Here is a 54,014-nt window from a genome sequence, read left to right on the forward strand (position 1 = left end):
GCAGCTGCAGTAAGAAAAAAGAAGGAGACACACCCAACCTTGACCCCAGCTTGAACCAAAATCCATAATCAGAGGTGGCTCACTTCTCGGTGACAAAACCGGCTCAGTTCCGCGTGAGATTCAACACCCATCCCTTCATTGGTGAGAAAAGGCTGACCGAGCAGCGCGGGCTCATCGAGCGGGAGTATTTGCCAAAGGCAGAGACTTCAGTCGCTTGCCTCGATGGAGATCCTGTTGGCTTCATCAGCCTTCTAGGGACCTTCATTGGCGGGATTTTCATCTCGCCAGACCGCCAGGGCCTTGGCGTTGGCCGCAAACTTATCGCTGATGCCTTGGCCCGAAAGGGGGAGCTTTCCCTTGAGGTCTACACTGAGAATGAGCAGGCCGTTCGCTTCTACAATCGCCTCGGTTTCCGCGAGGTTGCTCGCCGCGATGTCGACGATTTTGGCTTTCCGTTCCCGAATGCGACACTCAGGCAGAAGGCATGATAACAGGTCGGGTGGGGCTTCAATGCCTCGCCCGACCGCCCGCAATCCCCCCATAACGGTCTGCCGCGACGACCAGTTTGAAGGCCCTGGTCTTTCGCCCGGGGCCTTGTGGTTGGAGGGATCAGTCCCCCCTGCGGCCGTTGGGCCGCGACCAGATCGGGCTGTAGCCCTCGCCGTCCTCTTAAGCGAAGAGGCTCGCGAAGATTGGGTGCGCAAAGCTCGGATCGTCCAGCTTCAGGCCCAGATAGTCCCGGCCCTCGGTCGAGCGCTTCGGCCAGGCCGCGCCAATCTCCGCCCGGCCAACCAGGATCCCGTGCGAGGGCGCGTTCTCGCCCGTGGTCCGCAGGCCCGGGACGATGCGCACGCCCTTGGCCTGAACGCCTAAGGCGTGACGATTTCGCCGGTGTATTCGTTGCCGGTCTTCTTGAAGGTGCCGATGGTCGCCATTGAGGGCGCGGTGGGCGCCGGGCGAGGACAGGTTTAGCCCACGCAGGGCTGGGGGTGTCCTCCTGCATGCATATGTGCTAATGTGGGTATGTGGGAGATAGCGAGGTAATTGCGTGAGCCGCCTGACCATCGACATGACCGACCAGCAGCACCAAAGCCTCAAGGCGCTTGCCGCCATGCAGGGCAAGACGATCAAGCAATACGCGCTCGAACGGCTGTTCCCTGGCGACATCGACGCCGATCAGGCGTGGCAGGAGCTAAAGGCCCTGCTTGGGGATCGGATTGAATCCGGGCTGTCCGGTAAGGTCTCGGGCAAGAGCATCGACCAGATTCTCGATGAAGAACTTGCCGTGGGTGACGGTGCTTGACCTACGTCCTGACCGATGACGCGGAAGCCGACCTGCGCGGCATCGTCCGCTACACGCGGAAGGAATGGGGCGCGGCTCAGGTGCGCGCTTACGTTGCGAAGCTCAAAACGGGCATTGCCCGTGTTGCGGCCGGGCAGGGCGTGTTCAAGGAAATGGATACGCTCTATCCGGCACTGCGCATGGCTCGCTGCGAACATCACTATGTGTTTTGCCTACCGCGCGAGAACGCGCCCGCGCTGATCGTCGCGATACTCCATGAGCGCATGGACCTGATGGCGCGATTGGCCGACAGGCTCAATGATTAAGCGGCGATCCAGGGGCAGGATCGCGAAGAGGTCCTGCCTTGGGTTTCGGGGGTGTCATGAACAGAAGGGGAAGCCGATGCTGCAGGTCATTGCGCAGGATTTCATTCGGCCCGAAGCGGTCGGTATCGTCCGCCCGTTCTATGACGAGTTGGTCCGGCTGACCCGCAGGGAACCGCTGTGTATTAGCTATGAGCTGTTCGTGGATCAGAAGGACCCGGGCCATTTCATCTTTATCGAAACCTGGCCCGACCGCACGGCGCTGGACCAGCATTGCGCGACCGAGCATTTCCGCCGCCTGGTCCCGCAGATCAACGCCCACCAGCGGCAGAATGCCACGTTCATTCTGATGGACGATTTTGTCCCCGCTGGCGCAGCCGGGTAAGCCGCCGATATGTCCGCCAACCAATATCATCACCTTAGCTGGCATCACGGTATCGAACTGTTCGAGGCCGCTTTCAGCACGCAGACATTCAGCCGCCACGCACATGCGGGTTTTGCGATCGGCGCGATTGCCGAAGGGGCCGGAGGGTACGTTTGCCGCGGCGAAAGCATGGTGCTGCCAGCCGGCTCTCTGTCGCTGATGAACCCCGAAGAACCACATACGGGCCATGCCGCCGCAGGCCGGGTGCGCTACAACATGCTCTATGTTTCGGAAGCCGCCGTGCGCGAGGTGCTTGGCCTGCGCGATCTGCGCGGCTTTTCCGAGATCGCGCCGCAAGATCGCGGTTTCCAGCTTATGCGGGCCCTGGACGGCCTGGCCCGACAGTTGAACGGCCAGACCGGGCCGGACTGGCGGATGGGGGTCGAGGAAGCCGTGCATGAGGCTCTCGCCGGGGCCTTCGCCCGCCATGGCCGCGCCGAGCTTCGCCCGCCGGGGCAAGAGCCGCGCGCGCTCGCGGTGCTGCGAGAGCGTATCACCGCCGGTGTCGAGGCGGGGGAAAGCCTCACCCTTGATGATCTGGCAGCCGAGGCCGGGTTGCATCCGTCCTATCTGGTGCGCAGCATTGCCCGCGCGACCGGCATGACCCCCCATGCGCATGTGATCCACTACAGGGTTGTCTACGCCCGTCGCCTGTTGCTGGGCGGCGTGCCTGCTGCCGAGGCCGCCATCGCGGCGGGTTTCTGCGATCAGCCGCATCTCATCCGGCAGTTCCGCCGCCACTATGGCGTGACGCCCGGCGCGCTGATCCGGCATTAGAAAGGTCAATTTTGTCCAATCCTCGGCCGGATGATCCATGCCAGAGCGTTCCGAAAGAGGTGCGTTCTACATGTCGTTCAAGCCCGTCATCATCCTTGCCGAAGATTTGCCGCTCGGTCTCAAGACCAATTTCGCCGCCGTTCTCGGGATGAGCCTCGGCCAGTTGCGCCCGGAACTGGTCGGGGCCGAGACCCCCACGCAGGACGGCGTGACGCTTTCCGGCATCACCAGCGTTGCGCTGCCGGTTCTCGGCGCTCCTGCCGCCGATCTGCCGGCGCTGTTCCTTGCCGCCGAAGATTTGCCGATCCGGCTCACCTATATGCGCTCGGCGTTCGAGGCGCGGGATTATTCGGACTATACGGCCCGCATCGCCGCCGAGCCGCTGGCCGGTCACGCGCCGCAGGCGATTCTGCTTGGCGGTCCCCGCAAGGCGGTGAACCGGATTTGCGGCCGCCTGCCGCTGCTGCGCTGACCCATGCCGCCGTTCGAGACGCTTCTTGCCATGATTGGCTTCGCGCTGGCCGCTTCGGCCACGCCGGGACCCGTCAACATCGTCGGTGCGATGACCGGGGCGCGCTATGGTGCTGCGCGGGCGCTGGCCTTCGTCACCGGCGCCACCGCCAGTTTCCTCGTGCTGTTTCTTGCCTTCGGCACGGGCATGTTGGCAGGAACCGGCTGGATACTGATGCTCGCCCGGCCAATGACCGTGATCGGCAGCATCTATCTGCTCTGGATGGCCTGGGGCCTCGCACGCGATGACGGCATGGTCGAGCGCCAGGGCCTCGACCATACGCCGGGCTTCTGGTCGGGCGCACTGGTGCAGGGACTGAACCCCAAGGCATGGCTTGCGGTGTTTTCCTCGCTATCGACCTTCGTGCTGCCGCTCGCAAATCGCGGGACGGGGTTGATCGTGTTTGCCGTGCTGTTCGGCGCGATCTGCTGGCTATCGCTGGCACTATGGGCATGGGGCGGTGCCCGCGTTGGTCAAAGGAGGATGCGCCTGTTCAACCGGCTGATGGCGCTGGCGCTGGCCGTTTCAGTCGCATGGATGCTGGCCGGCACGTTCATGTGACCGCCTCTACTCCCTGCCTTTGTGGGCAAAATAGCATCCAGCAATCCCGGGCGGGCGGCCCTCACGCCAGACGCCTTGTCGTCGAACACCCGATCACAATCGGACTTACTCAGGGCAGCCCCCGCCGACTTTTCGATATGTGGCCCTCGCCGCCCTCGTCATCGAAAAGGTTCGCGAAGATCGGGTGCGAGAAGCTCGGACCGTTCGGCTTCAGGTCCAGACAGTCCCGACCCTCGGCCGGGCGCCAGGGCTGACGGCAAGAGGGACAGGGCAGGAAGCGCGATCAAAACCCGGCACGCACCTCAACGCCCCAGCGGCAGATGGAACCGGTGCTTCTGCACAGAGGTCGCGCCCATGCGGGTGTAGAACTGATGGGCATTCGCGTTCCAGAACGGCGTTTGCCATTCCAACCGCGCGGCGCCTGATGAAGCGGTGGCATCCGCCACCGCCTTGAACAGATGACGGGCTGTCCCCTGCCCCCGCTGCTCGGGCCTGACGTACAGACAATCCAGATGGCCGAACCGCTCGCCCGACCACAACGCATAGTCAAATGTCAGCGCCGCATAACCCGTCAGGCCCTCAGCCTCCGCAACCCAGATGAGCGAGGGCGGGGAGGGCATGGTCAGCAGCGCATCTAAATCGTCGGACGTGATGCTGGCCATACCGCGCTCAAAGGCGGCATGGTCGCGGATCAGGCCGAGAAGCTCCGGCGCGTCACCCGCTATGGCGCGCCGGACAAACGGGGTCACACTTCACCCATGGCAAGCTCGAACCCTTCATCCAGCCAGCCGGTGATGCCGCCGGCCATGATCTTGACCGGGCGGCCCAGCTCTGCCAGCCGCAGGGCGCCGCGCGCGGCGCCATTGCAGTGCGGGCCTGCGCAATAGGTCACGAACAGGGTGTCGTCCGGCCAGTCTGCCAGTTTGGAACGGATGATCTTGCCATGCGGCAGGTTGGTCGCCCCCGGCACATGGCCCTTGGCGAACATCGCCGGGCTGCGCACATCGAGCAGCACGAAATCGGCCCCCTTGGACAGCGCGTCATGCGTGTCCCAGCAATCGGTTTCAAAGCTGAACTCCGCGGCGAAATGCTCGCGCGCGATATCGCTGGGGGCGGCGGGAACTTGGGTGACTGCGGACTTCATGATGCACTCCTTCTGGCTCTTGCCCATATCTGGCGCCAGAGCGGCCAGCTTGCCAGATGGCATCAATGACAATATACGTAACCATTATGCCAAACACACAGCACGCCGCAACAACCGCCCCCGGCCCTCTGGTCGCAGCCCTGCTCTATGACGGGCTGTGCACCTTCGAATTCGGCATCACTGCCGAGGTTTTCGGGCTGTACCGGCCCGAAATGGGCCCGGGCTGGTATCGTTTTGTCAGCTGCGCCATCGAACCGGGGCCCTTGCGGGCGCATGGCGGGTTCACCATCACGCCAGACCGGGGCGATGACGCGCTTGATGAGGCCGACATCATTGTCGTTCCGGGCTGGAAGGGCGCGAATGTTCCGGTGCCGGAGGCTCTTTGCGCAAAGCTCCGCGCCGCACATGCCCGCGGGGCGCGGTTGATCTCGATCTGCTCTGGCGCCTTCGTGCTGGCGGCAACCGGCTTGCTCAATGGCCGGGTCGCCACGACCCATTGGCGCTATGCGACGGCGCTGCAGGACCGCCATCCCGAGCTGACGGTGGACGCCTCTGTGCTCTATCGGGCGGAGGGTCGGATCTTCACCTCGGCCGGCAGTGCGGCGGGGATTGATCTGCTGATCGCCACCGTGCGCGATGACTTCGGCTCTGAGGCCGCGAATTCCGTTGCACGGCGCCTGGTCGTGCCGGCCCATCGCACCGGCGGGCAGGCGCAATTTCTGGAACGTCCGGTTCCCGAGCGTCCAACGGGCGAGATCGCTCCCCTTCTTGACAAAGTCCGTGAAACTCTCGGTCAGGACTGGACCACGGCGACGATGGCCGCCGCCTCCGGCATGAGCCTGCGCACCTTCTTGCGCCGCTTTCACGAGGCCACCGGAGTCAGCCCGGGCCTGTGGCTGGTCTCTGAGCGGATCGAGGCGGCCAAGGCGCTGCTGACAAAACAGACTTTCGGCATTGATGTCATCGCCCATGCAGTGGGCTTCGGGTCCGGCCACGCACTGCGAAAACAGTTCCGCAAATCAACAGGACTGACACCGACGGAATACCGGTCGCGATTCCTCTACCATTCTGCTGGATGAGGCCACCGGCAGCAGTTCAGGGAAGCGATAGAACGTGATCTCGATGATCGACGGCTTCACGCGGCCCACCGCTGCAGAAGCGCCAAGTGTGCAGCATCGCGCCAGAACGGATCGACCAGGCGCCCTTCGGTCGCGGCCGCCCGCCGGCGCAAACCACTGGCTTCGGCATGTTTGCCCGAATCGGCGAGATGCTGCGCCTCCGTGCGTTGCCTGCAGGCCAACGCAACCACCGCCCGCACTTCAGCATCGCTTGCGACGGGCTGAACCCAGGTCACGCCACCATTCGAAACCTCGCCAGTCATCACGAGCCCCTGAGCGGCATCAATCACCGCGATCAGCTGTGGCGTGAAGCCGAGCGCGGGATCATCGCCACAGGTAATGTCGCCGCTTCCAAGGCGCGTTGACACCAGCATCATCGCGTCCACGAGGCTGTCACAGGTGCCGAGACAGACGAAACGCTCGAAGGCCCACTGAGCAAGATCCGGATCGAGATAGCGCGCCTCACCGGAACAGGTGACAGTCAGAGGAGTGCGCTGCGCCAATTGAAGCCGCGCAAGAGCCTGGCTGATCAGCACCCGTCCGGCGGATCGAAACCCTTCAGTTGAGCCAGAATAGGGCATCGCGGTATCTCCACGACGAGCAGCGGAAGCCTCTCTCCCACCTCAAGACCCGTCGCTTTACCCCGCCCCCACCTCTCCCTCCGGGCCGCGCACCAGGCGCGCGCGGCCGAGATCATCAGAACCGACAGTCAATCATCGCCATCGGTCAGAACTTGATGCCGCGTGGGATCGACGACGAACCCGAACAGACCGGGTTCATACTCAGCCGACGGGATGAGGAAGCGGCGGCGCTCGACGCCCGGTCCGCGTTGCCCGCCCGGTGTCGCGGTCGTTTCCACGAAACCGGAAAATCGATCCGAACTGACCGCCGCGATCACGATCCAGTCCCCGGCATGCTGACGCTCGAAGATCTGGCGATCCCGCTCCCGGGATTCGCCGGACTGAAGGGCGCGACCATGAATAGCCTCCCAGGCCTCTGGCCAGTGATTGCGCAGCGTCTCGTCGGCCAGCCGTTGTTCATAACCTGTGAAGAGATCCGGAAAAGCCTGCGCTACCGCCGCCCATTCGGCGTCTTCCTCGTAGAACCCAGAGGAGGATCGCAGCAGCGGATGCACGCGGTCGTTCTGCTCAGCCGCAAGCTGGAACCCGCCATGCCCGACCGTGGAATGGCAGAGGACGCCTTCTCCATAGATCATCGCGCTCTGTGATGGCCCCCATGGCGTATAGGCCCGAGAGCCAACCTCACGCCGCCCGAGTGCCGCACGCTCACGCTGGTGTTCGGCATTCTCGGCGACCAGCGCCCGAAACGCAGCCTCGTCGGCCACATCACCGGAATGACCGTAGAAGTCACCACGTCGCCAAGTGTCGAGCGGGCGAGAAAGCCGCCAGCCCGTCGCCAGGAAATGCCGCCCTTGACGGGTCGGCACCATGGCGAAGGCAGTGCCACCAACACGGGCGACGAGCAGGTCGTCGGCGCTGCGCCCAAACTCGATAACGGGGAGCGGCCGGGAGGGAGAAGCGGGGGTGATCGGAACCGTGGTGTTCATTCTGCTACCGCCTCCACCGCGTCGATGTACTCGCCATTCAGAACGGCGGTCAGCCATTCATGTGTGCTGATCCAGCCGATGCTCTTGCGTGCGCCAAGGTCGATGACATGCGCCCCGCCACCGAAAGCCTCGACCCTGGGGCGAGAACAGGTATTGGCATAGTCGAACCCCCAGAGGCCGGTGAGGTTCAGCTCTTCGGCAAGGCGCAGCACGAAGTTGATGACGCCCTCGACGTCGCCCTGATCATCATCATGGATCCAGAGTTGCGAGCCGCTCGGCCCGTCTTGCTGGACGAGATCGAAGCCGTTGAACGCAAGCTCGTCGGCATCCGCCTCTTCGGCGCGCAGGCGGAGGAACAGTGCCATCGCCTTGGCGGCATTCTCAGGCGAACCCGCATCGAGCAGACAGGAAAAGTGCGTGTAATAGTCAGCCATGACAGGCTCCTTGTCAGAAATGGAAAACCCGGCACGAGGCCGGGACTGGTCGGGATTGGACTGAAGGAAAGGGTCAGGTTCCCGGGGATCTGGGAGAGCCTTGCGACGCTGCCGCCGCATGGGCGGCCAGCATCTGGCGGTAGAAGCGCCGCCGGGCGAGCCTGAGGCCGGGATCCATGCGGATAGTGGAATGGAACGCATGTGCAGCGGCGCGCAGAACCGTGAACGCGGTGGCATCAGCGGTCAGGCCGAGAAGGGAGCAGAACGGATCAGGGGCCGGTGTTGGTGCCACAGGCAAAGGCTCGACCTCCGCCTCGATTTTCGGCGTGCGCCCCATCCAGGGTTCAGGACGGATCGCCCGCGCCCAATCGGCGAAGCTCGGGATATGGCCGAGATCCTCGCGGACATGCTGTTCGCCAACCCATCGCGTCGGGATCACCCGGCCCGAGGAGAGCGCCAGCGTTTTGCCGAACACCGTCTCCATGAGAAAGATGCCTTCGGCATGGTGGCGCAGCGCGCGATGCCGAAAGTCGGACAGGATCAGTTTCGAGGTATCGAACCAGCTATGCAGGTCGATGAAGTCGTCCACTGTGCCGCCCCATTTCTTCACCGAGGACAGGGCGTGATGATAGGGATGTGCCATGTTCCCAGCCCTCAGAACGTGTGGTTGAATTGCTCGGACGAGGTGAACCGTTCGTTGTAGTCGAGCAGGATCGTCCCGGCCTCGGCGTCGAAATGGAACTCCCCGAAAGCGCCATCGCAGTTCTCCCAGCCGCCATGGCAGTCGGAGAGGAGGTCATACGCCAAAGTCTCGACGGCCTCCGAGAGCGACATGCTGCTGGTCGAAATCTCGCTGATGCCCCAGCTGACCTGTGCGAGCGTGATTTCCGTGTCCGGCATCGGCACCGCGGTATCGCCGCAGCGGGCGTCGATGTCTTCGACCTGCCCGCTGTCGCCGGCACCATCGAAGGTGACGATGATCTCGGTGATCCCGGCAGCGCGCATGGCCGCGAACAGGGTCTCCTTGTTCGCGGCCATTGCCGTGGTGCTGAGCGTCTGATGCGCCAAGCGCGAGGCATCAAATTGCGCCATGGCGGCCGCCAGGCTGACTTCCGGGGTGGCTGCAATCTCTTGAGTCATGGGACTTCTCCTGAGAGCGAGTGGACAGGTGAAGCCGACCGGCGCGCTCTCTGGGACCGGAAGGCTCGCCCTTCCCGGATCCCTCCTCGACCTCTCCCGTGCCGGGCCCCGTCCGGCTCGTTTGCACGGCGCGCGCCAGCGTTGGCGCGGACGCCCCGGTGGACGGCGCGGCCCGCCGCGCAGGCCCCCCGAAGGGGGTGAGGCGCTTGCGCGCCTCACTGCCACGGGTCGATCTCGAGGGCGATGAGGGTCTCATCGCCATCATATTCATCGGCGGGCATGGCGGCATGGCTGCCATCGCCGGCCTGAAACACGACAATCGAGACCATCAGCGTAGCGGCGAGGCTGGCAGCGTATGCGGTGGCATCCTTCTTGGACATGGGACTGGCTCCTGTCTTTGGAGACGAGGGACCATCCCCCGCTCAACAGGCGCCCGAAGTGTCTGACCGGATCTGCAATCACCCGAGGGCGTTCGGGCCTCTTGCCCGAATCCCCGAGGGCGGCACGCAAAGCGTCAAGCCGACCCTTTACGGGTTGATTTCAAAGAAACGGATCGGACCAAGGTTTGCGAATGGAAGCGGGGATGGGGCTTTGGCTCTGACAGGGGCCGTGTCCAGTGACGGGATGCCTCCGCTGCCGCCGGCCTTGGCGCTTCGCTGATCAAGGTTGCCGACTTTCTTCAGGCCAGATCGGAGATCTGCACCGCGCCGGCAATGAATAGGGTGGTTTACAGCGGATCCCTGACTGACCCCTGGCACACGGCGTAAGCGCCGAGCCCGGACGGCCGAACACACCCGCTCGCTACCGCTGTCCGCAACTGCGACAATCTCGGTCTGAACAAGAGTCAGGGCGCGGTAGATCGCGCACTTGATTGGAAGAAAAACATAGCCTATTTTCTGACACATGAAGACGGCATCCGCCTCTGTTCCCGATCGGATCATGAAGCGTGTCCGCGCAAGCGGACGCGGCAGCGTCTTCACGCCCAGCGACTTTCTGGACGTGGCAGCCCGTGGCGCAGTGGATCAGGCGCTTTCGCGGCTGGCCAAGACCGGAGACCTCCGGCGTCTCGCCCGCGGCCTCTATGACTTCCCCAAGATCCATCCGAAGCTCGGTGCCCTGGCCCCCTTGCCCGACAATGTGGCCAAAGCCCTCGCTCGCGAAACAGGATCAAACCTGCAGATTGATGGTCCGCAAGCTGCCAATACGCTCGGCCTCTCGACGCAGGTCGCGGCGCAGAGCCGTTGGCTGACGGATGGGCCTTCGCGCCGTGTTGTGCTCGGGAAGCGGGTGATCGATCTTCGCCATACGTCGCCCAAACATTTGATTGCCCCCGGCAGCCCGGCCGGAACGGTCGTTCAGGCCCTGCGCCATGTAGGTGCTGCACGGGCCTCTGACGTGATGCACGCGGCCAGCCGTCACCTCTCGGCCAGCGACAAGAAGCTTCTCGCCAGGAATGCGACGCAGGCACCGGCGTGGATGCGGGCAACCCTGCTCTCGATTGCCGACCCAAAACCTTCAGGGTCCGGCGCGGGAGCCGCTCTTGGATAAGGTTGCCCGCCTGTCGGCCGCGGACCGTGCCGCACTCTTTGGCGAAACCGCCGCCGGTCGCGGTGTCGCCAACACGATTATCGAGAAGGACTTCTGGGTTTGCTGGACCCTGCGGCGGGTTTTCTCGCTTCCGCCCGGGGAAACCGCATCGCTGGTGTTCAAAGGCGGCACCTCGCTGTCCAAGGCCTATGACGCGATCCATCGGTTCTCCGAGGATATCGACCTGTCCTTTGACCGGGCAGAACTGGGCTATGGCGGCGAACGGGACCCCGAGCAGGCGGGGCTTGGAAAGAACAAAGCGGCGAGGTTGATCGCGGATCTGGTAACGGATGTCGAAATGCATGTTGCGGAGCGACTGCTTCCAGCGCTGCAAACAGAATTCGCGCGCCATCTGGGTGATCCCGCCGATGGTGGCTGGTCGCTCGAGATAGACCCGAATGACGCGCAGACCGTGAATTTGCATTATCCGCCTGCCTTCGGCGGCACGGATTATGCGGGCATGTCCTACATCACCCCCCGCGTGAAGCTCGAATTCGGGGCGCGTGGAGACCCATGGCCAACTGAGGAGAAGGTGATCCGGCCCTATGCGGCTGAGGATTACCCTGACTTCTTCGACGAGCCTGACACGAAGGTCACCGTCCTGTCTGCCCGGCGCACCTTCTGGGAAAAGGCGACCGCACTCCATGCCGAGGCGCATCGCCCTGTCGGATCGCCGACACCTCAGTATTTCTCCCGACATTTCTATGATCTGGCGATGCTGCTCGAGACCGAAGAAGGAGCCGCTGCATCGCGGGACTTCGAGCTTCTGGCGCAGGTGGCGCACCACAAGGCCATCTTCTTCCGTTCGGCATGGGCAAGCTATGATCTGGCCAAGCCCGGCACGTTGCGGCTTCTGCCTGGCGAGGACCGGGTCAAGGATCTGCGGACGGACTACAAGGCCATGGCGCCCATGATGTTCGATACGAAGCCGCCGAGTTTCGATGACATCCTCGCCCACATCCGGCGTTTTGAGGATGACGTGAACGCCTGATCCGAGATCCGCCCGAGGGCCTTTCCGCGCTGGCGAGGCCAAAGGCCCCGGTCTTTCGACCGGGGCCTTTGGTTGGCGGGATCAATCCCCCCGGTTGCCGTTGGGGCGCGACCAGATCAGGCTGTAGCCCTCGCCGTCCTCGTCATCGAAGAGGTTCGCGAAGATCGGGTGCGAGAAGCTCGGATCGTCCAGCTTCAGGCCCAGATAGTCCCGGCCCTCGTTCGAGCGCTTCGACCAGGCGGCGCCGATCTCCGCGCGGCCCACCAGGATCCGGTGCGTCGGGGCCTTGTCGCCCGTGGCCCGCAGGTCGGGGACGATGCGCACGCCCTTGGCCTGCACGCTCAGGGTGACGATTTCGCCGGTGTATTCGTTGCCGGTCTTCTTGAAGGTGCCGATGGTCGCCATTGTCTGTCTCCATTCTCTCGTGTTCGGGCCCGCTCCAGTGCGGCCTCGATGGCGATCGACAGGCCGAGGACGACGACCGGCGCAGTCCCGCCCGGGACCCTGACAGCACAGGCAGGGCTTTCTTGCCTCGCGAGGAATGGGCGAAGCCCAGGGGAAGAAAGTTCAACGACGCTGTTGCGCCGAGACGTCGAAGCGCGGCTTCCGCGCTGGTCTTCGGCCAGATCAGCCCATCACAGAGGACGCATGCGAGCGGTCCCGTCACTCCCCGGAGAGACAGGAGACAGCGGCGATCCTGAAGGAACCGGCAGGAAGACCCGACAGGCAACCACCGGCGATGATCACCCAGGCTGCGAACAGGCCAGTGCGCACCCTTCCCCGCCGACCTGCCGCCACGGGCAAGGCGCTGCACCAGATCGGATACTGGCTGGGCCACCGGATCGGCACCTGCCGCCCGAGCGCTCGACCGGGACGAGGGACAGGGCAGGAAGCGCGATCAGAGCGCGCCACCGATCCGCGAGACCCACGATCAAAGAGGCCGGAAGGAGAGAAGGACTGATCCCTTCACCGCTAGGCCACCGGGGGGAAAGACGCCAGCCAATGGCCAAGATCGAAAGACCGGGGTGACCGCTTACCCTTCAGTTCTTGACGGCGAACCGGCCCCTGCGCATGGTCCGCGGCATGGAAAGCTCAGACAATTTCTCGACGTGCCTCGTGCTCAACACGGTCTCGGCAGCCCGCATCCTTTTGCGGCGCTATGACCAGCGGCTGAAGATACATGGGGTGACCGTGCAGCAGTTCGCCCTGCTCTCTGCCATCCGGTTCCACCCCTCCTCGCCGGTCGCATCCTTTGCGCAGAAGGTGGCGCTCGATCGCACAAGCCTGACGCGAAGCCTGGATCTGCTTGAGAGAAAAGGCCTAGTGCGCCGGTTGTCAGGAAGCGGGAATGCGCGGCTTTGCGCCTTGTCCGAGATCGGCGACCGGCTGCTTGATACACTGCGCGGTGAATGGCAGGCGGCGCAGAGTGAACTGCTTTCCCGCGTGTCAGCAGAGGAGGCCGCGACCTATCTGCAGGTCGCGCGCGCCCTTTCCGAGGAGTGATCGCACCACAAGTGGGTTGAGCGCGGACCGTGTTGTGTATATGCACAGTGCAAATACACACAAAGGACACCCATCATGCAGGATCCGATTGTCGTCACTGGTCTTGGGGCGGTCACACCGCTTGCCGCGGGAGTCGAGGCCAGTTGGCGGCGCCTGCTGGCCGGTGAAAGCGGCATCCGCCTGAATGACCGCTTCGACACGGACGGCTGGAAGTGCCGCATCGCAGGCCTCGTGCCTTTCAAAGCCGAAGCTAAGGATGGCTTTGACCCCGAGGCCGCGATGTCGCCGCAAGAGCTGCGCAAGACTGACCTCTTCATCCATTACGCCATGGCGGCCGCCGATGAGGCGCTGCGTCAGGCCGGGTGGCATCCGCAGGATCAGGCCGCGCGTGCCCGCACGGCTACCCTGATCGGCACCGGGGTCGGTGGCGTGCCCGCCATTACCGGCGCTACAGATACCATCCGCACCGCAGGCGTCCGCCGCCTGTCGCCCTTCGTCGTGCCGTCTTTCCTTCCGAACCTCGCGGCGGGCCAGATCTCGATCCGCTATGGCTTTAACGGGCCTTCGGGCGCGCCGGTCACCGCCTGCGCGGCTTCGGCCCAGGCCATCGGCGATGCGATGAGGCTGATCCGCAATGGCGAGGCCGATATCGCGCTCTGCGGCGGGGCAGAGGCCTGTGTCGATCCGGTCGCCATCGGCGGCTTCACGGCGGCGCGAGCGCTGTCTTTCGGCTTCAACGATGACCCGGCTCAGGCATCGCGCCCTTTCGATGCGGCGCATGAGGGTTTTGTGCTGTCAGAGGGCGCGGCAATGCTGGTGATCGAGCGGCTGAGCCATGCGCAAAAGCGCGGCGCGAAGCCGCTTGCCGTGCTGTCGGGTTATGGCACCACCACGGACGCCCATCACGTCACTGCCGGTTGGGCGGACGGACGCGAGGCCGCGCGTGCAATGGACATGGCGCTGTCGATGGCAGGAGTCGCCCCTGCTGAGGTCGGCTACGTGAATGCCCATGCCACCTCGACCCCGGTCGGCGACGCGGCGGAGCTGTCGGCGCTGACCAAAGTATTCGGTGCGCAGGGCGGCAGGGTGCCGGTCAGTTCGACGAAATCGGCAACCGGACATATGCTGGGGGCTGCAGGGGCGGTGGAGGCGGTCTTCTCGGTGCTGGCGCTGCGCGATCAGGTGCTGCCTGCAGGGTTGAACATCACCGATCCTGCGGAGGAGGCGGAGGGGTTCGATCTGGTGCGCGGTGCCGTGCGCAGCGCCGAGGTGAACCACGTCCTGTCAAATGCCTTCGGCTTTGGCGGCGTGAACGCGGCACTGGTCTTCAGCCGAGCCGGGGCCTGATATCACCCAGCTCGGTCCTGCGAGGATTCCCGCAACGGCCGAACGCTCCCTAAGCTGATCTAACCAGAATATACACAAGTCTTCGGCCCAAGGGGGCATAGCTTCAACGGCAACAGAAGTGCCATCCCGGGGCTCCTCCCAGGGCAAGCACCGCTCTTCGGGCGGGTTACTGCGATCTTCGGTGAAGATCGTGTCGATATCGATCGAACGCGACATGGTGACGTGCTCCAAAAGAAAAGCCCGGTCACGAGGACCGGGCAGGCTGGATTGAGAGGGTGCAGGGCGGCCGAAGCCGCCCCACGTGAAGATCATTCAGCAGCGATGCTTTGCGCAGACATCTGCTCCTCGTCTTCGGCGGGCTCATCGTCCTCGCCGTCACCCGTAAGGAAGTCAGGCAAGGTTTCCGCTTCAACACTGCCGGTATCCGCCGCTTCTGCGATGTCATCCTGGGCGTCCATCCTCAGCGGCTCCGGCAGCCAGCCACTGCCTGCCAGCAGCCGTTCGGCCTCCGTTGCCATCTCGCCCTTCTTCAGATGGCCGATGAGTTCCACCGCCTGTTCGCCCACTCCTTCACGCACCGCCTCGAGGATGCGCGCCTTGGTCACGCGGCCGAGGTAATTGGCAACCGTCGGTTTCCAGCCGGACTCGACAAGATCGAGACCGGTCACGCGCGCGAGGCGATCGGCCTCATGCATGCGCCGGTCCAGGCCATGCTGGCTGATGCCATTGCCGCTATAAGGGTTGGGACGCTCGTAGAGCGCGTTGACCCCGAAGCTGAGGCAATGTGCCAGCAGCGCCTGGCGGCTCGCCTCGTCCAGAGCGTGCAGCCAGCCCCAGAGCCGATCGGCGCCATCATCGAGCGGGATATCCGCCCGCCATGCCGCATGGCGCTCGTCGATGGCCTGCGCCGGGATCGAGTCGCCAAGGTCAGGAGCCTGCACCGACAGATGCACTTCGCTGACGCGGGCCTGCAGCGCATTACCCGAACTGCGGATGCCGAAGCAGTCTAGCACCAGCCGGTGCAACAGCGCGGTCATCGCAATGCGCGGGTTGTTGGCCACGGCATCGCGCAGCGCGAGGGTCCGATGCGCCGTCAGTTCGATCACCAGGCGTTCAGGCAGCGGTTTGATCGCCTCACCCTCGTCTTCCTCCTCTTCGGGTGCTGTGGCCGGCTCGCCCCCGAGGGTGATCACCGTGCGCTGATGATGGGCCTCCGGCTCAGCGCGTTGCAGCACTTCGCCTGTCTCGGGATCGACGATCTCGGGCTCCGGTTCCAACGGTGCTTCATCCTCGGCCCGAACATAGCCGCGCTCGATCAGCAACGTGCCATCGACATCGAGGCTGATGAAGACCCCGGCCCGCGCCATCTGCGCCGGATCGTAGATCATCGGCCGCATCTCGAAGGCGCCGAGGGTCTTCTCGATCTCGCCCAGCCGGGAATCAACCTCATCGGGATATTCGTCCGCCTGCGAATACTCGGCCTCGAGCTGGTCGTATTCGTCGCGCAGCGCCTCGCGGGTGGCACGCTCATCTTCGGTCAGGTCGACCGTAGTGCCGATCAGCTGCCGCATGCCATAAGCGTGGCTATAGGGGAAGCTGACCGCGACCTCGATCCATTTCCAGCCCTCGGCGGCGATGGCCTCGGCCTCGGTCTTCAGCTTCTCGTTCACCAGCCGCTCGAGCAGCGCCGGATCCTGCAGCCAGCCGCCATCGTCCTGCTGGAAGAGGTCGCGCAGCATATAGCCGCCCGCCGCCTCATAGGCCGCGATGCCGACGAAGGTGACGCGCTTGTCGGAGGCCCGCACCGTGGTCTCGGTCAGCAGGCGCCGGATCTGATAGGGCTCCTTCGACCAGCTGTCTTTCACCGCATCCCAGACCTGCACCTGGCGGTCATGATCCGAGGAGATGGTGAAGGCCATCAGCTGCTCGAGCGTCATGCCATCTTCGGCATAGATCTCGAGCATCGCCGGCGCGACCGAGACCAGCCGCAGGCGCTGTTTGACCACCTTGGAATCGACGAAGAAGGCGGCCGCAATGGCCTCCTCGGTCATGCCCTTCTCGCGCATCGCCTGGAAGGCGCGGAACTGGTCGACGGGATGCAGTGGCGCGCGTTCTATGTTCTCGGCGAGCGAGACCTCGTCAATCAGCACTTCGTCGGATGCGTCGGACACGATGCAAGGAACCGGTGCAGTCTTGGCGAGGCGCTTCTGCTTCACCAGCACTTCCAGCGCCCGGAAGCGGCGGCCACCGGCGGGCACCTCGAACAGGCCCGTCTCGGTGCCATCCTCACCCAGAACCGGGCGCACATGCAGGGACTGGATCAGACCGCGACGGGCGATGGACTCGGCCAGTTCATCGACCGAGATGCCAGCCTTGACGCGTCGGACGTTGGACTGGCTCAGCACCAACTTGTTGAAGGGGATGTCGCGCGAGGACGACAGGGTGATCTTCTGAACGGCAGTGGCCATGTCAGATACTCCGAGGACGGGCGCCGGCGAGACCCTCTCTCCGGCTACCAACCCGTCATGGAAACCCCCTCCCCTCTCTCCCTCTTCTGCCCGCCGGATCGGTAACGCCTGAGAGCATGATGACCGTCTCGAGCATTGATTTGTCCCGGATTTCCTTGGCCGGAAGTCTGACCTGTGCAACAACAAGACGATCCCGCCATGCGCCAGATCTTCCCTGTCAGCCAAAAGGAATGGTCATGTATCATCACATCCTGATTTCCACCGATGGATCGGAAACCGCCACCAAGGGCCTCGACCACGGATTGACGCTGGCCAAGACCCTCAGTGCGAAAGTGACCATCGTGACCGTGACGGAAGCCTTCCCGGTCTATGCGGCGGCTGCCGGTGGTGCATGGGTTGCCCCCATCGAGGTCAGCGGTGGGTTCGAGGAAAGCCAGAAGGAACTGGCAGATGGCATCCTGAAGACCGCGAAGGAAGCGGCGGACAAGATCGGCGTGGTGGCCGAGGTTCTTCACGTCCCGAATGCCCAGCCTGCCGAGGCGATTGTCGAAACGGCGAAAGCGCGGGATTGCAGCCTGATCTGCATGTCCTCGCACGGCCGACGGGGTCTCGGGCGTCTGCTACTCGGCAGCCAGACCGCAGAAGTGCTGGCGCATAGCCCGGTGCCGGTGCTGGTCGTCCGCTGAGGGCGAGTTGATATGCCTGCGCTGCGAGATGACCTGATGCCTGACACGCCGCCATCTCCGGAGCCGTGCGTTGTCCGACGATGACCTGCCATATTCATGGCTCGACCTTCTGCGCGAGGCTGAGGGTCGGCCAGAAAGTACCCTGTCCCTGATCGGCCCCGAAGCGGATCCGGAGACCGAGCAGGTTGCCGAGCGCCTGACGGATCGCGGGCTGTTCCGGGTGGTGAGCGCGAAACGCTACCAGCTGACTGATGCGGGGCGCGAAGCACTTGCCCGGTCGCCCCGGTCAAAGCTACGCAACATCACCAGCAAAAGAGGCTGGTTCAGCAGGCTGTTGTCCCGTCGGTAATGCCGTGCGTGCAGACAAGGCGACATACCCTTGGGCGGCATCCCGCCCAAGGATCACCGCAGATCCTTGCGAGCAGAAGACGTGCGCCCTACCTCCTGGTCGGACGAAGATGCCAGCGACAACAAGAACATATGGGCATGCTGACAATGCGCTATCTGCTTGCATATTACTCCGGGACCACCAGCCAATGGCGGTGCCTCGACACCGATCTGCTGCCGCAGCAGATCGACAGAGCCGAAGATCTGCCAGCGGCGCTGGAAAACGCACCGATGATCGCGCTTTCCTGGATGTTGGAGCGCCGCGCATTTGGCAGCTATCAGGCGGCCGGAGCCGGCAAGAACGATGCATGTGTGATGGTCTATGAACTGGAACCATCGGCCGCGTCACCCCTCGGCAATGGCAATGACTATGTCGGCCCCTGGCTGGAAATGTTCATGCAGGCGAACGAGCCGATCGGAACAATCGCCCTCGCGGCAAGAAAGCCGATACCAGAAGAGCCAACTATCAGCGCACTCCGGCAACTGGCGAGCACCCCGCTGCAAGCCACAGATGAGGCATGCCAGCAGACCATGGACCGCATACGTGATTACGCTCCGTCTGCGGCAGAACACGCCGACGCCACGCCAGCAGCAAAGAAGCAGGAAACGGCTTGAACAGCCGAGTTGCGCGAGATTCAAGATTCCGATTCTGCGCCAAAGCTGACATGGTCATCGGGATCCAACAGGAGCGACCCATATGACCACGATCAACGATATCGCCGCCAAAGTCGCGGAAGAGAATGGCCTGACCAAGGCTCAGGCCAAATCCGCCGTCGAGGCGGTCTTTAAAGCCGTGACCGACGCCGCCCTTGCCGGCGAAGAAACCTCGATCCCGGGCTTCGGCAAGTTCAAGGTCAAGGAAACCGCCGAACGCGAAGGCCGCAACCCGGCAACCGGCGCAACCGTGACCATTGCTGCCTCAAAGAAGCTGGCCTTTACGCCTGCCAAGGCCGTGAAAGACGCGTTGAAAGCGTAAGGCCACAAGCAGAACAGGCACCTCTGCTGCATGCACAGGTTTGCCCTTGCAGCAGAGAGCTGTATCGCTCTCAGCCCTTCTCCTTGAGCCACTTCCGAATCCGGACTCGCGCATTGGCGTAGGGAGAAGACGTATTGAACTGGATCATCCGGCCCTTCGTCCATTTCCCATACCAGGGCCGACCGTAGAGTTCGGCGTCGGACCGTGCGGAAATCGTGTCGACCAGCCGGATCTTGGCCTCGTTCAGGCGTGCCAACAGACTGGTCCAATCCAAAGCCTCATGATCCCGGTAGAACTTCTGGGCCAGCAGACCGAGTTCATTCCATTTGAACCCGGCCTCGGGAAAATCGACCGGCTCACCCCGGTCATCTCGATCCAGCCACTTGAGCACCAAATCGTTCCATCCGATCAGATACGCCACCAAGTCGGCTGGGCTCATCATGGTCCCCGCAACGTGCCCCGCGAGTGATGCTTCCCTTACACGGTCAGTTGGCACTCTCGCGAGATCGGCGGTGAGGCGATCATATGTCGTCGCAATCGCCGCCATGAGTTCGGCTTTTGAACTGGGAACCGCCATCCGGCTCTTCTCCGTCATCCATCTACAATTCTTCACAGTACATTTAACTGGCGATACAGGTGAAGGATGGCAAGCCAGACCCGCCCGGTGAGTATTTGGCGACCTGTCGCTCAGAGATCACCGCGGGCACGCAGGCTGACCTCCCGCCCTGCCCCGACGATGATATGGTCGTGCAACGTGAGGCCAAGTGTCTTGCAGCCCTTCTGGATCTCCTTTGTCATCTTCAGGTCGGCTTCCGAAGGCTCGGGATCACCACTGGGATGATTGTGCACGAGGATCAGCGCCGACGCGTTCATCAGCAGGGCGCGCTTCAGAACCTCACGCGGATAGACTGGCACATGATCGACAGTTCCGACCGAGACCCGAACATCTGAAATCAGCCGGTTCTTCCGGTCCAGGTAGAGTACGTGGAAGCATTCGACCTCACCGCGCACGGCCAGAGCACAATAGTCCAGCACAGCCTGCCAGGAGGTCAGCATCGGGTTCTGGTTGAAATAGCGCGCAAGAATCTCACGCGCCTCAAGGATGACGGTCTGTTCCTGCTCAGTCATCGGCCCGGCCTCCGGGCCCGCCGACAAGCCTTGCGCCCCCATCGTCGTCATCATCTGACACGACGAACTGGAATTCCTGCGTGATGAAGTCGTTGAGCCGGATCGCCAGCTCCATATTCGTGGCAACCGAAAGGCCAAGTGCCATGAAGGCGGCGTAAACAGCGGTATCCACTTTTTCGTCGAAGGTTTGCATCAAGAGTCTCCCGGAATGAGAAGCCCTCCGCCCGCATCTATGAGACCACGAGCGCTTGGGCCGGGAATGGGAAGGGACGCGGCAACCGAGGACCTGCAGCCGGGCTACCGCGTGATGATGGGAAGAATGAGTGCGCGACTGGTGTCAGCCCGCGCGCTCGAGCAACTTCTTGGCCTTGCCCTCCAGCTCAAGCCGGGTGTCCTGCTGGGTCTTGTCCCGTGCGAGGCGCGTGATCCCCTGAACAAAGTCAAAGATGCTCTCGGCCGGGCGGCCCTCCTCCACCAAAACCTTGTCGATGATCTTGCCCGCCTCGAACTTCGAGAAACCGCGCTTGCGCAGGAAGGTCTCGCGGTCCTCATCCGTCCGGGCCACGATCTGCTGACGGGCCGCCTTGATCCCGTTGATGAACCCCGATGGCGAAGAATTGGCAAAGCGGGTCAGCGCCGGTGCCGCCTCATGCGCGAACCGCGAGGCAGCATATTTCGAATGGCGGATGGTGATCTCCTGGAATTCTTCCTGCCCCCAGATATTTCGGTTTTGGCACACGGCGCGCAGGTAGAAACTGGCAATCCCGAGGGTCTTGGCCCCGACCTCCGAGTTCCAGCAGTAGAAGCCGCGGAAGTAGAGATCCGGCGATCCATCCGGAAGCTTGCCCGCCTCGATCGGATTGTGGTCGTCCACGAGGAAGAGGAACACATCGCGGTCCGAGGCATAGAGCGTGGTCGTGTCGCGGGTGATGTCGACGTCCGGGTTATAGACCCCGGTCGACCAGTCGAGCGTACCCGGCACCTTCCAGCGGGTATCACCGGTGCCGTTGCCCGCGATGCGCTGCACGGCCTCGACCAACTCATGGTCATAGATCCGCCCGTAATCCGGGCCGGTCACCGCGCGCAGCTCCGTCCTGCCGTCTTCGGTCTCGAAGGTCTTGATCTGCTCGGCCCTGTGACCCGAGAGACCATACTGCAGGTTGATCCCGGCCAGAGGCGCGGGCAGCTGACGCAGATACGACGCCGGCGCACCGACTAGGCTGGCGAGTTGACCGAAGGCCCAATGGGTCGGCGCCAACGGCGCATCCGCCTTCGGCAGGATCAGTTGCAGCCGTTCGGCATTGTCGCGGCTGGCCTCGACATGGATCTTTGCCGTCTCGACGATACGGGAGGTGCTGCGCTCCGAGCGCGCCTTGACCGAGGCCCAGAGATCATCGAGCGAAAGATAGCGCTCATCATCGGGCCGGTTGAACCATTCGGACGACACCCGGCCGTTACGCTCTCCCCGGCTGACATCCACCTTGTAGCCACCGCGCGACGGTCGCGCGGGTTCCAGAATCTGCATAGTGTTCATGGTAGTCACTCCGCGACGAGCCGCCGGAGGCCTCTCCTCCAGCCCGGACCCGTCACGGGAAACCCACCCGCTCTCTCACTCTGGATCCGACAGGGCTGCCGTCACCAGTATCGGCCGCACAATCCTTCCCGGATCATCACTGCAGCCAGGTCGCGTCCATCGGGCAAAGTGCAGCGTCCGATGCTACGATCATAGCTGGTGCGGCCGTTCAGCGCGCAGGTGAGGGACTGTCCAGCAGTCAATTCCCGCAGCCGACGGGTCGCCACCTGACCCTCTTGTGTCTCGCGCTCGGCACAGTCCAGTGACCCAAACCGGACCGGGACACCAACCACCTCGATCGTATCGCCATCACGAATGTGGCCGACCGGCCCCTCAATCACGCGCACCGCTGCGAGCTCGGGAATTGGTCCGAGAAGCTCGGGAAAACGCTCCACTGCAAAAAACCCGACAGCCAGCGCACCGCCAGCCACGGCCAAAAGCTGGAGCAGACGATTGCCGCCGTCGCTTCTACGCCGATATCCATAAGTTGACCGCCCCCCTCTGGGACGCCGAAATGGTCTTGGTTGTGATCTCCTGCTCATACCACAGCTTTAGGGCATGAAGGCTTGTCAGGCCATGTCCCCGCAAGAGGAATTGCCCGTCGCCGCGCCCTGCCCTATCAATGTTTCAGAACAAAGGGGACAATGATGACCGAAATCAACCTCGACGCGCTTTCGCTGAGCGAACTGAAGCAGCTGGAAAAGTCAGTCGCCAAGGCAATCACCTCCTTTGAAGATCGCCGCAAAGCCGAGGCCCGCGCCAAGGTTGACGAGCTTGCCCGCGAACTCGGCTATTCGTTCGAGGAACTTGCCGATGCGGCGACCGCGCGCAAACGCTCTCCCTCGGTGACGAAATATCGTCATCCAGAAAACCCGGAACTGACCTGGTCCGGGCGCGGACGCAAACCGGGCTGGATCGGCGACGCGCTGGCCGCCGGGAAATCGCTCGAAGATTTCGCTATCTGATCAACAGGGCGGGGAGGGACAGGCCCTCGCTCGCATTGCGAGATGAGGAAGCCATGCAAAATGACCTTGAGCGCAAGATTGCGTCTGTCTTGTCCAAGGCCATGGCGCTGATCTGCGTCCGCAACACTTGTCTCGAAACGCTCCATGCGGGACCCGGGGTGGTCAGCCACACCGGGGACTATTCCGACGTGATCGTGACAGATGCCAATGGCCGACAGATAGCTTGGTCGGAGGTGTCCCGGATCAGCGATGACGAAATGCGTGATTTGATGCGCGAAATCGTCAATCGGCTCTACACATTCCAACTCCGGGTCGGTGAACAAGAGTTCCGCAACTACCTGGATCAACAGCTTACCTCGACCCAAAATTGGGATGAGCCCAGGCACGACTGGAATCTTGCAGGTCGAAAACTGCGTGAGACGGCCGGCTCTGATGCACCAAAAGCCCCGGCCGCCAAAGGCACAGTAGCCTGACCGGAGCCCCCGCTAACAGGTCAACGCGCCATCTTGCTCCCACCCCCCTGAAACCGATACACTGCTTTCGGGGACGCCACGCGTCGTCCCTGGGGCGTGGAAACCCCTGAATCTGTCGGTATTGGCGTCGGCCGAAACGGCGCCGATTCCTTGACCATGCGGTCGGGGAGCCTGTGACGTATGTCCAGGCGCTCCGGTGCTAAAGGTCATAGGGACCGGACAGGTTCGGTTTTCCAACTCCCCGATCATGGGTCAGGAAGCGATTGCGGGGGCGTACCGCAGCATTCGCTTCTGCCCGGTAAAGGGTAGTCCGAGTTGGATGGCGATCAGGACGATTTTGACAGGCGCCTCGGCACGAGGATGAAAGAGCTGCGGACAATGCGCGGCTTGTCACTGCCGGATGTCGCAGCCGAGATTGGCGTGAGCTACCAGCAGATGCAGAAGTATGAAGCAGGCCAGAATGGCCTGTCCGTCAAGCGGATGCTGAGAATAGCAGATCTTTTGGGTGTAGACCCTCATACAGTCTTGAAGTCGGCTTTCCCCGAAAATTGCAAAGACGGGTTCTCTGGGTTGGAGGCATTGCAACGGCGCGGAGAGCGTCAGCGAATACTGAAGGCGTATTTTTCCCTGCCAGAGGATATCAGGTCAGCGTTTTTGCACCTCGTCGAGGAGGTTCATTCCCAAACAAGCAGGAAGCCGTGAGGGCCAGTAAAGGAGCACGGTCCGCGTCGTTGCCATCGGGCGCAAATTCACCAGAGAAAGTCACTTAATCGAGCGTCGCAGATATCGCAGGGCAAGAAAAAAGCAGACCCACAAGGGTCGCCTGACGGTCTGCTCCCGTTTTCTCGAAAATATTGCGCAGATGGAAGGCAACGGTCGTGGCTGACACACCCAAGGTTGCCGCAATCGCCGCAGGTTTCGCGCCACCTGCCAGCAGCAGCGAGATCCGCGCTTCAGTCGGTGTCAGACCGTAGATTGAAGACAGAGTTTCCGGTCGCGGCAGCGGGGGCCGCTGTCTGTTTCCCAGAAACACCGCGATGTGCGGTTCAGCCCGGCCGCTCTGCAATGCGATACCGAAGAGCGGAAGATCATGTTCATCTGAACCGGCTGATATGGTCAGGGCGGCAACCTCTCCCTCGCCTTCGCCTGTCCCTACTTCCCTTAGCCAGATGCCGAGTTTGCGGTTCTCGGCATCATCACGCGCAGAGATTACGCCATCCAACAGCAGCCCCCCCATCTCCGCGACGAGTTTTCGGGCGGCGGTGTTGGCAAAATGGACACGCCGCCCGGCATCGGTCACGATGACCGGGGTCGCGAGCACATCCAGAACACCCATGGCCTCCGGCGAACTGGCGTCGGGCCAGTGCTGCGTAGCCGGGTGGGCCGCGCGATCCGGCCAGAGTTTCACCTGCCTGAGCCGCGCCTCGACGGTTGCCAGCATCAGATCATAGTCGATCGGCTTCACCAGATAATCATCCGCGCCAAGCCGCTTGCCGTCGATGATCTGCTGACGCTCGGCCAAGGCCGTCAGGAACACGAAGGGGATCGCGGCATTGGGTCCGCCACCCGCCTTCACTGCCTTAAGCACCGCATAGCCATCCATTCCCGGCATCGAGATGTCACAGAGGATCAGATCAGGTTGCACACGGGCCAGTTGTTCCAGCGCCCCCTCGCCGCTGGCCACTTCGATCGCACCATAGCCAGCCTCACGCAGTTCATCGGCCAGATCGCGCAAGAGATCGGTCTCGTCGTCGATACACAGCACAAGTCCCTTGCCCTCACGCCCGCCCATTGCCCTCTCCTTCATCCAACTCTGCCGCGCCCGCCCCGGCCGAGAGCAACGTCAGCTCGAATGCGACCGTTCCGGGCGCTGTTGCCAGCAAAGCCAGATCGCCCCCCTGAATCCGCGCCAGACTGCGTGCCATATAGAGACCGAGGCCGATACCGCTGGTCCCCTCCACCCGGCTGCCCCGGTAATAGCGGTCAAATACATGCGGGCGGTCCGCGGCTGCTATATTTCCGGGATTGGCGACGACGACCGAAACGCCATGCCCTTGTGCTGTAATGGTCACATGGATCCTCTCTCCCGGATCAGAGTATTTGCGAGCATTGGACAGCAGGTTGAGCAGGATATGCTCGATCTGCGTCTCGTCGCCAGTCACGAAGACCGGGCCTTCCAGGGGCAGAAACTCAATGCCCATCGGATCGAAATCATGCTCGGCATGTGCCATCAGCCCGGCCAGAAGCGCCGTAATGTCTATCCTGCGCGAGTCGAACGTGACCTGGCCCGCGTCAAGACGGGCGGCGTCGAAAATGCTTTCGATCAGGCGCACCAGCTGCGCGACGGCACCGCGTGCCCGCGTTGCGCGCTCGGCAATCTCGGCGGTGTCGACCGCACTTCCGCGCCGCATCAGCCGCTGCAGGCTGGAATCGATCACCGCCAGCGGGGTGCGGAACTGGTGCGAGATCATCGCGGCAAAATTGCGGTAGATGTCCAGAGACGCCCGCTCGCGGATCAGAGCGGCGTCCAGTTCTTCGGTGCGGCGCGCGACCTCCATTTCCAGCTGATCCCGGTGCCGCGCAAGCGCGCGCTGTGCGTCGTGGCGTTCGGTGACATCCGAGGCGATCAGTACCGCGCCCATGATCTGATTGTCCCGGCGCAAGGGAAAGCCCATCAGGTCGATGAAATGCGGCTCTCCGCCATCCCGGCCGAACACCGATTGATCGACCGCCACACGCGCACGGCCCCCCGTAATGTCCTGCAGCATGGCCGCGATATGCTCCGTGGCAAAAAATCCGGCGATTTCAGCAGGACTGCGGCCGAGTGCCTCGGCGGCACGCACCCCGAACAACGCCTCCATCGCGCCATTCCACACTGAGCACCGTCCGGCCGCGTCAAAGGCCACGATCCCGCGATCCCCGGCACTGACCAACAACTGGGAGAAGGCGCGCTCCGCCTGAAGCTGCGCGGCGCGGCGGTTCGACGCCCGCGCGGTCAGTGCCAATGACAGCACAAGCACCAGCCCAGCCCCGGCAATCACCGCCAGCGACAGAGCGATCTGGCGCATGCCGGTAGCGGTCTCGTCCAACTGGCGCCCGACATCGTCCCATTCCGCGGTCATCGCGCGATTGGCGGCACGGGCGAGCTCGCGACCCAGAGGTTGAAGCGTCTCCTGAACCCGGTCTTTCGCCGCAATGTCACGGGTGAGAAGGAGCGCGAGATCTGCCTCGAGGTGGCCCCCGGCCGCCTCAAGCGCGGTAAGCGTCTGCTCGAACCCCAGATGGATCATGCGGGCGCGCTGTGGCTCATCGAGCAGGATTTGTGTGCGCGAGAACCAGACATCCAACAGCTGATGCACCCGTACTGAATCCTCCGGCCTGGCCCAGGCCGCCTCTTCGGCCAGCCGCAGGGTGGCGGCCTCGGCCCGAGAGATCACCCAGAGCATGTTCTGGGTCAGCTCGATCCGCAGCGTGCTTTGGGTGGCGGTGAGTTGGCGGAACGACATGAGCAGCACCGTCGCGAAGACCGCGATCGTCACAAGCGGCAGCACCACCCCGGCAAACTGGCGGGCGCGCTTCCTCACCGGATGTCAAGCCGGTTCAGCTGCCAGACCCAGCGGGTATCATAGCGGATGTCCTGCAACTCTTCGTGGTCGTCACGGGGGTAGATGATCCACCAGGGCCCCTTGTCACGCGGGGTCAGGCGGGTGCCGTTCATGCTATGGGCCAGGATCACGTCAAAGCGGATAAAATCCTCCATCGGGATCTCGACCTCGTAATCGTTCAGCGCCCCGACGACGACGGTTTCGCCCGGCACATGGCGCGCCATGAGAGCCAGCAGATCGCGCATCAACACGCCCTCGAACTGCTGAACGCCTTCGGTGACCGAGGTCGTTGTGGCGATCTGATGCATCGGCAAGGCCATGATCCGATCTTCATGGATCGTGTTCGATCCCGTGCCACTATCGACAGAATAGTGAATATCCTGTGCAAGCGAAATGCTGGCAGTCAGCGCGAGCCAAGCAAGGGCGGCGGTGAAAATCCGCAGCTTTCTCAAATCAGCCTCCGTAAAAATTACTCGTAACCGGGTCAGGATAGGCCCTGTTGCGATACCTGTCACAGATTTTGCCGTCTTTCCCCCTTCAAACGAACGGGGCGGACCCGGCTCTGTCGTGCAAGGATCGGAAAAATTGGATCGTGCGAGGGCGTTTCGACGATGTGGGATTTCAGTATGGCACAGGCGATCGGCCTGATGCTGCGCACGATGCCTTTCGTGCTTTTGCGTGCGGCGGTCTATTTCGGCATCACCCTTGCCTATATGCTGGCGACCGGCACCGGGGTCGGGGTGGGTTGGGGCATCGGTGCCTTTGGCGATGACGAATTCCGGGCCCAAAGCATGGCCTGGGGCGGCATGATCGGCTTCGGGATCACCGGCGCGGTGATGTATTGGATCCGCGAATACATCCTCTACATCGTCAAGGCCGGGCATATCGCCGTTATGGTCGAGTTGATCGACGGGCGGACATTGCCCGAGGGGCGCGGCCAGATCAGCCATGCCACGGCCGTGGTGAAAGAGCGTTTCGGCCAAGCCTCGATGCTGTTCGCGCTGGATCAGCTGGTCAAGGGCGTGATCCGCGCGGTGACCGGCCTTGTGCGCGGAATCCTCGGCATTCTCCCGATCCCCTATGTCAAACAACTGATGGGTGTGGTGCAGGCGTTTTTGCGGGTGGCGGTGGGCTTTGTCGACGAGATCATCCTGGCCCATGCGATCCGGTCCGGGTCTTCCGATGCCTGGGGATCGGCCCGCGAGGCGCTGGTGCTCTATGGCCAGAACTGGAAGGCGATGCTGCGCAACGCGGCCTGGCTGACGGTCTTCACCTATGGGTTGGCCGCGATTGTCTTCCTCGTCACGCTCGCGCCGGCGGCGGCGCTGGTCTACGCCATGCCCGGTGCCTGGTCCGCGGGCGGTTTCGTTTTCGCGCTGCTCTTCGCATGGAGCGTCAAGGCCGCCTTCCTTGAACCCTTTGCCGTCGCCTGCCTCTTGCAGGTCTGGGTGAAAACCACCGACGGCCAGCCGCTTGATCCCGAATGGGACGGGCGGCTGGAACAGATGTCGTCGCATTTCCGAAAACTCAAGGCCCGGGTCACGGGCGCCTTTACCCGCAAGGGAGAAACCGCATGAAACGCACTCTTTTCGCCGCACTTGCCGCCGCAAGCCTTGCCGTGCCAGCCATTGCGCAACAGCGCCCGGATACGATCCTTGTCCTCGACGCCTCCGGCTCGATGTGGGGGCAGATCGACGGCGTGAACAAGATCACCATCGCCCGCGATGTGGTCGCGGATTTCGTGGCCGACTTTCCCGCAGACGAGAACCTTGGCCTTGTCGCCTATGGCCATCGCGAACGCGGCCAGTGTTCGGACATAGAGACCATCGTCTCGCCGGCACGCGGCACCGGCGAAGACATCGCAAAGATCGTGACCGAATTGAACCCGCGCGGCATGACGCCGATGACGGATGCGGTGATCGCGGCGGCGCAGGCGCTGCGCCATACCGAACAGGCGGCGACCGTGATCCTGATTTCGGACGGGATAGAGACCTGCAATCCCGACCCCTGCGCTGCCGCCCGTGCGCTGAACGAGGCGGGCGTCGATTTCACCGCCCATGTCATCGGCTTTGATGTGCGCGGCGAGGCCGAGGCGCTGCTGCAGATGCAGTGCATCGCGGCCGAGACCGGCGGGAGGTTTTTCACCGCCGACAATGCCAATGAGCTGCGCGACGCGCTGGAACAGGTGGCCGCGCCAGTGGCGGCTCCGTTCACTTTCACCGCCCATCAAAGCGCCGAACCCATTGGACCAGAGCCCGTGTTCTTCTACCCCGGCGATCCGGTGAACAATCCCCTGGTCGAAGGCGATGTCTTCTGGCGGATCTCGGACAATGAACACAGCTTTGAGGTCGAGGGCCACGGCAATCCCTTCACCACCGAGTTGCCCTTTGGCGATTATGTGGTGACTGTCACCGCCGATGTCTGGGACCAGCCGGTGCAGGAGGAGAACACCTTCGCGCCAGACAGCATCAATATGCATGTCATGTTCCCGCCGCCGCCGCCCGCCCTGGCTGAACTGACCCTGCGTGCCGTGATGGACAGCGAAAACGGCCCGCTGATCGACACGCCGATCACCTGGGAGTTCAGCCGCGACGGCGACAGTTTCGAATTCGACGGCAACCCTGGCGTGCAGGAAGTCCGCGACGGAGAATGGAGCGTCACCGGCTATCACACCGCGCTGGAAATCTCGCAGACCCAGACCTTCGATCTGGCCGCGGGCGAGAATAAGGCCGCAACCTTCGTCTTCGAGACGCCGCTGCCCAAGGTCATCCTGACCGCGCCCGAAAGCGTGCCGGCCGTCAGCCAGATCCCCGTCTCCTGGGACGGGATCGAGGCGCATCCCCACCATTCTGTCGAGATCTACAACCCCGCTACGGGCAAGGCATTCGACAGTTCGCTGACGCGCGACAAGTTCCAGACCACGCTTTCCGCGCCCGTCACCGCCGGCACCTATGATCTGCGCTATATCGCCGCCCGGAAGGTGATAGGCACGAAAGCAATCGAGGTCACGCCGATCAATGTGGTCCTGCATGCGCCCGACTCTGCACCGGTGGCCTCCAGGCTTACGGTGTCCTGGGAAGGCATCGGCCCCGCCCCCTATCATCAGATCGTGCTGGTCGATGCGAGTGGCAAGCGCGTGACCGACGCCCATACGAGGGACAGCTTCGAGACCACTCTGCAACTCCCGGAAACCCACGGCGCATATGAGTTGCACTATGTCGCCAAGCGTGAGGTCATCTCGCGCAAGGCGCTTGAGATCACCGACCTGGCGCTGGAGATCATCGCCCCCGAAACCGCGCCCGCCGCAAGCTATCTTGAGGTCAGCTGGTCCGGCCCGCCAAAGGCGCAGAATGATCTGGTCAGGATCCGGCATCCGGGACAGGGCGGCGCGTTGCATGAGGCGCGCACCCAAAATGGCGACCAGGTGACCCTGCGCATGCCCGCAACCCCCGGCACCTATGAGCTGACCTATGAACAAAAGCTGGGCGTGCCGATCATCACAAAGCTGATCGAGGTGACGCCGGTCGACATCCGTCTGATCGCCCCCCCCGAAGTATCGGTCGAGGCCGAGTTCGAGGTCTCCTGGACCGGCATTCCGCCCGCCAATTACGATCTGGTCTGGCTGGGCGCGCCCGAGGGCGGCTCGCGTCTCTCTGAAGCCTATACACGGCAAAAAGACGTGGTCCGGCTGAAGGCGCCCAAAACCCCCGGCACCTATGAGCTGCGCTATTATCAGGGCAATCTGTCCAATGTGATCGCCCGCCTGCCGCTAACCGTCATCCCCGAAAACTGAGGTCTCCGAGATGTTTCGTAAATTCAGTTTTTGCTTGGCGATCAGCAGTTTCGCCGCATCCGCCCTGCCCGCCATGGCGCAGGAAACCGCCGGCACCATCTCCGGCACATTGGACGGCGCCCCTGTCAGCTGGACCTTCTCTGCCGCGCAATCGGATTTCCTTTGGGGTACGAGCCTCGCCAGCATCTCGTTGATGGGCTGGCCCGATGCGGCACCCGAGGGATTCGGCATGATCAGTATCGGGTTCGGGCTGCAACAGGGCAGCCCTGAAAACCCCGAAGTGCTTTTGATGCCGCGCGGCGATGGGCTGGCGCTGTTCGGCCGCGACATCGAAATCACGCTGACAGAGGCCGGGATCGAGGGCGAGGCGCTGCGCCTTTCGGGCAGCATGTCCGGGGTTCTGGGCCAGACCAGTGATTACGGCGCAAACGTGGATATGTCTGCGCCGCGCCAGATCGACCTGACATTCGACGGCGTGATCGCCGCCCCGTGATTTTCCCTTTCGACCGGAGTATTCCCATGAAGACACATATTTTTTCCGCCCTTCTGGTGCTTATGGCCGGGCCCGCCTTCGCGCAGGGTTTTGAACCCATCGGCGAAATCCGCGTCACGTTCCAGGGCGAGGAATTGGTGTTCGAGACGCAGGCCGCCGAAATTGACGGCGAAACCATGTCGTCGGCCACAGTCGGCACCTTGGGCGGCTCACCCGGCCTGCCGCGGGTGAACACACTGCAGATCACCGGCGTCAGGGCTGTGGACGGGCGCACGGCAGGCACCTTGTTCCTGACCCGGAGTTTCGACGAACACCCCCAGGACGGCACAGCCTCGATCATCTGGCAGAACGACTCGGTCAGCTATGCACCCAATCTCTCCACCCCGCCGATGTGGGAGATGAACCCGGATCAGCGTATTAATGTCACCTATGAGGTCGACAGCTATTATTTCGATGGCGAGACCGGCATGATTCAGGCCCGCTTTTCGGGCGAGATATGCCGGGTGGACCAGCCCGGCTATGAAGCCGATCCCACAGATTGCCACGAAATCAGCGGCAGTTTCGAGACCCAGCTTCACAAGGATCAGGACTGATGCGCGGTGCCGCCCTTGCCGCGGCGATCGGCACGGCGCTTCTGGCCGGGCCTGTGCGGGCCGAAGTCATCGAGCTTTTCCCCAGCGAATGCGATGCATCGCCTCCGCTTGAGGATCTCGTCGGTCCCTACCGCCTGTCTGTCTTCCCCGGAACGCTCACCGATGGCGTCCGGTCTGTGGCGGCCTCCCATCACTCCTCCCATGCCGTCAGCCTCATTCTGATGGGTGAAGATCTCGTGTTGCAAGACGCCTCGGGAGGCCCTGCCGTCAGTTTCCGCTATGTCGGCCCGGATGAGCCGGGCTGGCGCGGCGATGACGGCGAGGTCAGCACCGAGGAACTGGCCGAGATCGCAGGCTGCGACGTGAACCGCCTGCCGCGGCTGATCGGGTCGGGAACCACCATGGCGGATGGCGGGCAGGTCAGCTTCACCTATCGGCTGATGGTCTGGAACATGACGCCCGACCATGCCGCCCTGATCGGCGGCATGGAGTGGAGCGGCGGGGGCGTAACCGTCACGCGCCGGGTCATGATGGAGGCACAGTAGATGCAACGTATCGACCGGCGTCTCTTTGGCTTTGCTCTGGCTGGGCTCACACTCTTGCCTCGGTCGGCATGGGCGGACACGCCTGCGGCAATCGGAATGCCGGGGGACGAAGTGACCGGCACCATGGACCTGCTGCGCGCAGGTGAAGCGCCCTTGAGACTGGTCACTTATGCGCGAACCATTCCCGCGCGACCCGCTCCCGAGAATAGTGATCCGACGGCCGCTGCCCTGCTCGACAGCTTGGCCGGGCGCGTGATCCACAGCGCAAGCTGGACATCACCCGACACGCGGGGCGCAGCGCCGGTTGCCTTCTACATCAGCATCGAGGCGTTGGAAAATCCCGACCCGCGAACGCCCTCGGCGCGTGTCAGTCTCGAGTTTCAGATCGACCCGGCAACGCTTGAACCCCTGGAGCGCGGCCGCAGTTTCAGGTTCCGCCCGGCAGGCCAGGGGCGCAGCGCGGAATTGAGCAGCAGCACGCTGGACATCTCGCTGGACCACGTCGCCCAGGGCGATCACCCGAATGGTCTGGCTTTGGAGGGCCGAGTGATCGTGAGGATGGAAGACGGCGCGATCATCGAAGGGCACCTACGCATTGAGGATGTTCGCGGGCCAAGCCCAGTCGGCGACCTCATTGGACCTGCACCATAGCTGCGCAGCTCTCGCAACACGGTATGTCAAATCTGCGGCCTCCGCCTCAATGGAAGTCCCGGCTCGGGAAAAGCTTTTTGGCCTGCTCCCTCGGGTGCCGCGCTCTGCCCGCTGCTCGGGTGGGCCTGACAGTCTCCCCTGCCCTCTCAGACTCAGCCACTATCCGTAGCTGATGCCCAATAGTGGAAAGCCGGGCTGACAGATCCTCGATGCGTTCGGCGATCAGGTGGGTCACCTGCCCATCACGCTCGATCCGCCCCGTCACCCGCAGAAGGCGCCCAGCAACGACGGCGGCGCGGAACGCCTCATAGACCTTCTTCCAGACCACGACATTCGCGGTGCCAGTTTCGTCCTCGAGGGTGAGGAACACCACGCCCGAGGCGGTGCCAGGGCGCTGGCGGGTGATGACCAGACCCGTGAGCTGGATCCGGCCCTTCGCCTGCAGAACTGACGCCGCCGGAAGACTCTCGGGCAGGTTCGGGCGCAGGATCTCCAGGGGATGGGCCCGGAGGGACAGGCGCAGCGCCAGATAGTCCTCGATCACCTCCTGGCCGAGCGTCATCCGGGGGAGCTCGACCAGAGGTTCATGCTCGCCTTCGCCATCCAAGCCGAACAGCGGCAGCGGTTTCGGCGCCTTCAGGGCCTTGGCCTGCCAAAGGGCATCGCGGCGCGAGATGCCGAGCGCCGCAAAGCCATCCGCCTCGGCCAGCCGATCCAGCGCATCGGGCCTGAGCCCTGCACGGCGCCAGACGCTTTCGACATCGGGGTAGCCGTTGCCGCGTGCAGCCTTGATCCAGATGGCGTCTTCTTCGCGCATCCCCTTCACCTGCCGGAAGCCAAGCCGCAGAGCGTGCGAACCATCAGCCCGGGGCTCGATGGTGCAATCCCAGATCGATTCATTGACCGAGACCGGCCGGACCTCGACCCCGTGGTCCCTCGCATCGCGCACAAGCTGGGCAGGCGCATAGAAACCCATGGGCTGCGCATTCAGCAGCGCGCAGGTGAAAATCGCCTGATGATGGCGTTTCAGCCAGGCCGAAACATAGACCAGTCGCGCGAAGCTGGCGGCATGGCTTTCCGGAAAGCCGTAGCTGCCGAAGCCTTCAATCTGGGAAAAGCAGCGCGCTGCGAACTCCGCATCATAGCCGCGTTCCAGCATGCCGCCGACGAAGCGATCCCGGAAGCCGCCGATGGTGCCCATGCGCTTGAAGGTGGCGAGCGAGCGGCGCAGCCGGTCGGCCTCGGCGGGCGTGAAGCCTGCAGCGACCACGGCGATCTGCATCGCCTGTTCCTGGAAGAGGGGCACCCCGTAGGTGCGGCCGAGCACTTCCATCATGGCAGGGCCGAGATCTTCGACCTTCTCCCTGCCCTGCCGACGGTTGATGAAGGGATGAACCATCCCGCCCTGGATCGGCCCGGGGCGGACGATGGCTACCTCGCAGACCAGATCGTAGAATTTCCGGGGCTTCATCCGCGGCAAGAAGTTCAGCTGCGCCCGGCTTTCCACCTGGAACACACCGATCGCGTCCGCCTTGCACAGCATATCATAGACCCGGCCGTCCTCAGGCGGGATGTTCGCCAGCGTCAGATGTTGCTGCCGGTGATCTTCGATCAAGCCGAAAGCCTTGCGGATCGCTGTCAGCATGCCAAGCGCGAGGATATCCACCTTCAACAGGCCAAGCGCGTCGATATCGTCCTTGTCCCATTCGATGACGGTGCGGTCCTCCATCGTGGCGTTCTCGATGGGGCAGAGTTCGTCGAGCCGCCCTTGGGTGATGACGAAGCCGCCGACATGCTGTGACAGGTGCCGGGGGAAACCGATGATCTCTCCGATCAGCTTCACGGCCAAAGCAACGCGGTTGTCCTCGGGGCTGAGGCCCGCCTCACGCAGCCGGTCATCACCAGAGGCCGAGGAGGACCAACCCCAGATCTGCCCGGCAAGCCGGGCGATCACGTCCTGGCTGAGGCCCATGACCTTGCCCACCTCGCGGATCGCGGCTCGGGAGCGGAAATGGATCACCACAGCGGTCAGGCCCGCGCGCTCGCGGGTATAGCGCTCATAGATCCACTGGATCACCTCTTCGCGGCGCTCGTGCTCGAAATCCACGTCGATATCCGGCGGCTCGCCGCGTTCTTTCGAGATGAACCGCTCGAAGATCAGGGTGATGCTCTCCGGCGGCACCTCGGTGATACCGAGGAGGTAGCAGACGACAGAGTTCGCGGCCGATCCCCTGCCCTGACAGAGGATGCCTTTCGAGCGCGCAAAGCTGACGATGTCATAGACGGTCAGAAAGTAGGGGGCGTATTCGACCTCGGCGATCAGGCGCAGCTCTTTCTGGACGCGGCTGACGATCTTCGGCGGCGGCCCGCCCGGATAGCGCCAACGCAGCCCATCGCGTGCCAGCCGCTCAAGGCGGGTTTGAGCAGGCTCCCCGTCCCGGGCTTCATCCGGATATTGGTAGCGCAGCTGGTCCATGCGGAAGGCACAGCGATCAGCGATCTCGACGGTCCGGCGCAGGGCAGCCGGATAACGATGGAAGATCCGGGCAAGTTCCTCGCCGGATTTGAGGCGGTGCTCGCCATTGGCAAGCCGCCGGTCGCCGATTGTGTCGATGGTGCAGCCTTCGCGGATGCATGTCAGCACATCCGCGAGAGGCCGCCGGTTTGATCGGTGCATCAGAACGTCACCTACAGCGACTTTGGGCAGCCCTGTGGCCTGCGAAATCTCGGCCAAACGATCAAGCCGTTCCTGATCCTGCCCGTCATAGCGTGGTGCCGCGCCCAGGAAGCACTGACCGGCGAAGCGCGCGGCGATCCGGCGCAGATCTCGCTCGAAGCCCGTCGCGTCCAACGGATCGGGCGGCAGAGCGATCAGGACCATCCCCCTGCCCCAGTCCTCGAGATCGGCGAGGCCGATATGGCAGCTGCCCTTTTCCGCGCGCCGCTTTCCGAGCGACAAAAGACGGGTCAGCCGCGACCAGGCCGCCAGATCGGTGGGCAGCGCAACCCATTCCACAGGGCTGTCGGTCAGCACGAGGCACGCGCCGGGGATCAGCCGGGGCAAGGGCGCCCCCTGCCCCGCTTCCTCCGCGACGCGCGCCAGTTCCTTCAGCGCAGAAAACGCCCGCACTACTCCGGCAACCGAGTTTCGGTCGGTGATGGCGATGGCCGTCAGGCCCAACTCAGTTGCGCGCTTCACCAGCTCCTCGGGATGCGAGGCACCACGCAGAAAGGTAAAGTTCGAGGTCACGCAGAGCTCGGCATAGGCAGTCACAGGAAGACCCCCTGCGCATACCAGTCGCGGGCGCCGGATTGAGGCGTGCGGAAGAGCCAGAGCCGGGGCCCTTCATTGGTCTCGATCCGCCAATAGTCCCGCACACCGCTGCGCCAGGCGGGATCGTCAAACCACCATTCCGGAGTGATCCGCTCCGGGCCATGTGCCCGCAGGGTGGTGAATGCCATCCGGCGCCAGCTGAAGCGGGCGGGAGGGCTGCCAGAGACCTGGGCCAGGGCTTCCGCCGGGAAGAGGGTGATGGGACGGCGGGGGCGCCGCTTGGGTGGAAACGGTTCCGACGCCGCATAGGCGGCCGGAACGGTCAGGAAGCTGCGCTCTGGAATGCGGCTGCTGGCCGGCAGGAAGCGTTGCACCGCATCGAAGCCAAGCCGATTGCCGATCCGCGAGATCAAGTCGGAAAGCTCATCTTCGGCCCGCGCCTGCGCGTTGCCGATCTGCTCGGGGGCCAGCGGCTCGATCACTGTGGCGGTCAGGCGCAGACCGTCGATCCCGAAACCGGAATCGACCTCATCCACCCCCTTGAGGAACAAGGCCGAGATCCGGACCGGGTCGCGCATGGCGCGGGCGAGACCGACATCGACCACGGCGGCCGAGCGATCCACCCGCTGCAGTTCCAACCGGACAGCCCGCGCCCCCATCTGGGCCGATGCGAGCTTGTCGCAAAGCCGGATCAGGAGCCGGTCCAGCACCCCCATGACATCCGCCGTGAGCCCGATCGGCTCGGGCAGTGTCATCCGCACCCCGAAATGCGGCGCATTCGCTTCGGCTGCGACAGGCTCGGCTTGGGTCCCGAGCGCCTGATCCAATCGCCGCAGAAGCTCCGCGCCAAACCGGCGCGCCAGTGGTGCCCGTGCGACAGTGGTCAGGTCGACGATCTTGTGCAGCCCGAGGCGGGCCAGACCTTCGGCGACCGGAGCCTCAATCCGCAGTGCGCTCACCGGCATCGGGCCGAGCCGAGAAAGCAACCCGCCTTCCGGGATCACGCCCCCTCCACGGCGGGCAAGTGCCCAGGCACCGCCCCGGCTCTCGGCAATGGCGCTTTTCGAGGAGACCCCTGCCCTTTCGAGCCGCGCCTCGAGATCAGCCAGAAGTTCGACCTCGCCACCGAAGAGATGTGGCACGCCGGAAACATCGACAATCAGGCCGTCCGATCCGTCTTTCGCTGCATGTGGTCCGTAACGGCTCGCCCACCGTCGCAGCCCTTCCAGCGCCCTGCCCTCGCGGATCAGATCAGCCGGCCGCGTGGAGAGCAGCGGACAGACGGCGCGCGCGTCGGCCAGCGGCATGCCGCGATGAAGCCCGGCGGCGCTTGCGATGCTGTTCAGACAATGCAGATGTTCCGCGTTCGACGCCCGGAGCGTCAACGCGAAAGGCCCCTCAACGGGGCGGGCCCTCAGGCTGATGTCGCTCGCCAGCCTGGGGAACCAGATGGACAGCAGCCGTCGTGCCATTCCAGCTCACATCATAGATTCCAGTTGTTCCTCTTTTGTTCTTATTAAGGATCCAGCGATGACGAGTCGAGTCCGGAGGTGAGGGTAGCGGATCACATTTCCAGCGGGTCTCGGCGGCATTACTTCCCCTGCCCTCCTGGATCAGCATCAGGCCCGTGGTGCCCCCGGCCTCGGCTGCCAGTTGGAGCCGTCTGCCCGCGGTCAGTGAGATTGGTTTCTCTGGAGCGGCGATGACCAAAGACACTGGCCGCGCCCGTAGCGCTTCTTCGACGGTCCAGAGCAGGTCGATCTCGCCCCTCGCCTCTATGAAGTGCAACCGCTCGCTGACGCCGTTTGGTAGAGATCCCGGCATTGGCCGATCGCGATCATGCGCCAGCACGATCCAGAAGACCGACCCTGGCAATCTCGTGGCATGGAACAGGGCAAAGCCGTTGCGTCCCCGTCCTTCGACTTCGTGGACACGGCCCTTCAGGAGATGAAGCGGTTCGTCATTTCCGGCCTGAAGCCGGTCACGCAGGGTCCGCACGGGTTCCCTCCGCGACTATCTCAAGAAGCCCATTGGCCAGCGGTCGTTGGAGCTTCAGTGCCTCGCTCGTGTCCGCGGTCAGCCAGTAGCGCCACTCATCTGGGCTAGTAAGGATCACGGGCATCGCTTTGGGATGCACCGGGCTAACTGCATTATTTGGCTCACAGGTCAGGAAGCCGAAGAGCTCAGCCGTCACCTCGCCCTCCTTCAGTTTCCTGACCGAGGTCCATTCTGTGTAGATGCCGGCGAAGAACGCGAGCGGGCGATCGTGTCCGAGGGCAAACCAAACCGGGTGATTGCGAGGTGCGCCGGGTCGGGCGTCGAGTTCGGAAAAGCTGGTGAAGGGAACGAGGCAGCGGTGTTCGATCCCGAGCCATCTGCGCCAATGGGGCGAGCTGACATTGCGGATGTTCGTGACGCCGGGGTCCGTGCGCCTGGCCGTAAGATAGACGGGTGGCGTCGGCATACCCCATCGGGCCGTGGTCAGTGTCCAATCCCGTCCTTCACTGCGGCGAATGATCGGCGCAGCATAGTTGGGGAAGATGCCGGATGCGGGCGCGAGGTTGCCTGCGGTATCGATCAGTTCTTCGTCTTCTTCCAGCACATCACGAAAGACTTGTCGCATCGCGTCCTGGCTTTTCGTCTGAGCGTAAAGATTGCACATCACTCGACCTCGCAGCAGTTCGGCATGAGAACAATCAACGAACCTATCCGATTCCTCCCGAGCGGTCCATCTGGGTGTTTCATGGCTATGCGACCGCGGTCAGGGATCACGCTCTTAGGACGGATCTCACATAGGCATCAGGGTTGAGGATGGTTCCGATCTGCTTTGCCATGCGGTTTTCAAGCTTGAGAAGTTCCCAAAGCCCGAGCTTGCTCGCAGCGCTTGCGAGGATGTCCTGGCTTATTCTCAGCATCTTTCCGAATTCGAAAGCGATGCGCGTGGCCTCTTGGACGCTGGTGGGCTCTTCATAGAAAGCGTTGATTTCGGTCAGGGCAGTCCACCCGGGAAGTTCCTCTGCTTCTCTTCTTCTTTTTTTTGTATCTGAGTCTTGCTCTATGTGGCGGACATTCTGTCCGTCAGAGGCGGGCTTTTGCTCGGTTGGCGGTAGGCCGAGAGTTTCTGCGGTGAGGGCCTGAAAGGTTTGGGGGACTGCTTGGTCCGGAGCGCGGTCCATGGTGGTCTCCGCGCAGGATGTAACATCAGCGGCTTCCGCTCTGGAGGGCAGGCGCTGCTCAACCTCTTCGGCTTTGCAATGGACTACTGCTTGTGGGGCTGCATGTGACGAGAGGATCGCGGTCAGCTGGGAGAGAGCTGCCCGAGCCTCAACGAGGGTCAGTGAGGTACGCCGCATGAGGTTTCGCAACCCGTCAATGAAAGTGGTGATAGCGTCGCTCAAATGGAGTTCGGCGCAGGCCGCGCGAAGTCTGAGGATCTGGGCCCGAAGGCCGCGCAACTCGTCTGCTTCCTCGCGGCGGCGCAAGGCAAGGGCGACCAGCTTGTCTGATTGCGCGAAGAGGGGGGAAAGGTCCAGCCCGAAGGCTCCGATCGGTTTGCCGTGCTGCATCACAGGGAAGCGCTTACCATTTGCACTGTCACGGCGCCGGATCAGGCCGGCGGCTTCGAGTGTCTCCAGATGCCGCCGCAGCTGACGGTCGGTAAGACCCTTGGCGCGGAAGCATAGGGTTTCATTGCTGGCATAGACCGTGAGCAGGGTGGCTGGGGAGACCGGTGTCTCGCGACCATCCGCGCCTTGGCAGGGCAGGCAGCTCAGAAGTGCGTCCAAGACAACGACCGCCCCTTGCCGGATGTTGAGATCGCGGCTGCACGTGTTGACTGCGGCCATGATGTCGCGACGTGAGATCGGCCGAAAAGCTGGCTGCAGGGTGATCGAACCCATGCCGGGGAGCGAGTGCTCCGCGGATTTGGCACAGGTTTCCTGTGCCCCGGCCGCAAGGGCCGTGGATGTGATGTGCTTCATATTGATCAGCGGACAAAACTATCCCGTTCGCTCTGAAGCGTTGCTCTTGATTCGTGATTCGGGGGCTGCTAGATTCAGGGTGTCTAATCGAGAATGCGCTTCGGCGCGGCAGCCTCCGGAGCTTCACAGCTTCGGGGGTTTTGTTTTGTTAGCCTTTCCTCCTTTCTGCTCTGCCTCGGTTGGTTATTCGTCGTCCTGCGGAGACTTCGATTTGAACTCCGCATAGGATTGTTTGATGAGGTCTTGGAGCCGAGCGTCCAGCCAAGAAGCAAACTCGGCATTTGCTCCGCTTCGCTTCACCGTGAGCGTCACTGAGCTACGGCCAGAGCGGATCGTGACGCCGTCGACTGGGGTGCTTTCGGCGATGTCGTCATGTCGTGCGCCGCGCTTTGTCGCCTCGCGAATGAGATGGTCTAAGCGCTCGTCGGACGTCAGGCGCTCGTTTGCGGATCTCAGAATCCCGTCGGCCGTTCTCTCGGTCAGCTTCCCTGCGATGAAGAGTTCCGCCAGAGCAGTCCATTTCGGTCGTCCAGACTTCTGAGCGGCACCGATGAGCGAGCCGATGTCTGCGGGGACGGCCTGGGTGACCTTGGTAAGGTGGGAAAGACCAGCGGCTGACAGGTTAAGCACCGCCTTTGCCGTGGCGGGTTGGTGGCCGGCATCAAGGATCGCTTGGGCGAACCTAGCTCGCTCGTAGAAGGATAGGTTTCGCCGCGCAGCGTTCTCGAGGCCCTTGGCTATGAGCGCTGTTGCATCATCCAGATCCTGGACGTTGGCCCGGACTTTAATGCCTAGGTCACGACAGGCAGCGAGGCGGCGGCGTCCATAGATGACTTCGTAACGGCCTTCGACCTTTGCCCGACGAACCAGAATTGGCACCTGTTGTCCCTGATCTCGGATGCTGTTCGTAAGGCTCTCGAGGCCATCATCCGCTTCATCATCGTTTACAGCTGTAAATGGTGTCAGCCGGTCAACGGGTCCCCAGTCGTCGATCAAGCCAGGTTCAATCTCGCGGATTGCTGCGAGAGATCCTTGCAAGGCTCCGAGCGCGGGCGCCGTGATCTTGGACGGCCGCTCGGACGGCGAGGTGGTGGAGCGGGCGATCGTACTCGCGATGCCCGTCATTCCGCTGAGCGATTTGCGAGCCATTACTTACGCCCCCAGGTTTGCCGGACCATCGTCTCGATCTCGCGGCCGATGGCGTCCATCGAGCCGCGAGCCCTGTCGTATGTTGCTCTGGTCATGTCTGAGCGAACTACCTCATAGAGAGACTGCTTCAGCATGGTTGCGTCACTGATGGCCGTGCTTTTGAGCGCTGTGGCTGACATCACGCGATCCTGAAACAGGGCTCTCATAAACGAGGTGATTTGCTGAGACGGGATGTCCGTCGGTTCATCGCGAGTGATAAGGAGCTTAAAGTGATCGTAGTCGAGCGCCGCGCCGGCATCTTCGATGACGCCCATGTAAGCCCCTGCCAGTTCAAGGAACTGTGCAGTGGAGGAGACGTCCAACATCGATGGGGTCATCGGGACAATGATCGAGGTCGCGGCGGCCATACCGGAAATCGTCAGGAAGCCAAGCTGCGGAGGGCTATCCATCAGGACCAGGTCGTAGTCAGCTTCGACCTGCGCAAGTGCATCGCGGATCCGGAAGTAGAACGGCCTTTCGGGGTTGGAATGAACTGCGGACTCCGTCTCGAACTCGGACAGGACGAGACGGGAAGGGGCGATCGCGAGCCCGGGAAAATAGGTCTGCACGATCACGTCGGCCATCGGCGACGGGTTTTCATATTTGATGGCATCGTAGATCGTGAGCCCATCGAACTCGATTTCGGGGCTGATGCCGCACATGGACGTCAGCGAGCCCTGGGGGTCGAGGTCAACGACCAGCACCCGGTAGCCTTGCAGAGCGAGGTAGTGGGCAAGGTGGATCGTCGTCGTGCTTTTGCTCGACCCGCCCTTGAAGTTCATCAGCTGCCAGACTTGGAGCTTTTCGCCCTCCATCCTGCGTGGCAGGTAGTGTCCTTTCTTCCGTGAGGTTCGTTCGAGAATCTCGCGCGCCTGCAAGATCTCCTGCCCTGAGTAGTAGCGGCGTCCTCCACGGTTGATTGCGGGTTCTGGCAGAACGCCGTCTGCATGAACTTTCCGCATGAACTGACCGGAGACATCGAGTAGCTCCGCAACCTCTGGGGCCGAGAACTCGCGAAGTGTCTTGGTGTTGTCTGGAGCGAACGCGGCGAGCAGATGCTCCCTGATCGCGGCGTTCAGTCGCTCAGAGATGTCAGTCGCGAGTGCTGACGGGCGATCCGCAGATAGCGGTGTCACGGGAATCATCTGGTTGCCTCAAATCCGAAAATGTGGCCTTTTTCACGCCACTTGATGACAAGGGCGGTGATTCACTGGCTTATGTCAAGAGTTTCCTGCATATAGTGTCTATGCAGGCGCATCGTGACTACATGCATGGCGAGGCTGCCCGAACATTTTACAGTTGTAAACGGCCGCCGCACATTGCTGAGCTTGGGAAGCACGGCTGCCGTCCTGTGGGGATCTGTGAATTGGTCGGGCGTGCAGGGTCTCTGGATGCGTAGTAGCGCTCCGATCGCTTAGCTACAGGCCAGCAGCTTTGGTCAGGTTCACCCTGAACCTGTCGCGGCGGCGCTGATACCTGCGTGTCATCTCGGCGCTGGCATGGCCGAGCTGTTTCTGGACATGGCGCTCGTCGACCTCGGCCGATGAGGCGAGACCGGCACGAAGGGAGTGGCCGGAGAAGAGGGCAGGGCGGTCCTTCTCGGGCAGATCGCCCCGCAGTCCCGCTGTTTGAGCGGCCCGCTTAATCAGTCTCGCGACCTCGCGGTCATTGAGACGGAACGGCCCCGGTTCCTTCCCCCCGCCGGTGACACGACGGAACAGCGGTCCTTCGCTGATGCGGCCGAACTTCAGCCAGAGTTCCAGCGCCTCGGCCGGGCAAGTCGCGGGCGAAGACCCGCGGCCGATCTCGACCTCGCGCCAGCCGGTCTTGCCGCGCAAGGTGACAAGCAGCCCGCCGGGAAGAACCTCGATCCAGCCGCGCCCATCCTCGGTCTGGTCTCGGCCCACATCTAGCCCGGTAATCTCGGATCGGCGCAGGCCTCCGGCGAAGCCTATCAGCAGCATGGCACGATCACGTAAGCCACGGAGAGTGCCGCGGTCGCAGGTTTCCAACATGGCCAGAAGGTCCTCGGGCAGAATGGCCTCCTTCTGGCGCGGCGGAGCGGCGTGGCTGTTGCGGATGCCGGCGAGAACGGTGGCGATGTGCCGGTCGCGCCGGTCAAGGGTTAGCCCCCGTTGCGTATAGGCCCAGACCAGCGCCGAGAGGCGCCGCTCGATGGTTGAGACCGCGTTCTTGCGCCCGCCGACCGATTTCGCGCCGGAGGCGCAGGCGGTGATATAGAGACCGACCGTTTGGGGATCGGGGGACAGCGCATCCAACCCCTCGCGTCGGCACCATCCGGCAAAATGCTTCCAGTCGGCGGCATAGGCTTTGCGGGTGTTGGCTGAACTTGCGGCCTCCGCATAGACGCGTGCCCGTTCGGCCAGATCCCGCAGGGCAGGGGAGGGGGCTTCCCGCGTCAACTCCCCCGGATCGGCTGTCTCATCTGTCATGGCAATCTCCATGGGCGGCTCGCGCCGGCGTGTGCGCGCTGAGGCGCGGTGCCACCGCAGAATCCCAGACAGAAGCCCGCGTTCTGCACGGCCTGGCTGTCGCGTCTTGGCTGGGATTTCGAGGCATTTTCGGGGTTCTGGAGCGCATCTTTCCATAGAAGAAGATAACGACCGATAATGCAAGATTATTGGACATTATTGTGAAGTTACAGGCGCGGCGGATATTGGAACCTGATCTAGCATAAAACGCCGATGCCTGCTAGCCTTCTGCCATGCCACGTGCCGCAAGATCTCCCCTGCCTCCATCAATTCCTCCTGCTCTTCCGCGCTGGATCCGGCAGGGCACGGGCCGAGATGATGTTGAAACAGTGATGTTTTCCGCCGGGGCAGCCCTTGCTGTGCTGGACCCGATTGCCCGGTCTGAAGATCCGGTTGGCATCCTCTGGCGCAAGCGGCTGGCGCTCTCGATCGCAGCGGCGATTTCCCGGCTCGAAGGACGCCGGGAGGACGAAGCGCAATTCCGAGACAATTTCGCCCTTCGGAAACCCGGTGATGATCCCGGCCCTGCCGGACGGATACTGCTCGGCTGGCGTGCCCTGGGCGAGGCACGGGCGCTGAGATCGGCGGAGTGGCCCGCGCGTCTGCCCGGCTTCTTTGACCTGCCACCCGAGCCGAGCGCGGAGATTTTGCGCGACCTCGGTGCTCGATTTGTCGGCCGCAAGCCGCCGCTGCGCTTTGCCGCTGAAACCGGGCGCGAGCTTCTCGCTCTCGGCCCGGCCCATCGCGGCCTGGCGCTCTGGCTGGCGGATGCGCTTTTGGCGCGCGCTCTCGGCTGGGATCGGCCGGTGCCGTTGCTCGCGTCGCATCTGCCGCGCACGGCCTTCCGGCTGGAGGGTGAGGCATGGCTTGCGGCCTGCGCGAGTGCCTGGGGCAGGGGTGCGGTTGCTGCCTTTGATCTGCACATCGATCTGACCCGCCGCGCCGCTGCCTTGCGCGCCGCGCATCTGCGGCGGCCGGGAAAGGATACCGCCGCCATTATCTCCGCGCTCCTGACCGAGGATGCGCTGGCGGCCCAGGCGGGGGCCGAGGCCAGTGACCGCGCAGCGCGGCGGCTCTTTGGTCGGCTGACCTCGCTCGGTCTGGTGCGTGAGCTGACCGGACGGCCGACCTTCCGGCTTTACGGGTTGTGACAATGGCGCCGAAGTCATCTGAGCCGCTGGACACCGAACTCGCCGATCTGCCGCGGGGGTTGCGCTGGCGCGAATGGATGGCGCGGGTCGAGGCGGTGCTGTTCGCCGCCTCCGAGCCGGTGGGGCGGGAGGTGCTCGCCCGAGTGGTCGGTAAGGATTGCGCGCTTGATCTGTTGATCGAGGACATTTCCGCTGAGCTTACGGGGCGTCCCTATGAGATTGCCCGCATCTCAGGCGGATGGCAGTTCCGCACGCGGCCGCACCATGCGGTGGCGATCCGCGTCGCGCGCGGCGAGGATGACGCTGTCCGAGAATTCACGCAGAACGAAGCCCTCGTCCTGACCATCATCGCCTATATGCAGCCGGTGACCCGCGGCGCGATCTCGCGCCTCACGTGGCGCGAGATCAGCCGAGATCTGATCGCCCGCCTGCACCGCCAGGACCTGATCGCCCGCGGGCCGCGCAGCCCCGAACCCGGTGCGCCCTACACTTACGTCACCACGCCCGGGTTTCTGGTGCAGTTCGGGCTGGAAACCCTGCGTGACCTGCCGGACCTCGAGGCGCTGGAAGATGCGGGACTGTTGAAGCCAGCGGCTGACATCGCGCTGGATCTGCCGATCGTAGGTGAAGGCGAGTGATATCCCTTCCTGACTGGAGAGGTGGCTGCTGAAATCTGAACAGCTTGGATAAGTGGAATTCCCGTTCGCGGGCAGCCGAATGCTGCAGGGGCGGTTGGTTCAGGAAGGGTTCACGGTGGGGCGGTTGCACGTTGCTACCCTGATGAAGCGCCTGGGCATCGAGGCCCTGTACCATCAGCCGATCACCCGCGATGGGCTGAAAGATAGTAAGCGCTGTCCCAACCCCACCTTCCAGCGCGCTTCCTGATGGGCTCACTGGCATCCATTGTTGTTTGATGATGGAGCCTCTCCATGGAGACTACATTGGAGGTTCTCACGGTTGGTGGGTCTGGCCGCCAGAGCCGGAGTTGGCCTGACGAGGTGAAGGCGCGGATTGTGGCGGAAACGCTGGTTCCGGGTGCTACGGTCAATGATGTTGCCCGGCGGCATGGCCTTCCGGCAAATCGCATCTCGTCGTGGCGGACGCTGGCGCGCAAGGGGCGGCTGGTTTTGCCAGCACCGGAGGATCCGACCGAATTCGCGGCTCTGATGCTCGGGCCTGCAGATGATGTTCCGAGTTCTGTCGGCCCTGCTGTGACCGGCCCGGAGATCTCGTTCGGGGCCGTTGTGATCCGTCTGGAAGTCGGCGCTTCGGCGGATCGGATTGCGTCCGTGGCGCATGCCTTGGCGGCAGGCGCGTGATCTTCCCGTCGAACCGCGTGCGGATCATGGTGACGACCAAGGCCATCGACTTCCGCAAAGGCCATGACAGCCTGGCGGCAATGGTCAAAAACGAGCTGCGCAAGGATCCGTTCACCGGCACCGTCTTTGTCTTCCGCGCCAAGAAATCCGATCGGCTGAAGCTGCTCTACTGGGACGGCACGGGCCTGGTGATGGCCTACAAACGGCTGGAAGAGCACAGCTTCACCTGGCCTGCGGTGAGGGACGGGCTGCTGGTGATGAACCACGCGCAGTTCGAAGCCCTGTTCTCCGGGCTGGACTGGCGGCGGGTTCGAGCCATCGGTGCGAAGGCACCGGAGGCGGTGGAATAGTCCTGTTTTTGTTGGCCCTGCAGCGCTTTTTGCGGGTATTGGCCGTGGCGGGTGATAAACTGCGGCCATGCCGGAGACCGCTGATCTGCTTGAGGAAATTGCCACCCTGAAGGCGATGCTGATCGCCTCGGAGGCGCATAACCTGCGTAAGGACGAGCGTATCGAACGGCTGGAGAAGCTGGTCGCGGCCTTCAGGCACGCAGCCTTCGGACGCAGGTCGGAGAAGAGCGATCCGGACCAGTTCGAGCTGACGCTGGAAGATCTGGAGACGGCCATCGCTGCAATCCATGCCGAAGAGGATGCCGAGGACCGCGCGGCCAAACGCCCCGCCAAGCTGCGTGCCGTCAATCGCGGATCGCTGCCCAAACATCTTCCGCGCATCGAAGAGGTGATTGAGCCCGAGCGCCTGACCTGCGCCTGTGGCGGCTGTCTGCACCGCATCGGGGAAGATGTGTCGGAACGGCTGGACATCGTGCCTGCCCAGTTCCGCGTCATCGTCATCCGTCGCCCCAAATATGCCTGCCGATCCTGCACCGACGGCGTGACGCAGGCATCGGCCCCGGCGCGGCTGATCCCAGGCGGCATGCCGACCGAAGCCACGGTCGCGCATGTGTTGGTCAGCAAGTATGCCGACCATCTTCCGCTATACCGTCAGGCCCAGATCTACAGCCGGCAGGGCGTCGATCTCGACCGCTCCACCCTTGCCGATTGGGTCGGCCGAGCCGCCTTCGAACTCCGACCTGTCCACGATGCGCTGCTTGCCGACCTGAAGCAGTCCACCAAGCTGTTCATGGACGAGACGCGCGCCCCGGTCCTCGATCCGGGGGCCAGGAAGACCAAGACCGGATACCTCTGGGCGCTGGCCCGCGATGACCGATCGTGGGGCGGCACGGCGCCACCGGGCGTGGCCTTCACCTATGCGCCGGGTCGGGGCGGGCAACATGCCGAACGGATATTGCAGGGCTTCGGCGGCATCCTTCAGGTCGATGGCTATGCGGGATACAACCGACTGATCGCGCCGGACCGCATCGGTCCGGACATTCAGCTGGCATATTGCTGGGCCCACGCCCGCCGAAAGCTGATCGAGATCAGCCGCACCGGTTCCGCGCCCATTGCCGAGGCAGGTGTGACCCTCATCCGCGCACTCTATGCCATCGAGACCGACATCCGAGGCAGCGAACCCGCCGCGCGCCTTGCCGCGCGGCAAGAACGCTCTGCCCCGATCCTGGCCCGCATCGACGCCTGGCTGAGCCACCACCGCGCCCGCACATCCGCCAAATCACCCTTGGGCGAGGCGCTGGCCTACATCGCCAAATACCGCGACGGTCTCGGGCGCTTCCTGGCCGATGGTCGCGTCGAGCTGGACAGTAACACCGTCGAACGCACGATCCGCCCCATCGCCCTCAACCGCAAAAATGCCCTCTTCGCAGGCCATGACGCTGGTGCCGAAAACTGGGCCGTCATCGCCTCGCTGATCGAGACCTGCAAAGTGAACGGCGTCGATCCACACGCGTGGCTGACAACCACGCTCACCGCCATCGTCAAAGGCCACAAACAGAGCAACATCCTAGACCTGCTCCCGTGGAACTACGCCTCCACCGTGTGATCGGAACACCGCTTACGAAAGATATCTTTGGCAATGAGATCAGCCGTGACCTGATCGGGCGGCTGCATTCGCGCGACTCGATCGGGCCCGGGCCACGATCGCCGCGCCGCGGTGCGCCCTACACCTTTGTGACGACCGAGCAGTTCCTTGTTGCATTTGATCTGGAGACTCTCGCGGATCTGCCAGAGCGGAAGCAGTTGGAAGACGCAGGTCTGGATGGAGGGTCATAGGAATGGTGGCGGGCTGGCGATCCCCGTATTGGCCAAACGGTGAGGCATGTCGTGGACATTTCGTGACGCTCCCAATCGTGACTTGTTGAGGGAACTCAGGCTTCGATCCTGAGCCCTCTGAACAGAACTTCCCAAGGGTCCCCATCCTCGGTCATCGCGCCCGGTTCCAAGTTTGCCATGTTCTCGTCGATGACTGCGTTGTGGTAGTTCTTGAGCCAGCTGTATTTGCGCCGCACTGTCGCGTTGGGACTGTCGGCGAGACCGCTCTCCACCAACGTTTTGTGCCTACCCAGAAACTCGATCCAGCCGGCGTATTCGCCGTCGAGCTCGCTGAGACTGGCGCGAAGATAGTCGATGTAGTGGAGGCCTGACTCGTCTTGGCGCAGGAGGTTGTTCAGGTGACGCTCTTCATCGTCATAGGAATGTCCTTCCCGCCAGAGCGTTTGGTCCTGCCGGTGGCGTTCGATGACATCTTCATGGATCGCAATGCGCGGGAAGATGACCTCGCCATCTTCCATTAAATAAGCCTGAACGAGGGCAGGCCCAAACACCGGACCACTGAAGTCGATGCCGAGATGTATGGGGCCGATCGTCATCGCGCCGCGCACCAATATGCCATTTGCCACGCATTCGATCTAGATGTGCAGCAGATCGATGAGCTCCCAGACCAAGGGGCCGGCCTGGTACTGAACTTCAATTGTTCTGGTTCTGACGATCGCATCAGACACAATCTCGGCATGGACTTCGCTGATCATCCGCATTTCATCGGAACGGGTCGGTGGCTTGGCATCACCTTCGGACACCTTGCGAAACAACGAAAGCAGGTCCCTGATCTCTGCACCGCTTCGCGTGTGCAGGAGGTTCCTGAAACCGAGGACATCAAAAAAGGTCACAAGGCATTCTTCGTAGTCGGGGTCGTTCTCGAAATCAGTCATCTCTGATCCATCTTCAGCCGAGGAGCTTCTCCAGCACTTCCCCTTGGGCGGTATGCTTCTTGGGGTTTTCTGCTTTCAGCTTGTTCACGTTGATGAGCTTCCATCGGACCGCTGGTAGCTGGGCCGCTTGGGGGCGGTCGATCGCGTCGAAGTCCGGATCGCCGTCATGCAGGGTTCTCAGAAACCTCTTCGCGTCCTCATCCAAGCGGGATTGGATATCACCGATCAGGCGGTTGCGTGTCGCGATCAATTCCCCGAGGTCGACCGCTTCCTTCGTCATGCCCTCGAATTCCCGGGCATAGGGCTGATCTAGATCGATCAGGTTTGGGTTCAGAAGTTCGTGCGGCGGGCGGGGTGAACTCGCAACATAGATCAGAAAAGTACGGAGCAACGCGTCGGTAAACCCTTCATTCTCGTAGAGGAGCTTGACGTCGTAGAGGTCTCGCGGGTGCTGGCGATCGAGTGCCGCATGTAGTTTACCGCCGAACAAATCCTCGAAGGAGACGATGTTCATCGTCGCATATCCGAACTCCTCCTCGACGGCTTCGGAGACTTCACGTTGTTCCGGATCATGCACGACGCCCCGGGTAACGGGGGAGGTTTCGATCTTGATTTCGGCTGCGCCGAGGCGTGCGAGCGCACGCGTGGCGCCGCCGCCACCGCCGGCAATGCGCTGCGCTTTGGCGCCGGTGATGCCGCCTTCGATGGCAGCGGCAATCCGGTCCATCGCGTCGTTGATCTCAGCGAGGCTTTCGGCGCGGTCTTTGACAGGCAAATAGGTCAAGTCGATATCGACCGAGAGGCGTGGAAGGTCGCGATAGAATAGGTTGATGGCCGTCCCGCCCTTGAGCGCAAATATCTCCTCCTTGGCGACATACGGGAGTATGCGCACGAGCAGGGCCACTTGGGCGGCATAGTCTTCACGCGCCATGATCACGTTCCTTTCTTAAAAACTCTTCGGGCACCATGATCCTGTAGCGCGGATGTATCTTGCCGCCTTTGACCAATGCGCGGTCGCCGCTACCGAGGTCGAACTCTTCCGGATCCAGTCGCTTGCGCCAGGCATGGTCGTGGCGGTCGGCGAACACGAAGAACAGGCGTTTGACCTTGATCTTCTTGCAACTTCTGAGCAGTGCCGAGAGGGTTCTCGGGCGCAACGTCGTCAGGCTTTCGAACGCCATGTCGAGGTTGTGAAAGCTCTCTTGATCCGGCAACTCGTCCAGCGCCTCAAAGACCGCGCGTTCTGGGGAGGACATCACCAGTTTCCAGTCCCATGGCAGGGACGATGCTGTCACTCCCTGATTATCTCGCGCGTCATCGACACCCAACTGCGGGTCGGAAAACAGCGATACGCTGCGTGTGCGGAGTTCGGCGTTGAGCTGCAGTTTTTCGAGCCAGTTGGGAATTTTTGTGCCGTACAGCCAGACTGTGCTCTTGTCGCCGAGTGAGAGATAGTGCGCATAGCCTTGCAGGCTCAATGCCGTCACCCCGCCGATATGGACAGGGTAGTGCATGATGTGCTGGAGCGAGAGCAGGCAGGTCTTCCAGTCGAGCGGATTCGTGGTGGCGCTGCTTGGTGCGGGACGGCGAAAGACGCCGCGGCCAAGGCGTTCCAGCCAGCCGCGTTGGACATAGGCGTAGGACGAACGCCGGCCTATCCCGTGGTGCTCAAGCCAGGCGGAGTCCACGAGGAACCCCGTGGGGACAGCCTCAAGAAGGCTCTTTAGTTTTTCGTGCTCTTGTCCACTCATGCGCGACACAATGATATATTTTTAAAGAGGCCGCCACTTGTTTCTGTGAAAGCATGTGAAATAGTCCGTCAAGGAGCGACAAATCCTGCAATTCTCAAAGAGACGGGTGGTTGTCGGCTCTGAAGCTCACCAGCAAAGCAGGGCGTGGATGCACTAGATTGGCTGAGAAGACGCTAGGTCATTCGGATCAAAAAGTTGAAGCTTTGTGCCCCGGCCGAAGCCGATGCGCCAAACAAGAGTCAGGTTTCACTTTCGATTGTGGCGTTCTTTTGCCCATACAAACATCGCACCGACGGCAGCATTGGCTTGCTGCACGCTGAACACTTCCGGTTCGAACGGGCCAGCCCATTGCTTTGTATCACGATGTTCCGGGTGGTGTTTGTCGGTCAGCGCGTCGAGAAATTCTTCGTAAGAATAGGGTCCGCCACTGTCCTCTGGCGGGCACGCGCGCGCTCCGGCAACACAGGCAGGAAAGTCCTGATCTGGTCTTCCGGTCAGTTTGCCAACCTTCTCGACGGTTACGAGATGCCTCCAACCATCGCCGAAGTCATAAGTGTATGTGAACTGACTGCCCTTCTTGACCAGTTTACCGAGCGCAAACCTCCTCTCGTCCTTCCGGCCATCGTTTGGGTCCCAGCTGTCGTCACTTTCGTCGCGGGCCTCGAACCTGTCCTCGCCAATCTCGAACTCATGCAAATGATAGTCTTGCCAAGGCATAGCGCCCTGGAGCACGGAATGCAGGATGTCCAAGGTAATGTCATTCGGAACGACTATCCGGCGCCAGATGGGTGGTTGGATGCCAACAAGTTCGATTTTCAGCTCAATCAACGTATGTTCCGCCTGTCTCACTGGTTCAGTGGTTGAGGCAGTTTTTCATTTTTGAACTGAAGCATTCAAGGGAAACCTTGATTGAGGCTGGCTCCAAGTCTCTGCGACACCCTTCCTGCCAACCGGGTCTGTTGATCTAATGCTCAGGATCTTGTCCCCTCCCGGACCGCGCCCTACTCGGTCGGCTGCTCGCAGCCGCTCTCCCCGAGCTGATCTGGGAATGATCATAGTACCCGTTGATACCGGCATGTGAGCCGCTGGCCGACCATGGGCGTTCCATCACGGTTGTGAATCGCATCGGTCGCCAGGATTCCAAACTGTAGTTGGACGGGATGAGGGGAAGAATGCGATGCTCCGACCATGGATGAGGCCGTTCACCTTCAGCGGATCGACCCCGAGCGCAACATGCGCCGCTTTTATGCGGCGGAAGTCCAGCCAACCCTGTTTGGCGGGGTCTCGGTTGTGCGGCGTTGGGGACGCATCGGCGGGCCGGGTCGCGTGATGCTTGAGACCTTCGATCATGCGGAGGAGGCTCAGGCGGCACTGACGAAACTTGTCACCGCAAAACAACGGCGTGGCTATCGCGTCGAAGCCGGCTGACAGCCTGAGGCGGGCACACTCCTCCTGCCGGCCACTCATTCGGCATTTAAACATCCATATTTTGATGCTATGCATGGAAATACCATAACATAGAGAAGTGAAGGATGTCCTCCCTTCGTGTCGAGAAAGTTCTGCGCCAGTTGGGGCAGGACATACAGGTCGCCCGCAAGAAGCGCCGCATCCCGGTAAAGGATTTCGCGGCGCGGATCGGCGTGGCCGAGGGAACCGTGATCCGGCTGGAAAAGGGCGAGCCCGGCACCCGGCTCGAAACACTCGCCATGGCACTCTTGGCGCTCGGCGAGCTGCCGCGACTCGAGCGGTTGCTGGATCCTGCCAGTGACGACACCGGGTTGATGATCGACCATGCCAATCTGCCCAAACGGATCGGGCGGGGCCGCAAACCAGTTACGGGCACCGCCACCCTGCCGGTCAGTGGCCAAGACAGCGACGAAGGGACGGCCTTCTGATGCCAGAAGCCATCGTCGCGCTCGGGGAGCAGAAGATCGAGGTCGGGCGGCTGCATTTCGAAAGCGATGGCCGCCGTCAGCATTCGACTTTCCTCTACAGCCCCGGCTGGCTGCGCAATGCCGGGACCTTCGCTCTGGCCCCGGGTCTGCCGCTCGGCCCAGGCCCGATCCATGCCAGCGGGCAGGCTGATGCGCGCGATGCCTTGCCGGGTGCCTTCGCGGATGCGGCGCCAGACAGCTGGGGCCGCCGGTTGATAGCGCGCACGCTTGGCGAAGGGCTGTCGGATTTCGATTATCTGGTGCGATCGGATGATGTCACCAGGCAAGGTGCGCTGCGGTTTCTGGATGAGCGGATGCAGCCGCTGTCGCAGATGAGCGATCCGGTGCCGCGCCGGCTGGATATCGAGGAGATCCGCGCGATTGCCGCTCGCTATGAGCGTGATCCGCTTGGCGCGGCCGAGGAAGCACGCATCCTGGCAGGGGCAGGGGGCTCATTAGGGGGCGCGAGACCCAAGGCGAATGTGGTTGAGGGTGATCAGCTCTGGATCGCCAAGTTCACCGCCGTTGGCGACAGCTGGCCGGTGGAGCGCGCCGAATTAGCGATCCTCAACCTGGGCCGTGCCCTCGGGCTGAATACGGCGGTGGCAGAGCTGGCCCTGCCGCGCAGCGAGGCGCCGGTGGCGCTGATCCGGCGCTTTGACCGCCGGGGGCAGGGGCGCATTCCCTATATCTCGGCTCGGACGGCACTGCAGGTGCAGGGCATGACGCCCGGCTACTATACTGACATCGCCGATGTAA

At 62.9% G+C, this 54,014-nt stretch carries 64 protein-coding genes and 3 pseudogenes (1 of these 67 running past the window's edge); 35 read left to right on the forward strand and 32 right to left on the reverse strand.

Annotation, left to right across the window (positions count from 1 at the left end):
* Positions 1-113 precede the first annotated feature (113 nt).
* The gene (locus tag HOY34_RS18230) at positions 114-488 is read left to right on the forward strand and encodes a GNAT family N-acetyltransferase (protein ID WP_366926981.1); all 375 of its coding nucleotides are present in this window, start codon (positions 114-116) and stop codon (positions 486-488) included.
* A 181-nt stretch (positions 489-669) separates the two neighbouring features.
* Here the strand turns inward: HOY34_RS18230 and HOY34_RS18235 are convergent, their stop codons facing one another.
* Entirely contained in the window at positions 670-852 is a 183-nt protein-coding gene (locus HOY34_RS18235; protein WP_436645229.1) for a DUF736 domain-containing protein, read from the reverse strand.
* Positions 853-1,048: 196 nt separating this feature from the next.
* Here HOY34_RS18235 and HOY34_RS18240 point away from each other — a divergent pair, with 196 nt between their 5' ends.
* The 6 genes from HOY34_RS18240 (at position 1,049) to HOY34_RS18265 (ending at position 3,878) form a co-directional block, all read left to right on the forward strand.
* Positions 1,049-1,303, forward strand: coding sequence for an antitoxin (locus HOY34_RS18240; RefSeq protein ID WP_172365518.1), 255 nt, complete (start codon positions 1,049-1,051; stop codon positions 1,301-1,303).
* Entirely contained in the window at positions 1,300-1,608 is a 309-nt protein-coding gene (locus HOY34_RS18245; RefSeq protein WP_172365520.1) for a type II toxin-antitoxin system RelE/ParE family toxin, read from the forward strand. Before HOY34_RS18240 ends, HOY34_RS18245 begins: the two co-directional genes overlap by 4 nt.
* 76 nt (positions 1,609-1,684) lie before the next feature.
* On the forward strand, positions 1,685-1,990 hold the full coding sequence (locus HOY34_RS18250) for a putative quinol monooxygenase (RefSeq protein ID WP_172365522.1): 306 nt from the start codon (positions 1,685-1,687) through the stop codon (positions 1,988-1,990).
* Between the two features lie 9 nt (positions 1,991-1,999).
* Entirely contained in the window at positions 2,000-2,806 is an 807-nt protein-coding gene (locus HOY34_RS18255) for an AraC family transcriptional regulator (RefSeq protein WP_172365524.1), read from the forward strand.
* Positions 2,807-2,843: 37 nt separating this feature from the next.
* A complete protein-coding gene (locus HOY34_RS18260; protein WP_253944538.1) occupies positions 2,844-3,278 on the forward strand; it encodes a DUF2000 domain-containing protein in 435 nt (144 codons plus the stop codon).
* 3 nt (positions 3,279-3,281) lie between these two features.
* Positions 3,282-3,878: a LysE family translocator gene (locus HOY34_RS18265; protein ID WP_172365526.1), complete on the forward strand. Its 597-nt coding sequence runs from the start codon at positions 3,282-3,284 to the stop codon at positions 3,876-3,878.
* A gap of 302 nt (positions 3,879-4,180) precedes the next feature.
* Here the strand turns inward: HOY34_RS18265 and HOY34_RS18270 are convergent, their stop codons facing one another.
* Both HOY34_RS18270 and HOY34_RS18275 read right to left on the reverse strand, forming a co-directional pair.
* A complete protein-coding gene (locus HOY34_RS18270; protein ID WP_172365528.1) occupies positions 4,181-4,627 on the reverse strand; it encodes a GNAT family N-acetyltransferase in 447 nt (148 codons plus the stop codon).
* Complete coding sequence (locus HOY34_RS18275; protein ID WP_253944539.1) at positions 4,624-5,049, reverse strand: rhodanese-like domain-containing protein; 426 nt, start codon at positions 5,047-5,049, stop codon at positions 4,624-4,626. The genes HOY34_RS18270 and HOY34_RS18275 overlap by 4 nt, the downstream gene beginning before the upstream one ends.
* 38 nt (positions 5,050-5,087) lie before the next feature.
* Here HOY34_RS18275 and ftrA point away from each other — a divergent pair, with 38 nt between their 5' ends.
* Positions 5,088-6,101 carry a transcriptional regulator FtrA gene (gene ftrA / locus HOY34_RS18280; protein WP_172365530.1) on the forward strand — a complete coding sequence of 338 codons (1,014 nt, stop codon included), beginning with the start codon at positions 5,088-5,090 and terminating at the stop codon, positions 6,099-6,101.
* Between the two features lie 56 nt (positions 6,102-6,157).
* Here the strand turns inward: ftrA and HOY34_RS18285 are convergent, their stop codons facing one another.
* The 6 genes and pseudogenes from HOY34_RS18285 to HOY34_RS18310 form a co-directional block, all read right to left on the reverse strand.
* On the reverse strand, positions 6,158-6,721 hold the full coding sequence (locus HOY34_RS18285; protein ID WP_172365532.1) for a hypothetical protein: 564 nt from the start codon (positions 6,719-6,721) through the stop codon (positions 6,158-6,160).
* Between the two features lie 128 nt (positions 6,722-6,849).
* Positions 6,850-7,707, reverse strand: a complete 858-nt coding sequence (locus HOY34_RS18290) for a DUF7007 domain-containing protein (protein WP_172365534.1) — start codon at positions 7,705-7,707, stop codon at positions 6,850-6,852.
* The gene (locus HOY34_RS18295) at positions 7,704-8,141 is read right to left on the reverse strand and encodes a hypothetical protein (RefSeq protein WP_172365536.1); all 438 of its coding nucleotides are present in this window, start codon (positions 8,139-8,141) and stop codon (positions 7,704-7,706) included. The genes HOY34_RS18290 and HOY34_RS18295 overlap by 4 nt, the downstream gene beginning before the upstream one ends.
* A 283-nt stretch (positions 8,142-8,424) precedes the next feature.
* Positions 8,425-8,784 (reverse strand): annotated as a pseudogene (locus tag HOY34_RS18300) (DUF6915 family protein); the annotation flags it as partial.
* Between the two features lie 11 nt (positions 8,785-8,795).
* Positions 8,796-9,281: a DUF6878 family protein gene (locus HOY34_RS18305; RefSeq protein ID WP_172365538.1), complete on the reverse strand. Its 486-nt coding sequence runs from the start codon at positions 9,279-9,281 to the stop codon at positions 8,796-8,798.
* A 215-nt stretch (positions 9,282-9,496) separates the two neighbouring features.
* The gene (locus HOY34_RS18310) at positions 9,497-9,661 is read right to left on the reverse strand and encodes a hypothetical protein (RefSeq protein WP_172365540.1); all 165 of its coding nucleotides are present in this window, start codon (positions 9,659-9,661) and stop codon (positions 9,497-9,499) included.
* 523 nt (positions 9,662-10,184) lie between these two features.
* Between HOY34_RS18310 and HOY34_RS18315 the strand changes: the two genes are divergently transcribed.
* Positions 10,185-10,829, forward strand: a complete 645-nt coding sequence (locus HOY34_RS18315) for a DUF6088 family protein (protein ID WP_216654829.1) — start codon at positions 10,185-10,187, stop codon at positions 10,827-10,829.
* Entirely contained in the window at positions 10,822-11,859 is a 1,038-nt protein-coding gene (locus HOY34_RS18320) for a nucleotidyl transferase AbiEii/AbiGii toxin family protein (RefSeq protein WP_172365542.1), read from the forward strand. Before HOY34_RS18315 ends, HOY34_RS18320 begins: the two co-directional genes overlap by 8 nt.
* Before the next feature lie 81 nt (positions 11,860-11,940).
* On the opposite strand, the gene HOY34_RS18325 is transcribed toward HOY34_RS18320, so the two are convergent.
* Entirely contained in the window at positions 11,941-12,264 is a 324-nt protein-coding gene (locus HOY34_RS18325; protein WP_088216798.1) for a DUF736 domain-containing protein, read from the reverse strand.
* 678 nt (positions 12,265-12,942) lie between these two features.
* On the opposite strand from HOY34_RS18325, the gene HOY34_RS18330 reads away from it, so the two are divergent.
* Both HOY34_RS18330 and fabF read left to right on the forward strand, forming a co-directional pair.
* Complete coding sequence (locus HOY34_RS18330) at positions 12,943-13,362, forward strand: MarR family winged helix-turn-helix transcriptional regulator (RefSeq protein WP_172365544.1); 420 nt, start codon at positions 12,943-12,945, stop codon at positions 13,360-13,362.
* A 75-nt stretch (positions 13,363-13,437) separates the two neighbouring features.
* The gene (gene fabF, locus HOY34_RS18335; RefSeq protein ID WP_172365545.1) at positions 13,438-14,709 is read left to right on the forward strand and encodes a beta-ketoacyl-ACP synthase II; all 1,272 of its coding nucleotides are present in this window, start codon (positions 13,438-13,440) and stop codon (positions 14,707-14,709) included.
* Between the two features lie 308 nt (positions 14,710-15,017).
* On the opposite strand, the gene HOY34_RS18340 is transcribed toward fabF, so the two are convergent.
* Positions 15,018-17,177 (reverse strand): ParB/RepB/Spo0J family partition protein, encoded by a 2,160-nt coding sequence (locus HOY34_RS18340; RefSeq protein WP_172365547.1) that lies wholly within the window; start codon positions 17,175-17,177, stop codon positions 15,018-15,020.
* 236 nt (positions 17,178-17,413) lie between these two features.
* Between HOY34_RS18340 and HOY34_RS18345 the strand changes: the two genes are divergently transcribed.
* The 4 genes from HOY34_RS18345 to HOY34_RS18360 all read left to right on the forward strand — a co-directional run bounded on the left by HOY34_RS18345 (position 17,414) and on the right by HOY34_RS18360 (position 19,226).
* Entirely contained in the window at positions 17,414-17,863 is a 450-nt protein-coding gene (locus tag HOY34_RS18345) for a universal stress protein (RefSeq protein ID WP_172365549.1), read from the forward strand.
* 70 nt (positions 17,864-17,933) lie between these two features.
* Positions 17,934-18,212, forward strand: coding sequence for a hypothetical protein (locus tag HOY34_RS18350; protein WP_253944540.1), 279 nt, complete (start codon positions 17,934-17,936; stop codon positions 18,210-18,212).
* A gap of 146 nt (positions 18,213-18,358) precedes the next feature.
* The gene (locus tag HOY34_RS18355) at positions 18,359-18,865 is read left to right on the forward strand and encodes a hypothetical protein (protein ID WP_172365551.1); all 507 of its coding nucleotides are present in this window, start codon (positions 18,359-18,361) and stop codon (positions 18,863-18,865) included.
* 82 nt (positions 18,866-18,947) lie between these two features.
* Positions 18,948-19,226 carry an HU family DNA-binding protein gene (locus HOY34_RS18360; RefSeq protein WP_172365553.1) on the forward strand — a complete coding sequence of 93 codons (279 nt, stop codon included), beginning with the start codon at positions 18,948-18,950 and terminating at the stop codon, positions 19,224-19,226.
* A gap of 70 nt (positions 19,227-19,296) precedes the next feature.
* Here the strand turns inward: HOY34_RS18360 and HOY34_RS18365 are convergent, their stop codons facing one another.
* The 5 genes from HOY34_RS18365 to HOY34_RS18385 all read right to left on the reverse strand — a co-directional run bounded on the left by HOY34_RS18365 (position 19,297) and on the right by HOY34_RS18385 (position 22,358).
* Positions 19,297-19,821 (reverse strand): ClbS/DfsB family four-helix bundle protein, encoded by a 525-nt coding sequence (locus HOY34_RS18365; protein WP_301538915.1) that lies wholly within the window; start codon positions 19,819-19,821, stop codon positions 19,297-19,299.
* Positions 19,822-19,913: 92 nt separating this feature from the next.
* A complete protein-coding gene (locus tag HOY34_RS18370) occupies positions 19,914-20,354 on the reverse strand; it encodes a JAB domain-containing protein (protein WP_172365555.1) in 441 nt (146 codons plus the stop codon).
* Positions 20,347-20,547: a hypothetical protein gene (locus HOY34_RS18375; protein WP_172365557.1), complete on the reverse strand. Its 201-nt coding sequence runs from the start codon at positions 20,545-20,547 to the stop codon at positions 20,347-20,349. Before HOY34_RS18375 ends, HOY34_RS18370 begins: the two co-directional genes overlap by 8 nt.
* Positions 20,548-20,691: 144 nt before the next feature.
* On the reverse strand, positions 20,692-21,888 hold the full coding sequence (locus tag HOY34_RS18380; protein ID WP_172365559.1) for a DUF932 domain-containing protein: 1,197 nt from the start codon (positions 21,886-21,888) through the stop codon (positions 20,692-20,694).
* A 101-nt stretch (positions 21,889-21,989) separates the two neighbouring features.
* On the reverse strand, positions 21,990-22,358 hold the full coding sequence (locus HOY34_RS18385) for a thermonuclease family protein (RefSeq protein ID WP_172365561.1): 369 nt from the start codon (positions 22,356-22,358) through the stop codon (positions 21,990-21,992).
* 216 nt (positions 22,359-22,574) lie between these two features.
* Between HOY34_RS18385 and HOY34_RS18390 the strand changes: the two genes are divergently transcribed.
* The 3 genes from HOY34_RS18390 (at position 22,575) to HOY34_RS18400 (ending at position 24,067) form a co-directional block, all read left to right on the forward strand.
* On the forward strand, positions 22,575-22,892 hold the full coding sequence (locus HOY34_RS18390) for an H-NS histone family protein (RefSeq protein WP_172365563.1): 318 nt from the start codon (positions 22,575-22,577) through the stop codon (positions 22,890-22,892).
* A 53-nt stretch (positions 22,893-22,945) separates the two neighbouring features.
* Positions 22,946-23,365, forward strand: a complete 420-nt coding sequence (locus HOY34_RS18395) for a hypothetical protein (protein ID WP_172365565.1) — start codon at positions 22,946-22,948, stop codon at positions 23,363-23,365.
* A 315-nt stretch (positions 23,366-23,680) separates the two neighbouring features.
* The gene (locus HOY34_RS18400) at positions 23,681-24,067 is read left to right on the forward strand and encodes a helix-turn-helix domain-containing protein (protein WP_172365567.1); all 387 of its coding nucleotides are present in this window, start codon (positions 23,681-23,683) and stop codon (positions 24,065-24,067) included.
* 64 nt (positions 24,068-24,131) lie between these two features.
* Here the strand turns inward: HOY34_RS18400 and HOY34_RS18405 are convergent, their stop codons facing one another.
* The 3 genes from HOY34_RS18405 to HOY34_RS18415 are packed head-to-tail and all read right to left on the reverse strand — an operon-like array spanning position 24,132 to position 27,422.
* The gene (locus HOY34_RS18405; protein WP_366926982.1) at positions 24,132-25,172 is read right to left on the reverse strand and encodes a response regulator; all 1,041 of its coding nucleotides are present in this window, start codon (positions 25,170-25,172) and stop codon (positions 24,132-24,134) included.
* Positions 25,144-26,949, reverse strand: coding sequence for a sensor histidine kinase (locus tag HOY34_RS18410; RefSeq protein WP_172365571.1), 1,806 nt, complete (start codon positions 26,947-26,949; stop codon positions 25,144-25,146). Before HOY34_RS18410 ends, HOY34_RS18405 begins: the two co-directional genes overlap by 29 nt.
* Entirely contained in the window at positions 26,946-27,422 is a 477-nt protein-coding gene (locus HOY34_RS18415; RefSeq protein WP_216654830.1) for a putative pterin-binding protein, read from the reverse strand. The genes HOY34_RS18410 and HOY34_RS18415 overlap by 4 nt, the downstream gene beginning before the upstream one ends.
* A gap of 174 nt (positions 27,423-27,596) precedes the next feature.
* Between HOY34_RS18415 and HOY34_RS18420 the strand changes: the two genes are divergently transcribed.
* The 6 genes from HOY34_RS18420 to HOY34_RS18445 are packed head-to-tail and all read left to right on the forward strand — an operon-like array spanning position 27,597 to position 33,045.
* Entirely contained in the window at positions 27,597-28,547 is a 951-nt protein-coding gene (locus HOY34_RS18420) for a hypothetical protein (RefSeq protein WP_253944541.1), read from the forward strand.
* On the forward strand, positions 28,544-30,763 hold the full coding sequence (locus tag HOY34_RS18425; RefSeq protein WP_172365575.1) for a vWA domain-containing protein: 2,220 nt from the start codon (positions 28,544-28,546) through the stop codon (positions 30,761-30,763). The genes HOY34_RS18420 and HOY34_RS18425 overlap by 4 nt, the downstream gene beginning before the upstream one ends.
* A gap of 10 nt (positions 30,764-30,773) precedes the next feature.
* On the forward strand, positions 30,774-31,256 hold the full coding sequence (locus HOY34_RS18430) for a hypothetical protein (RefSeq protein WP_172365577.1): 483 nt from the start codon (positions 30,774-30,776) through the stop codon (positions 31,254-31,256).
* 26 nt (positions 31,257-31,282) lie between these two features.
* Entirely contained in the window at positions 31,283-31,849 is a 567-nt protein-coding gene (locus HOY34_RS18435; RefSeq protein WP_172365579.1) for a hypothetical protein, read from the forward strand.
* On the forward strand, positions 31,849-32,394 hold the full coding sequence (locus tag HOY34_RS18440; RefSeq protein ID WP_172365581.1) for a hypothetical protein: 546 nt from the start codon (positions 31,849-31,851) through the stop codon (positions 32,392-32,394). Before HOY34_RS18435 ends, HOY34_RS18440 begins: the two co-directional genes overlap by 1 nt.
* A complete protein-coding gene (locus HOY34_RS18445; RefSeq protein ID WP_172365583.1) occupies positions 32,395-33,045 on the forward strand; it encodes a hypothetical protein in 651 nt (216 codons plus the stop codon).
* 46 nt (positions 33,046-33,091) lie between these two features.
* Here the strand turns inward: HOY34_RS18445 and HOY34_RS18450 are convergent, their stop codons facing one another.
* From HOY34_RS18450 to HOY34_RS18485, 8 genes are all read right to left on the reverse strand, one after another.
* Positions 33,092-36,319 carry an error-prone DNA polymerase gene (locus HOY34_RS18450; protein WP_172365585.1) on the reverse strand — a complete coding sequence of 1,076 codons (3,228 nt, stop codon included), beginning with the start codon at positions 36,317-36,319 and terminating at the stop codon, positions 33,092-33,094.
* Complete coding sequence (locus HOY34_RS18455; RefSeq protein ID WP_172365587.1) at positions 36,316-37,791, reverse strand: Y-family DNA polymerase; 1,476 nt, start codon at positions 37,789-37,791, stop codon at positions 36,316-36,318. Before HOY34_RS18455 ends, HOY34_RS18450 begins: the two co-directional genes overlap by 4 nt.
* Positions 37,718-38,317: an ImuA family protein gene (locus HOY34_RS18460; RefSeq protein WP_366926983.1), complete on the reverse strand. Its 600-nt coding sequence runs from the start codon at positions 38,315-38,317 to the stop codon at positions 37,718-37,720. Before HOY34_RS18460 ends, HOY34_RS18455 begins: the two co-directional genes overlap by 74 nt.
* Complete coding sequence (locus HOY34_RS18465) at positions 38,301-38,981, reverse strand: SOS response-associated peptidase (RefSeq protein WP_172365589.1); 681 nt, start codon at positions 38,979-38,981, stop codon at positions 38,301-38,303. Before HOY34_RS18465 ends, HOY34_RS18460 begins: the two co-directional genes overlap by 17 nt.
* Before the next feature lie 106 nt (positions 38,982-39,087).
* The gene (locus tag HOY34_RS18470; RefSeq protein ID WP_172365591.1) at positions 39,088-40,299 is read right to left on the reverse strand and encodes a helix-turn-helix domain-containing protein; all 1,212 of its coding nucleotides are present in this window, start codon (positions 40,297-40,299) and stop codon (positions 39,088-39,090) included.
* Between the two features lie 183 nt (positions 40,300-40,482).
* Positions 40,483-41,448, reverse strand: coding sequence for a plasmid partitioning protein RepB (repB, locus tag HOY34_RS18475; protein WP_172365593.1), 966 nt, complete (start codon positions 41,446-41,448; stop codon positions 40,483-40,485).
* Positions 41,448-42,632: a plasmid partitioning protein RepA gene (gene repA, locus HOY34_RS18480; RefSeq protein ID WP_172365595.1), complete on the reverse strand. Its 1,185-nt coding sequence runs from the start codon at positions 42,630-42,632 to the stop codon at positions 41,448-41,450. Before repA ends, repB begins: the two co-directional genes overlap by 1 nt.
* Positions 42,633-42,905: 273 nt before the next feature.
* A complete protein-coding gene (locus HOY34_RS18485; RefSeq protein WP_216654831.1) occupies positions 42,906-43,940 on the reverse strand; it encodes a site-specific integrase in 1,035 nt (344 codons plus the stop codon).
* Positions 43,941-44,311: 371 nt separating this feature from the next.
* Between HOY34_RS18485 and HOY34_RS18490 the strand changes: the two genes are divergently transcribed.
* From HOY34_RS18490 to HOY34_RS18520, 7 genes and pseudogenes are all read left to right on the forward strand, one after another.
* The gene (locus HOY34_RS18490; protein ID WP_253944544.1) at positions 44,312-45,130 is read left to right on the forward strand and encodes a DUF1403 family protein; all 819 of its coding nucleotides are present in this window, start codon (positions 44,312-44,314) and stop codon (positions 45,128-45,130) included.
* Positions 45,131-45,132: 2 nt separating this feature from the next.
* Entirely contained in the window at positions 45,133-45,768 is a 636-nt protein-coding gene (gene scpB / locus HOY34_RS18495) for an SMC-Scp complex subunit ScpB (RefSeq protein ID WP_172365600.1), read from the forward strand.
* A gap of 52 nt (positions 45,769-45,820) precedes the next feature.
* Positions 45,821-45,955: pseudogene (locus HOY34_RS18500) on the forward strand (IS3 family transposase); the annotation flags it as partial.
* A 104-nt stretch (positions 45,956-46,059) separates the two neighbouring features.
* On the forward strand, positions 46,060-46,449 hold the full coding sequence (locus tag HOY34_RS18505; protein ID WP_172365602.1) for a transposase: 390 nt from the start codon (positions 46,060-46,062) through the stop codon (positions 46,447-46,449).
* Positions 46,446-46,799 carry an IS66 family insertion sequence element accessory protein TnpB gene (gene tnpB / locus HOY34_RS18510; RefSeq protein WP_172365604.1) on the forward strand — a complete coding sequence of 118 codons (354 nt, stop codon included), beginning with the start codon at positions 46,446-46,448 and terminating at the stop codon, positions 46,797-46,799. Before HOY34_RS18505 ends, tnpB begins: the two co-directional genes overlap by 4 nt.
* Before the next feature lie 67 nt (positions 46,800-46,866).
* A complete protein-coding gene (gene tnpC / locus HOY34_RS18515; RefSeq protein WP_172365606.1) occupies positions 46,867-48,405 on the forward strand; it encodes an IS66 family transposase in 1,539 nt (512 codons plus the stop codon).
* 14 nt (positions 48,406-48,419) lie between these two features.
* A pseudogene (locus tag HOY34_RS18520) lies at positions 48,420-48,635 on the forward strand (SMC-Scp complex subunit ScpB); the annotation flags it as partial.
* Between the two features lie 95 nt (positions 48,636-48,730).
* Here the strand turns inward: HOY34_RS18520 and HOY34_RS18525 are convergent.
* From HOY34_RS18525 to HOY34_RS18545, 5 genes are all read right to left on the reverse strand, one after another.
* A complete protein-coding gene (locus HOY34_RS18525) occupies positions 48,731-49,261 on the reverse strand; it encodes a hypothetical protein (RefSeq protein WP_216654832.1) in 531 nt (176 codons plus the stop codon).
* A gap of 9 nt (positions 49,262-49,270) precedes the next feature.
* Entirely contained in the window at positions 49,271-49,570 is a 300-nt protein-coding gene (locus HOY34_RS18530) for a hypothetical protein (protein WP_172365610.1), read from the reverse strand.
* A gap of 13 nt (positions 49,571-49,583) precedes the next feature.
* Complete coding sequence (locus HOY34_RS18535) at positions 49,584-50,501, reverse strand: nucleotidyl transferase AbiEii/AbiGii toxin family protein (protein ID WP_172365612.1); 918 nt, start codon at positions 50,499-50,501, stop codon at positions 49,584-49,586.
* Positions 50,491-51,321 (reverse strand): type IV toxin-antitoxin system AbiEi family antitoxin domain-containing protein, encoded by an 831-nt coding sequence (locus tag HOY34_RS18540; RefSeq protein ID WP_172365614.1) that lies wholly within the window; start codon positions 51,319-51,321, stop codon positions 50,491-50,493. Before HOY34_RS18540 ends, HOY34_RS18535 begins: the two co-directional genes overlap by 11 nt.
* Positions 51,322-51,567: 246 nt before the next feature.
* Complete coding sequence (locus HOY34_RS18545; protein WP_216654833.1) at positions 51,568-52,149, reverse strand: plasmid pRiA4b ORF-3 family protein; 582 nt, start codon at positions 52,147-52,149, stop codon at positions 51,568-51,570.
* A 360-nt stretch (positions 52,150-52,509) separates the two neighbouring features.
* Between HOY34_RS18545 and HOY34_RS18550 the strand changes: the two genes are divergently transcribed.
* The 3 genes from HOY34_RS18550 to HOY34_RS18560 all read left to right on the forward strand — a co-directional run.
* Complete coding sequence (locus HOY34_RS18550) at positions 52,510-52,749, forward strand: WGR domain-containing protein (RefSeq protein ID WP_172365618.1); 240 nt, start codon at positions 52,510-52,512, stop codon at positions 52,747-52,749.
* A gap of 104 nt (positions 52,750-52,853) precedes the next feature.
* Positions 52,854-53,216 (forward strand): helix-turn-helix domain-containing protein, encoded by a 363-nt coding sequence (locus HOY34_RS18555; protein ID WP_172365620.1) that lies wholly within the window; start codon positions 52,854-52,856, stop codon positions 53,214-53,216.
* On the forward strand, positions 53,216-54,014 hold the 5' portion of the coding sequence (locus tag HOY34_RS18560) for a type II toxin-antitoxin system HipA family toxin (protein ID WP_172365622.1). The gene runs 431 nt beyond the window's last position; only the first 799 of its 1,230 coding nucleotides appear in the window; it begins with the start codon at positions 53,216-53,218; its stop codon lies beyond the right edge, outside the window. Before HOY34_RS18555 ends, HOY34_RS18560 begins: the two co-directional genes overlap by 1 nt.

Origin of the sequence: Pseudogemmobacter hezensis, from assembly GCF_013155295.1 — a bacterium.
GTDB classification, from domain to species: domain Bacteria; phylum Pseudomonadota; class Alphaproteobacteria; order Rhodobacterales; family Rhodobacteraceae; genus Pseudogemmobacter; species Pseudogemmobacter hezensis.

Excerpts from the sequence above, each read along its gene's own strand:
- HOY34_RS18485 (WP_216654831.1), bottom strand. The coding sequence starts at position 43,940 with ATGACAGATGAGACAGCCGATCCGGGGGAGTTGACGCGGGAAGCCCCC.
- HOY34_RS18330 (WP_172365544.1), top strand. The coding sequence starts at position 12,943 with ATGGAAAGCTCAGACAATTTCTCGACGTGCCTCGTGCTCAACACGGTC.
- HOY34_RS18390 (WP_172365563.1), top strand. The coding sequence starts at position 22,575 with ATGACCGAAATCAACCTCGACGCGCTTTCGCTGAGCGAACTGAAGCAG.
- HOY34_RS18340 (WP_172365547.1), bottom strand. The coding sequence starts at position 17,177 with ATGGCCACTGCCGTTCAGAAGATCACCCTGTCGTCCTCGCGCGACATC.
- HOY34_RS18455 (WP_172365587.1), bottom strand. The coding sequence starts at position 37,791 with ATGGCACGACGGCTGCTGTCCATCTGGTTCCCCAGGCTGGCGAGCGAC.
- HOY34_RS18345 (WP_172365549.1), top strand. The coding sequence starts at position 17,414 with ATGTATCATCACATCCTGATTTCCACCGATGGATCGGAAACCGCCACC.
- HOY34_RS18425 (WP_172365575.1), top strand. The coding sequence starts at position 28,544 with ATGAAACGCACTCTTTTCGCCGCACTTGCCGCCGCAAGCCTTGCCGTG.
- HOY34_RS18445 (WP_172365583.1), top strand. The coding sequence starts at position 32,395 with ATGCAACGTATCGACCGGCGTCTCTTTGGCTTTGCTCTGGCTGGGCTC.
- HOY34_RS18395 (WP_172365565.1), top strand. The coding sequence starts at position 22,946 with ATGCAAAATGACCTTGAGCGCAAGATTGCGTCTGTCTTGTCCAAGGCC.
- HOY34_RS18550 (WP_172365618.1), top strand. The coding sequence starts at position 52,510 with ATGGATGAGGCCGTTCACCTTCAGCGGATCGACCCCGAGCGCAACATG.
- HOY34_RS18490 (WP_253944544.1), top strand. The coding sequence starts at position 44,312 with ATGTTTTCCGCCGGGGCAGCCCTTGCTGTGCTGGACCCGATTGCCCGG.
- HOY34_RS18420 (WP_253944541.1), top strand. The coding sequence starts at position 27,597 with ATGGCACAGGCGATCGGCCTGATGCTGCGCACGATGCCTTTCGTGCTT.
- HOY34_RS18285 (WP_172365532.1), bottom strand. The coding sequence starts at position 6,721 with ATGCCCTATTCTGGCTCAACTGAAGGGTTTCGATCCGCCGGACGGGTG.
- HOY34_RS18505 (WP_172365602.1), top strand. The coding sequence starts at position 46,060 with ATGGAGACTACATTGGAGGTTCTCACGGTTGGTGGGTCTGGCCGCCAG.
- HOY34_RS18365 (WP_301538915.1), bottom strand. The coding sequence starts at position 19,821 with ATGACGGAGAAGAGCCGGATGGCGGTTCCCAGTTCAAAAGCCGAACTC.
- HOY34_RS18405 (WP_366926982.1), bottom strand. The coding sequence starts at position 25,172 with ATGAAGGAGAGGGCAATGGGCGGGCGTGAGGGCAAGGGACTTGTGCTG.
- ftrA (WP_172365530.1), top strand. The coding sequence starts at position 5,088 with ATGACAATATACGTAACCATTATGCCAAACACACAGCACGCCGCAACA.
- repA (WP_172365595.1), bottom strand. The coding sequence starts at position 42,632 with ATGATTCCCGTGACACCGCTATCTGCGGATCGCCCGTCAGCACTCGCG.
- HOY34_RS18250 (WP_172365522.1), top strand. The coding sequence starts at position 1,685 with ATGCTGCAGGTCATTGCGCAGGATTTCATTCGGCCCGAAGCGGTCGGT.
- HOY34_RS18380 (WP_172365559.1), bottom strand. The coding sequence starts at position 21,888 with ATGAACACTATGCAGATTCTGGAACCCGCGCGACCGTCGCGCGGTGGC.
- HOY34_RS18355 (WP_172365551.1), top strand. The coding sequence starts at position 18,359 with ATGCGCTATCTGCTTGCATATTACTCCGGGACCACCAGCCAATGGCGG.
- HOY34_RS18290 (WP_172365534.1), bottom strand. The coding sequence starts at position 7,707 with ATGAACACCACGGTTCCGATCACCCCCGCTTCTCCCTCCCGGCCGCTC.
- HOY34_RS18360 (WP_172365553.1), top strand. The coding sequence starts at position 18,948 with ATGACCACGATCAACGATATCGCCGCCAAAGTCGCGGAAGAGAATGGC.
- HOY34_RS18435 (WP_172365579.1), top strand. The coding sequence starts at position 31,283 with ATGAAGACACATATTTTTTCCGCCCTTCTGGTGCTTATGGCCGGGCCC.
- HOY34_RS18265 (WP_172365526.1), top strand. The coding sequence starts at position 3,282 with ATGCCGCCGTTCGAGACGCTTCTTGCCATGATTGGCTTCGCGCTGGCC.
- fabF (WP_172365545.1), top strand. The coding sequence starts at position 13,438 with ATGCAGGATCCGATTGTCGTCACTGGTCTTGGGGCGGTCACACCGCTT.
- HOY34_RS18465 (WP_172365589.1), bottom strand. The coding sequence starts at position 38,981 with ATGTGCAATCTTTACGCTCAGACGAAAAGCCAGGACGCGATGCGACAA.
- HOY34_RS18315 (WP_216654829.1), top strand. The coding sequence starts at position 10,185 with ATGAAGACGGCATCCGCCTCTGTTCCCGATCGGATCATGAAGCGTGTC.
- HOY34_RS18535 (WP_172365612.1), bottom strand. The coding sequence starts at position 50,501 with ATGGCGCGTGAAGACTATGCCGCCCAAGTGGCCCTGCTCGTGCGCATA.
- HOY34_RS18255 (WP_172365524.1), top strand. The coding sequence starts at position 2,000 with ATGTCCGCCAACCAATATCATCACCTTAGCTGGCATCACGGTATCGAA.
- HOY34_RS18295 (WP_172365536.1), bottom strand. The coding sequence starts at position 8,141 with ATGGCTGACTATTACACGCACTTTTCCTGTCTGCTCGATGCGGGTTCG.
- HOY34_RS18370 (WP_172365555.1), bottom strand. The coding sequence starts at position 20,354 with ATGACTGAGCAGGAACAGACCGTCATCCTTGAGGCGCGTGAGATTCTT.
- HOY34_RS18260 (WP_253944538.1), top strand. The coding sequence starts at position 2,844 with ATGCCAGAGCGTTCCGAAAGAGGTGCGTTCTACATGTCGTTCAAGCCC.
- HOY34_RS18275 (WP_253944539.1), bottom strand. The coding sequence starts at position 5,049 with ATGGGCAAGAGCCAGAAGGAGTGCATCATGAAGTCCGCAGTCACCCAA.
- scpB (WP_172365600.1), top strand. The coding sequence starts at position 45,133 with ATGGCGCCGAAGTCATCTGAGCCGCTGGACACCGAACTCGCCGATCTG.
- HOY34_RS18530 (WP_172365610.1), bottom strand. The coding sequence starts at position 49,570 with ATGACTGATTTCGAGAACGACCCCGACTACGAAGAATGCCTTGTGACC.
- tnpC (WP_172365606.1), top strand. The coding sequence starts at position 46,867 with ATGCCGGAGACCGCTGATCTGCTTGAGGAAATTGCCACCCTGAAGGCG.
- HOY34_RS18470 (WP_172365591.1), bottom strand. The coding sequence starts at position 40,299 with ATGAAGCACATCACATCCACGGCCCTTGCGGCCGGGGCACAGGAAACC.
- HOY34_RS18440 (WP_172365581.1), top strand. The coding sequence starts at position 31,849 with ATGCGCGGTGCCGCCCTTGCCGCGGCGATCGGCACGGCGCTTCTGGCC.
- HOY34_RS18555 (WP_172365620.1), top strand. The coding sequence starts at position 52,854 with ATGTCCTCCCTTCGTGTCGAGAAAGTTCTGCGCCAGTTGGGGCAGGAC.
- repB (WP_172365593.1), bottom strand. The coding sequence starts at position 41,448 with ATGGCTCGCAAATCGCTCAGCGGAATGACGGGCATCGCGAGTACGATC.
- HOY34_RS18540 (WP_172365614.1), bottom strand. The coding sequence starts at position 51,321 with ATGAGTGGACAAGAGCACGAAAAACTAAAGAGCCTTCTTGAGGCTGTC.
- HOY34_RS18375 (WP_172365557.1), bottom strand. The coding sequence starts at position 20,547 with ATGCAAACCTTCGACGAAAAAGTGGATACCGCTGTTTACGCCGCCTTC.
- HOY34_RS18325 (WP_088216798.1), bottom strand. The coding sequence starts at position 12,264 with ATGGCGACCATCGGCACCTTCAAGAAGACCGGCAACGAATACACCGGC.
- HOY34_RS18430 (WP_172365577.1), top strand. The coding sequence starts at position 30,774 with ATGTTTCGTAAATTCAGTTTTTGCTTGGCGATCAGCAGTTTCGCCGCA.
- HOY34_RS18305 (WP_172365538.1), bottom strand. The coding sequence starts at position 9,281 with ATGACTCAAGAGATTGCAGCCACCCCGGAAGTCAGCCTGGCGGCCGCC.
- HOY34_RS18310 (WP_172365540.1), bottom strand. The coding sequence starts at position 9,661 with ATGTCCAAGAAGGATGCCACCGCATACGCTGCCAGCCTCGCCGCTACG.